The following is a 57671-nucleotide window of genomic DNA, read 5'->3' as shown; positions in this document are numbered from 1 at the left end:
GCACGCGGTTAGCCAGCACCTCCATATCGAACGGCTTCAAAATATAGTAGGAGGCTCCAAGCTGCACAGCCCGTTGTGTAATGTTTTCCTGCCCGAAGGCCGTGAGCATAATAATTTTCGGTTGTGTCGGCAAATTCATTTCGCGAAGCCGCTCAAGCACGCCCAAACCGTCAAGATGAGGCATAATGATGTCCAGGATCAATACATCGGGGATTTTGTGGGAATCAGAAATACGCTGGAGTACTTCTTCACCGTTGTAAGCGATTCCGGTAACTTCCATATCCTCCTGGTCCGATATATATTCAGCGAGCAAGTTTGTAAATTCACGGTTATCATCTGCCAAAAGCACTTCAATTTTTTGCAATGGACTTCCTCCTTTAATGGGCTGCATAGAATTTTTTTTGATTTGGCAATTTCTTCTCTCGGAAGTATATAATTTCGACACATCGAATTCAATTCCTTCTGTCGAAAAATATTTTTATTTATTTTTTTTATGCTTTCCGATATAATTTAAGTTTTTTGCACTTTTTCAACTTTATTAGCTATAATTCTTCATATTGTTCCATAAAACGACACGTCCATATTACAGGAAAACAAAAAAATCTTAAGGCCGTTAACCGGCCTTAAGATCGGAAGCATTGCCCTGTTTATGTTGAATAATCCCAGCATCCTTGAGCATCCATTCAATGAAGCATCCGTACCCCGATTGCGGGTCGTTCACAAAGACATGTGTGACAGCTCCGACGAGCTTGCCGTTCTGGATGATTGGGCTGCCGCTCATCCCTTGAACAATGCCCCCGGTTTTCTCAATAAGGCGGGGATCCACAATGCGGATGACAAGCCCCTTTGTTGCTGGAACGCTTTGATGGGATACATGCAGAATACGTGCTTTAAAACGCTTGACGGATTGACCGTCAACCACGGTTAATATTTCTGCAGGTCCCTCTTTGACTTCTTCAGCCGATGCTACCGGAATTGGCTTTGAATAAACGCTGTGTTCGGGAAGATCGGTCATTTTGCCGAAAATTCCAAATTTCGTATTGCTTTCGATACTGCCTAAAACTTTATGGTTTTTTGTAAACTGGGCACGCTTCTCTCCCGGTTCGCCATTTTGGCTCTTGGAGATGGAGGTGACGTTGGATTGGACAATATGCCCACTGCCAACGACAATGGGGGTTTGAGTATTCATGTCCGTGATGACGTGGCCAAGCGCGCCGTATACGCCATGCTGAGGAGCATAAAAGGTCAGTGTTCCAACCCCTGCCGCTGAATCACGGATATACAAACCAAGCCTCCACGCCTTATCCTCGCGGTCATATGCCGGAGTCAGTTTCGTATGAATGGTCTGCTTTCCCCGCTTGAGCGTGATCTCGAGCGGCTTTCCTTCTTTGCCTGCACGTTCTACAGCTTCCGTGACAAGTGACAAATTATCGGGAACAAGGCCGTTAATATGAGTGATGCGGTCTCCCAGCCTGATTCCTGCAGTCTCTCCGGGCGACAAACGGGTCTCCCCATCCTGCACCACAAGGTGGTGACCCACGACAAGGATCCCCGCTGATTTTACCTTTACGCCAATGGTTTGGCCGCCGGGAATGACTTGAATTTCCTGAACAGGATGAACCTCAGACCGGTTGGCAAGCAGAGAAGAAAAAACCGGGCTTCGCTGAACCAGCTTATTCAGCTGCAAAATTGAGCCCTTATAATGGCTGAGGGAGTCACCATGACTCTCCGGCTGTGCTTCCGCGTGCCGGACGAACATAAAAACACTTCCTAGACAAAGAAAGAAGACAAGCAAAAGTCCGGGCAGTTTGTTCCTGGAGTTCACTTTCAATGGCTGTCACGCTCCCTTTGCTTCTTTCGCTTGACGAGTAAAGGTCGTCGCCAATTGCGTACCTATAAGGTAACCTTGCCCCCAGGCTTTTATTACTGTCAATCATTACTCTATCCGCTGTTCTTCCCTTTTCTGCGCTTTTGCCAAATTCAGCATTTCCTGTGCATGATGCAGCGTTTTCTCCGTAATTTCCACGCCGCCCAGCATTCTGGCCAGTTCCTTCACCCTTCCCTCATCCGACAATTCCTCAACCTGTGTCATGGTGCGGCCATCATGCACGGTTTTCTCGATGAGATACTGGCTGTCAGCCATGCAGGCCACCTGCGGAAGGTGGGTAATGGAAAATACCTGGCAGACAGAGGACAGCCTGTACAGCTTCTCGGCTATGGACTGCGCCGCTCGTCCGCTGACCCCGGTATCCACTTCATCAAAAATGAGCACCGGAATCTGATCATGGCGGGCAAAGATGCTTTTGAGCGCCAGCATCACACGGGACATTTCGCCTCCCGATGCGATTCTGCCCAGCGGCCGGAGCGGTTCGCCCGGGTTGGCTGAAATTAAAAATTCCGCATTATCAATGCCCTGCTTGGTCGGCCGGACTTTGCGCCCGTTCCATTCGTAGCCGCGCGGATCTTCCAGCGGATCGATACGCACACGCAGAGAGGTCCGTCCCATCTGCAAATCCTTGAGCTCCCTTTCCACCTGTACGGCCAGATCCTCTGCACATTGCTTCCGTGCGGCAGACAGCTCATCGGCTGCTGCAAGCAGCCTGGCAAGCAGCTTGTCACGCTGTGCGGTAAGCTTCTCCAGACGCTCATCCTTGTTTTCCAGCTTATCCGTTTCATGCTCAATTTTTTTGTAATACTCCAGGATTTGCTCAACACTGTCTCCGTATTTACGGCGCAGACCTGCAATCAGGGCGAGTCGCTGCTCGACCTCCTGAAGCCGTTCCGGATTAAATTCAATCTGCTCCCTGTAGGAGCGAAGCTGAAAAGCAGCGTCCTCCAGCTGGTAATACGCGGACTGAATCTGTTCCGTAATAGGCTGCAGCTGCTTGCTGTCATAGTGGGAGATGTCCTCCAGCATGGCGGCGGCGCTGCTTACGGCATCCAGTCCATGCTGGCTTTGCAGCAGTTCATATGCCCCGGCAACAGCATCCATCATTTTCTCGCTGTGGGATAGTTTGACCCGTTCTTCCGTCAATAATTCATCCTCGCCAGACTGCAATCTTGCGGAGGCGATCTCCTCCAGCTGAAAGCGGTACATATCAAGCATTTGATACGATTTCTGGCTTGATTCCTGCAGTTCTCTCAGTTCCTTCTCGGCTTTGACAAAAGCGCTGTATTTTTCGCGGTAGCGGGATTTTACAGGTCCGATGATGCCGTCGCCGTATGTATCCAGCAGCGCCAGATGCCGGTCGGTCCGCAGCAGGTTTTGCGGTTCATGCTGTCCATGGATGTTGACAATATGCTCGCCGACTTCACGCAGCATGCTTAAATTGACAAGCTGACCGTTAATCCTTGAGGTGCTCTTGCCGGTCGAGGCAAGCTCTCTGCGGATCAGCAGGTGCTCATCCGCATTTCCCTGAATGCCCAGCCTGGCAAGCACCTCCCACACCGGGTGTTCGGCGGGAAGCTCGAAGAGAGCTTCCATTTCGGCTTTGTCGCAGCCATAACGCACCAGATCCGCTGCTCCTCTGCCCCCCGAGATCAGTACAAGAGCATCGATGATAATGGATTTCCCTGCCCCTGTTTCCCCTGTCAGCACATGAAAGCCCTGGTGGAAATGAACATCCACCGATTCAACCACTGCCAGATTTCTTATCGATAATGAAACAAGCACTGCTGCTACACCTCCAACATCATACGGTAATTCATCAGGATATATAGGACATGATCTGTTTTACAACGTCCGTGCTGTTCTCATGGGTGCGGCAAATGATCAGGATCGTGTCGTCACCGCTGATCGTGCCCATGATCTCCGGCCATTCGATGCTGTCAAGCAGAGCTGCAATGGAGTTCGCAGTCCCTGGCAGACATTTCATCACGATCAGATTGCCGGTGCTGTCGATTTGCAAAAAATTATCCACCAGCGCCCGCTTTAATTTGTGAACCGGATTATAGCGCTGGTCGCTCGGGAGCGAATATTTATATCTTCCGTCATCCATGGGCACCTTAATTAGGAGCAGCTCCTTAATGTCCCTGGATACGGTGGCCTGCGTCACCTGAAAGCCCGCTTCACGCAGCGCCTCAACCAGCTCGTCCTGTGTTTCTATATCTTGATGTGTAATAATCTCCCTGATTTTGATATGCCTTTGACCCTTCATAAAGTCCTCCTTGTAAATTGGTTAATCATGGTTCCACTCATCTGCATTCAGCTCGATCCGGCGAACGGTTCCCTCTTCCGTGTCCACATAGAGAATCCCCGCCACTTCGGGGTAAAGCAGCAGCAGAGGCAAAAATTTGTCCCTGATTTCCGAGCCGCTCCACTCTATCGGCTTGCGGCGCCGCGAGGTTTTGACAATATAGACGCCTTCATCCCGCTCTGCTATGTAATCAATGTATAAACCGCTGTTTATACTTTCCCCATTAACGTCAAATGAAAGAGGAACGCGAAGCCGCCCCCCGATAACTTCGTAGCCATTCTCCTCCAGTATGGCCGAGGCGGGCCCTTCTTCGATCTCCTCATTCAGTTTTATGGCATAAAGCCTGGGATGCTCCGGCTTGCGCAGCCAGGAACGGAACGCGTATAATGCCCAAATGGCCAGAACGGCACAAATCGCCGTAACCAAAAACGTATCATACCGTGAGTCCATCCAGATCCCGCCTTTATTGTTCTGACGTTCAGTTTGTTATTTCGTGATCGTTCCCGAAAACTCCTTTACCCTTCTTTCAATATTATAGGCGAACGTGAGTTCGTTAATCAATCTTTGCTCTTATTTTCGAAAAAAAAGGTTCCCACAGTTCTTGTGAAGAACTCATGAGAACCTCTTGCCTATTTGCCGCCAAATGTCTGCCCCGCCTCTGCAACGATACGGTCAATGAGCTGATCAAGGTTTAGCTCCGTCCCCTCATCAGGCAAAGCCGGGTCGTTCAGCCGCAGGTGGGCCAGAAATTCAATATTGCCCTCGCCACCTGTGATCGGAGAAAAGGTCAGTGCCCTCAGAGAAAGTCCAAGCTCCCTGGCAAAAGTAAGCACCGTATGCAGCACCTCTTTATGTGTCGCGGATTCCCTGACAACTCCTGATTTGCCGACTTTCTCCCGCCCTGCTTCAAACTGCGGCTTGATGAGAGCCGCAATGTCTGCCGGGCGTTTGAGCAATTCAACCAACGGAGGCAGGATGATGCGCAGCGATATGAACGACACGTCAATGCTTGCAAAATCAGGCGCCGGGCCTTTTAAATCCTCCGGGGTCATATAACGGAAATTCGTGCGTTCCATCACACAGACTCTTTCATCATTGCGGAGCGACCAATCGAGCTGATTGTAGCCGACATCTATCGCATATACATAGGCTGCCCCATGCTGCAGCGCACAGTCCGTAAACCCCCCGGTAGAGGAGCCGATATCAAGCATCGTGCGCCCCTGCATATCCAGGCCAAATTCCCGTATTGCCTTCTCCAGCTTCAGCCCTCCGCGGCTGACATAGGGATGCACAGAGCCCTTTACCTTCAGCTCGCTGCTGCGGGAAACCTTCATTCCCGCTTTTTCAATGCGCTCACCGTCCGCGAACACCAGACCGGCCATAATGGCTGCTTTGGCCTTCTCCCGGCTTTCGTAAAATCCCTGCTCAACGAGCAATACATCTATTCTTTCTTTCGGGTCAGACATGTTGTTCTCCTATCTCTATACGGACCGGCCATAGCCGAAAGTAGGTTGTGCAGCCATTTTGCGCAGTTCCGCAATAACCGCCTCGGCCGTTAAGCCGACCTGAGCTCGCTGCTCCTTAATGGAGCCATGCTCCACAAAAATATCGGGAATGCCCATCAAATGGACATGCATATCATGTACGCCTTCACGGGCATAAAATTCAAGCACAGCACTGCCAAGGCTGCCCGCCTCGGACGCTTCCTCCAGCACAATCAGCTTCATCCGCTGCTGGGCGAGCTCGCGCAGCATTTCCTCATCCAGCGGCTTGAGGAAGCGGGCATTGATGACTCCTACCTGAAATCCCTCACGCTTCATCGTGTCAGCAGCTTCACCGGCTACCTGCAGCATCGGGCCGCAAGAGATGACTGCATACTGCTCACCCTTTCGCAAATACTCCCACTTGCCGATCGGAATGGCGTGCAGTTCCTCATCGAGCGGAACTCCCGGTACATTGACCCGCGGATAGCGGTAAGCAATCGGTCCGTCGTTATATTCAAGCGCCGTTTTCATCATATGGCGCAGCTCATTTTCATCCTTGGGCATCATCATGACCAGATTAGGGATATGTCTCATAAAGGCAACATCAAACACACCATGATGAGTCTCACCGTCAGCACCGACAAACCCGGCACGGTCGATGGCAAACATTACGTTGGCGTTATGGCGGCAAATATCGTGTACAATCTGGTCATAGGCGCGCTGCATGAAAGTGGAATAGACAGCATAGACCGGCTTCATCCCTTCCATGGCTAAAGCAGCACACAGCGTGGCCGCATGCTGCTCTGCGATACCCACATCGATCATCCGGTCCGGAAACACCTTGCTGAATGGTATCAGTCCGGAACCGCCCGGCATGGCCGGGGTGACCGCCACGATCCGCTCGTCCTCGCGGGCCAGCTCGATCAGGGTCTGCCCGAATACTTCCGTATACATCGGGTTGCCTACGGCCTTCAACACCTGGCCGGATTCCATTTTATAGGGAGAAATGCCGTGCCATTTATAGGAATCTGCCTCTGCCGGCTTGTAGCCCTTGCCCTTCGTGGTAATCACATGCACCATGACCGGACCACTCACATTATCCGCCTGGTTGAACGTATCAATCAGCTTTGAAAGATCATGACCGTCAACCGGCCCCAAATACGTAAAGCCCAACTCTTCAAACAATACGCCGGGCACCATCATGTATTTCAGGCTGTCCTTCATCCGTCCCGCTGATTTCGCCAGCTTGCCGCCGATGGCGGGAATTTTCTTCAGAATCTGCTCTACCTCATCCTTGGCGCGCAAATAATGGCGGTCTGAACGGATTTTGCTCAAATAATTGTGCATGGCCCCTACATTGGGTGCAATGGACATTTCATTATCGTTCAGGATCACCATCAAATTCTTGCCTTCATGACCGATATGGTTAAGCGCTTCAAAAGCCATTCCACCCGTCAAAGCGCCGTCCCCGATCAGAGCGATGACCTTGTTGTCTTCCCCTTTCAGATCACGTGCGAGCGCCATACCCATGGCCGCCGACAGCGATGTGCTGCTATGGCCGGCTTCCCAGACGTCATGCTCGCTTTCGCTGCGCTTGACGAACCCGCACAGGCCATCCTTCTGGCGCAGCGTGTCGAACCTTTCCATTCTTCCCGTCAATATTTTATGAACATAAGCCTGATGGCCTACATCGAAAATCATTTTATCCTTAGGGCTGTTATAACAATAATGCAGGGCGACCGTGAGCTCAACCACTCCCAGGTTCGATGCCAAGTGCCCCCCTGTTACCGAGAGCTTCTCAATCAGAAATTTACGGATTTCTTCGGACAGAGAAGCCAGCTCATCAACAGATAATGTTTTCAAGTCGCTTGGTTGCTTTATTCGTGGAAGCAGCACGCGAATCTCCCCGCTTTCCTTCAAGTAATAAACAAATGAAGCTGCAAATCTGCCTGAGCTTAATCGTAATAACATTCATTATAACACAGATCGGGTTAGGCAAAAAACAACATGCCTTGTCGGTCAGGTTAGTGATCTCTTTTCATCAGGTAGTCAGCAATTTCCAACAACCGCGTGGCATCGGGAATGGCGGCATCAACAAGCGCCTGCTTGGCGGACTGCGTAAGCCGTTCAACCTCACGCAAGGATGCGTCCATCCCTACAAAATAGGGATAAGTCACCTTCTGCTGCTGCACATCGCTCTGCGTCGCCTTGCCCAGCTTGGCTTCATCGCCGACAAGATCGAGAATATCATCCTGTATCTGAAAGGCCAGGCCCAGATCCCTTCCGAAACGGCGCAGCCCCTCAAGCTGCCCGGCGGACGCTCCCCCGATACGGCCACCGGCGAGCAGTGAGAAAATGATCAGATCGCCTGTTTTATGCAGGTGAATGAACTCCAGTTCCTGCAGCTGCGTAATGCCCTGCTCCCCGGCCATATCCGCCGCCTGGCCGCCAACCATGCCACGGGCCCCGGCCATTTCCGCCAGATCCTCAACAATGCAGAGCAGCCGCTCAGCCGGAACACCGTGCGACCGTCCTGCCTGTACTATGCAGTAAAAGGCGTGTGTCAGCAGCGCGTCCCCCGCCAGTATGGCTGCAGCCTCCCCGTACACCTTATGATTCGTCAGCTTGCCCCGCCGATAATCGTCATTATCCATAGCGGGCAGATCATCATGAATGAGCGAATACGTATGTACGATTTCAACCGCACAAGCGATCGGCAGCGCCGCCGCTCTGCTGCCGCCGAACGCTTCAGCTGCCGCGACAACCAGCAGCGGGCGCAGACGCTTGCCGCCGGCCATCAGCGAGTAGTACATCGAAGACTTTAGCGTCTCCGGAACCTCCCAATGCTCAGGGATGATGCGGGACAACTCCTCCGACACTTCCGCAGTGGTGCTTTCCATATATTCCTTGAAGCCTAACCTGCTGCTCAAGCACGTTCACCGCCGTTTTCTTCAAAATCAGCCCCGAATGGCTTCGTCCGGGTGTCTCCGTCTTCATCCACAATCATTTCAATTTTGCGCTCCACCTGCTCCAGCTTCTGGCTGCACAGCTGTGACAGCTTCATACCGCGCTGAAAAAGATCTATTGCCTGTTCAAGCGGAACATCTCCATGCTCCAGTTGTCCGACGATATCCTCAAGGGCTGCCATCGCTTCTTCAAAAGTCAGCTCTGTCTCATTCGCCATGCTGCTTGTCGACCTCCTTCATTCCCCACACCTGGCAGTCCAGCTGCCCGTCGCTCATTTTTATTTTGATTAAATCCCCGGGCTGAACGTCCCGGAGCGATTTGATAAGCTTGGTCTCCTGTTCGTCGTACACGAGACTGTAACCTCTGGCCATCACCTTCAAGGGGCTGAGCGCATCCAACTGCCGCACCGCAGAGGCGAGCTGCTGCCTGCTGCTCTTGAGCACCCCGCCCGCCGCCGACAGCATCCGGCGCTCTGATTGCTGCAGCTGGCGTCTTGATGCCTGCACCTGCTCCCGTGGATTAAAGCGCTCAAGCGCATGCAGGAGCCGCGCGTTCTGCTCTTTATGCAGACGCGCGCGGCTCGCTGTGGCCCGCTTCAGCCTGTCGCGCAGCATGTCCAGACGCTCGGCATGCTGCAGCAGACGGCGCCTTGGATGGACCAGCACCGGAGAGCGCTGCAGCCTGGCCAGACGCCCCCGTTCGGCAACGACACGCTGCTTTAGCGCGATCCGCAGCCGCCGCTCGCGCTGCCGTACCTGGTCGATAAGCTCTAACAGATGCGGCACCGCCAGCTCGGCGGCAGCGGTCGGTGTGGCGGCCCGCAGATCGGCCGTAAAATCGGCGATTGTAAAGTCCGTCTCATGGCCAACGGCCGAAATAACGGGAATCGCAGATGAATAAATGGCACGGGCTACGATTTCCTCGTTAAAGGCCCACAGCTCCTCCAGCGATCCGCCGCCCCGCCCGACAATGAGCACATCCGCTTCCATCATCTCGTTCAGCTTCGCTATCGCTTTTACAATCGAGGCAGCCGCCCCTTTTCCCTGCACCAGCACAGGGTACAATAACACCCGCGCCTGCGGGTAGCGGCGCTGCAGCGTTGTTATAATATCGCGGACCGCCGCGCCCGTTGGGGAGGTGACCACCCCGATCGTCCGCGGAAACCGCGGCAGCGCGCGTTTGCGCTCCTGAGCAAATAAACCCTCCGCCTCAAGCTTCTGCTTGAGCTGCTCGTATGCCAGATAGAGACTTCCTATCCCGTCCGGCTGCATATGCGTGGCGTAGAATTGATACTGCCCGTCCCGTTCATAGACCGACACGTTGCCGCGCGCGATCACACGCGAGCCCTCCTTCGGTACAAAAGGCAGGCGCTGGTTATGCGATGCGAACATGATCGATTTGATGCGGCTGCTCTCATCTTTCAAGGTGAAATACATATGCCCGCTGGAATGATGCGTGAAATTTGAAATTTCACCGCGGATCCATACATCGGACAGCACCCGGTCGGACTCCAGCTTCATGCGGATATATCTGTTCAATTCCTTGATGGAAAATATTTTTTGCTCCGCCATGGCAGGCCCGCCTTATTTAAAACCGCGAGAGCGTTTGGCTGCGATCAGCGTATTTTTCATCAGCATCGTAATCGTCATCGGCCCGACACCGCCCGGCACAGGCGTAATCGGCCCGGAAACTTCCTGTACGCTAGCAAAATCAACGTCGCCTGCCAGTTTGCCGTTGTCCAAGCGGTTCATGCCGACATCAATGACGACGGCTCCCGGTTTGACATAGCTGGCATCAATGAAATTGGCGCGGCCTATGGCAACGACAAGAATATCCGCTTGTCTGCACAACTCAGCCATATTGCTTGTGCGGGAATGACACATCGTCACGGTTGCGTTTTCACGCTGCAGAAGAAGCGAAACCGGCTTGCCCACAATATTGCTTCGGCCGATGACAACGGCATGCTTGCCCGCCATCTCAAGGCCTGTGCGCTTGATCAGCTCAATCACACCTGCCGGAGTGCACGGCAGCAGGCTGTCGTCCCCGATCACCAGATTGCCCACATTGACCGGATGAAATCCGTCGACATCCTTATGTACGGCAATGGCGTCGATAACCGCCTTTTCCTCAATATGAGCAGGAAGCGGCAGCTGCACAAGAATACCGTGAATGGAGTCCTGACGGTTTAGCCGATCAACCAGCGCAAGCAGTTCCTCCTGTCCGGTATCCGCAGGCAGGCGATGTACTTCGGAATAAAACCCGAGATCATGGCAGGCCTTTTCCTTGTTTCTGACATAAACCTGGGAAGCGGGATCCTCGCCTACAAGAACAACCGCCAGGCCTGGCACCAGGCCCTGCGCTTTCAATTCCTCGACTTCTTTTCTGATATCCGCGCGGATTTCCTGAGAAACTTGTGTACCACTAATCAACGGTGCTGCCATGTTTACACTCTCCCTCAATTCACTTAATAATTAGCTGCTCTATTTTAGACAAAGCGGGATTTCAGCTGCTCCAAATCCTGAATCATGCGTCCGAGGACACCATTAACGAATTTACCGGACTCCTCTGTGCCGAAATGCTTGGACAGCTCAATCGCTTCATTGACGGCCACCTTAGCCGGAATGTCTTCACGGAAGATCATTTCATACGCTGCCAGGCGCAAAATTTGACGGTCCACCCTGGAAAGCCTGCTGACCTGCCAGCCTTTCAAATAGTCGGAAAGCAGGGCATCGATGGCAGAGCGCTGCTCCCAGGTTCCCGCAACCATATCGAGTACATATTGCCGCAGTGCAGCCTCATCTTTTACGACGACCTCAGCCTCATTATCCTCGGCTGCTTCCTGCAGCAGCATGTCCACCGCTTCCTCCGCCTTCACCTCATTCATTTCCATATGGTACATGATTTGTACCGCCAGTTCCCTTGCTAAACGTCTTTTCATGCAGGCCTCCTACACTTGCTCATAATCATCACAGTCAGAATTGCTTTTTATCTTGCCCTAATACCCTTTCAACCAAGCTCCGCTTTGAAAACTTATAGAGGTAGTTCAAAAAGTCATCTTTTGATCACGAAGGAAGTCAGGAAGCGGACTCGACATCGAATCTTGAATTCAGCCGGGCCTTCCGGTGCTCGCGTACCCCAAGTACGCTCCGCTCCTCAGTCCCTAGCTTCATTCAACTCCAGCGTTTTGAAAAAACGCACTTCGGAAGCATAGGCTTTGGTGCTGAAAACCTGACTTTTTGAACACTCACTTTTACATCAGATAATCTAAAAAAACCCGGTGAACGCTGGCTCCAAAAACAACGGGCGTAGACAAGCTGCGGCTCTGGTTTTGGAGAAAGCGTATCACAGGGTTCATTTAAAGGGCCGCTTACGGTTGAAGATCCAGTCCCCGAGCTTCACTAGCGGCTCAAAAACATCGAGCTTGGCATCAAACCTTTTTCCCAGCGTATATCCGATGAACACCAATAATGCAAAGATCAACATATCTACTAAACCTGATACTAAATATACAATACCAAGGCCGATACCACACGCAATCCCTAAAATCCGTCCCTTGTACTCCAACCATATTTCATACCAGGAAGGCATTCGTAACCCCCCTTATTCCACACGGCTCTTAAAAGCCGGGGATGCGGCGACATTCGCAATGTATACCGACACGTTGGACACCGGGATGCCGGTAATTTCCTCCAAATGATCATGAACAGCCTTCTGCATATCGGAGGTCAATCCGGGAATGGACATGTCACCCTCAACCACCGCACGGATGGTAATATCCAGACCCGATTCCGTTACCTTGACGCGTGATTTTAAATCGCTGACCCCACGGAACCTGGAGACCGCTTTGAGACACAGGTTCTCAATCGTCTCCACAGAAATCTGGATGTCCCCATACTCTGTACGCTGATCAATGGTGGTCTGGCTTTGCCGGTCGCGGCGGAAGGAAACGTAAATAAACCGGAGGCTGAGCAGAAACAAAATAATTGCGACCGTCAGCGCTGCCGTCCATAGTTTCCTCTCATCCAAGTTGCCCAACTGAGGCGGGATAACACCGCTCAGAAGGAGGATGGCAATAACGGATGCAATTCCGATACTCAAGCTGTACACAAACAGCAAAAGTCTATCCACAATTTTAGCCACGAACTGCACAGCCTCCTTGAAATTAGAGTAAACCCTCGACCCAAAGGTCGGGGGTTTTACGCAGAAAGATCTTATTTAACGCGGCCTGAAAGATCGCTCTCTTCCGCAGTGCGTTCTGCGTTCTTGAACTGTACGTCATGAATATGGACGTTCACTTCCACCACATTCAGGCCGGTCATGTTCTCAATGGAACGTTTGACGTTATGCTGAATCAGGGAGGCCACCTCTGGCAGGCGATTGCCGTATTCGATAATGACAGATACATCCACAGCCGCCTCGCGCTGGCCTACTTCCACCTTAACACCCTTGGACAGGTTCTTGCGTCCGAGCAGCTCGGCAAAACCGCCTGCAAAACCGCCGCTCATGCCCGCAACCCCTTTGACCTCAACCGTAGCCAGACCGGCAATGACTTCGATGACTTCAGGAGCAATCTGAATTTCACCAATTTCCGTTCTTTCAAATTCCGTTGGCATTGTGCCCATAATTTACACACCTTTCGGTTAGCTAGGATCACCGTAGCCTGCAGACACAGGCGTACTTTTATCCATACTATATCATCTGGAAAACATTATGACAAACACTGCAGCAGGCGCTCAGACTTCGTTTTCCTCAAGGAATTTAATATCAAAATTACCATTGATGAACGTCGGATGCTCCAAAAGCCGCTGATGGAAGGAAATCGTCGTTGGAATGCCTTCAACGGCAAACTCCGAGAGCGCACGCTTCATTTTCGCGATGGCATCTTCACGCGTCTGTCCCCATACGATCAGCTTTGCGATCATGGAATCGTAATAAGGCGGGATGCTGTACCCCGGATAAGCGGCGCTATCCACCCGTACTCCAGGTCCCCCCGGCGGCAGATAAAAACCGATTTTGCCCGGCGCCGGCATAAAGTTGCGGGAAGGGTCCTCCGCATTGATCCGGCATTCGATGGACCAGCCGTTAATGACGACTTCCTCCTGCCTGAATGACAACTCATGGCCCTCGGCTACAGAAATCATCTCTTTGATCAAGTCCACTCCAGTGATCATTTCCGTCACAGGATGCTCTACCTGAATCCGGGTATTCATCTCCATGAAATAAAAGGAATTGTCCGGACTCAGCAAAAATTCAAGCGTTCCCGCCCCGGAGTACTGTACGGCCTTGGCTGCACGCACTGCCGCTTCTCCCATCTGCTGGCGGGTTTCTTCGGACAAAACGGGGCATGGCGCTTCCTCGACAAGCTTCTGCCGCCGGCGCTGCACGGAGCAGTCCCGTTCGCCCAAGTGGACAACGTTGCCGTGTTTGTCCGCAATCACCTGGATTTCAACATGCTTCATACCTGTCAAATACTTCTCAAGATACACGCCAGCGTTGCCAAACGCCTTCTGCGCCTCCTGCTGGGCGGTCGTGATCTGCTGGATGAGCATCTCTTCATTCTCCGCGATTCGGATGCCTTTGCCGCCGCCGCCGGCTGTCGCCTTGATAATGACGGGATAGCCGATATCGCGGGCGATCATAACCGCTTCCTCAAGACTTTCCACCAAACCGTCGGAGCCAGGGATAACCGGTACACCTGCCTCCTTCATGGTCTGCTTAGCAACAGCCTTGTCTCCCATCTTCGTAATCGCCTCGGGAGAAGGCCCGATAAAGGTAATATTGCAGGATGCGCAAATTTCGGCGAAGTCCGCATTCTCGGCCAAAAATCCGTAGCCAGGGTGAATGGCATCACATTCGGTCAGCGTAGCCACGCTCATAATATTCGTGAAGTTCAGATAACTGTCCTTGGACAGCGTTGGTCCGATGCAGTAAGCTTCATCGGCAAGCTTCACATGAAGAGAGTCTTTGTCGGCTTCCGAATAGACCGCCACCGTTGAAATATTCATTTCCCTGCATGCCCGGATGATGCGGACCGCTATTTCTCCGCGGTTGGCGATTAATATTTTATGAAATTTCATGATCATTTATCCTCCTTAGAGAAGCAGCCGTACCAGACTGCGCAAACAGCTTACTCCGGCTTGACCAGAAACAGCGGCTGACCGTACTCCACAAGCTGGCCGTTCTCGGCCAGAACTTCAACAATTTCGCCTTTGACCTCGGCCTCAATCTCGTTCATCAGCTTCATTGCCTCGATGATGCAGACCGTCGTTTTCTCCCCGACCCTGTCGCCTGCGCTGACGAATGGCGCAGCGTCCGGAGAGGACGCTCTGTAGAAGGTCCCTACCATCGGAGATACAATTTTATGTAAATTGGACGCAGGTTCAGCCGCTTGATCCACCGCTGCGGCTGCGGGCTGAGGCTGGGCTGCAGGACTGGACACGATCGCCTGCGAAGCCGCAGCGTAGACAGGTGCCGCCGTCGGTGCCTGAACCGTTACGACCTCACTCTTGCCGGGCTTGCGGATCATCAGGCGAGCACCTTCATTCTCAATCTCCAATTCCTGAACGGACGTCTCATCCACTAGCTTGATCAATTCCTTAATCTCGCTTAATTTAAACATCGCAATTATTCACTCCTTCAGCATTATGCCGGTTGCAGCGCATCTTCACATCAGCATGGCCTGCCGGTCATACAGAACAGGACGCACTGCCGCATGCGCTGCCCGCATCTGTCGCTTGGACAGCCTGACAGCTTTTTGTATTATATCACAATCGACCGAAATAGAAAGAGCCCGGAGTATTGTCTCTCCCGACAACCCCTGATTAATCTTTATCAAAATCATAAACGGGTTTTTAAACCGATTCTTCCCCCGGTAATGGAAAGCAAAATAAAAGATACCGATCAGCTGCCATCGGTATCTTTTATTTTTAGCTGTATATGGCTCCCCATTCAGGAGAATGCGCCTGTTACTCGGATACATACTGAACTTTGATTTTGTCCTGTGTTACATTAAGCTCCTTCATGACTTTATCCACAATGCTTACTGCCTGCTTGGCATCCATTTTGTCGCTCAGCACAACCACTTTGTATACGTCGTTATCCTCTTCCTTGACGACCGCACTGGCAAACTGCTGCTCAAGCTCTTCCTCGATGCCTGTAATTTTCGCCTGCTTGTCTTCAAGCGCCGTCAGTTCCTTCTGAGCCGCCGCCGCTTCCGTGGAGGACTTGTCATTCATAGCCGCCATCAGTTCTTCCTGTTTTTTCTGATTGTTCACCTCGCGCTCAAACAAATAATCGTCGATAACCGCAGCTGCCGTTTCTTTTGCTTCCTGACCCGCTTGCTGCCCTGCCTTAACTTCTTCCAGCACCTGTTCGTCTGTCTTAGCCACTTCCGTCTGCTGTCCGGCGGACTTAGAAGAGCCTTCCGTTCCAGTCGCAGCGGTTTGCCCCTCTGTTCCCTTGGAAGCACCTCCTTCTGTCGCCTGCCCTGTTCCGGAAGCCGTGTCATTGGATGCCGCTGTATCGTTTGACGCTGTATTGTCGGATGCTGTTTCACCAGACGCAGATTCACCAGACGCTGTTTGATCCGATGCTTCTTCACCGGATGCCGCATCAGCACCTTCTGTGACCACCTCATTGACCGTCAGTTCGTCGGAGCCCCCGGTTCCGGGAGCTGCAGCTTTCCCGCCATCCATAACCTGTGCGCTGTCCGCAACCGGATCGGTGGCTGTGCCGGTGTCCTCCGTAAACAAATAGTAGGCTGAAAGCACAACCATCAAGCTAAGCATGGAAACAAGCCAAATCGTTTGTCTTTTATTATTCATTCCAAAACCCTCCTGCCTTTTCTTGTAAATTACTCCTGCTTGCGCGGGACAACCGAGATGCGATATGAAGGGACGTTAAGCCCTTTTTGCACCGCATCCGTGATCAGCTGTTTGACCACCTGATTCTCCGCCCCCTTGGCGACAACAAGAACGCCTCTGACCTTCGGCTTGATTTTCTTCGTAATAATCGGTGTATTTCCTCCGCTGTTCTCATAAGTCACGATTTCCCCGTCACGGGTATACTGGGTTGTGTGACGCTTGCCGCCGCTGGCGTCCGTCTCTTCCGTCTCCTCCTGGGTATCCTTCGTGTTGCGCTGCACGACAATCTCCTCCGTTGAGTCCACCGTTACCATGACATCTACTGCGCCTACACCAACAATTTGCTCCAGCATCGTCTTCATATTATCCTCAAACGTCTTCTCAACCTGATCAAAGGTCCCGGCCTCTTCCGCTGCCGGTTCCAGCACCGGGCTGCTGCCGCCCGCCGGCGGCTCCCGCCCAACGTTTTCGGGGTCGATTTCCCTAACATTCACGAAGGAGTTGAACAGCATGATCGCAACCCCGACCAGCCCAAGGATAAGCAACCAGCGGAACGTATTGAATCGCTTCTGCGCACCAGGCCCCCCGCCGATCCAGCGCTCCCATAGATCCTTCCATTTCCCCAAAACCTCATCACCTCCCGCAGCATGGTCATACTGCTTCCTCCGGGATCAGCACCTGAACCTTATCCATGCCGATTCCCCATTGCTTATGAAGCAGCTCTGCAATCTCCTCCGCTTTCCTGTCTGTCCCTGTCTGCTTCGTTTGCGGCACCGTGTCCTCCCCGTCTGCCGCTTTCGAATCCTGCCCGATTTGGACCTCAATTTCCGTCTCGGGGACTGTCGGGACGGTGACAGGCTCAATGCTTTCAACTGTCTTTTCCCCATCCGGGGGTTTATCCGGATCGTCAGCGGCAGTTTGGCCGGCCAGTTTTACCTTGACCGAGGCAATGCTCGTGCCCGTGCTCATTTCCTCTGCTGTCTGCTTATCCTGCGCAAACGCAACCTCCACCGACTGCACCCTTTCCCCTGTTTCCTGTTCGATCTGTCCCTTCATTTGCCGCGCTACCTCGCCTGCTGCGTATTGCATCGCAGTCTGCTCCTGCTTCTTCTGCAGTTGCTGGCCCTGGGCCAGAATTCGTTCAAGACTCTGCTTTTGTCCGCTTTCGGCCCGTTCTTGGGCCAGGAAAGCCTGGCGCAGTTCAGCGGCCGGATTGCCGCGGAGCAGCTGTGCGATCGGGGAGATCAATGCGAGCAGAACGAGCAGGCTCAGCACAAGCCTGACATACCTTTCCATGGATCGGCTTGGCAGGATCAAATCCACGAACGCGGCCAGCAGCACGACCATGACCAGATGCCTTAACCATTCGCCCAACCACGACATGACCGGTTTCCCCTTTTCCTTCTGCCATCACTTTTCCCGGCTTGAGCCTCAGCACTCCTCTGCCAAGCTTTCGATTTTTGCCTGGAACCATTTTCCTCACCTCATCATAACGGTCATATTTCCTGCAGCGAGCATGATCGTAATCGCCAAAAAAGACATCAGCCCCACTGCCGCCACCGCCCCGAACACAAACAGCATGCTTTTCCCGACAGCCTGCAGGCAGCTGACAATGGGCGTATCACCAAGGGGCTGCATGATGGCTGCGGTCACATTATAGATCAGGGCAAGTGTCAGTATTTTCAAGGCCGGAAAGGCGCATAAAAACAAAATGATGATGACTCCCGCCAGGCCGATCGCATTCTTGACCAGCAGTGACGCGGAAATTACAGTGTCCGCCGCATCCGCTAGCGCCCTGCCTACCACCGGTACAAAATTGCTGGCGACAAATTTGGCGGACCGCAGGGTCATGCCGTCGGTTACCGATGATGTCCAGCCCTGTACGGAAATCACTCCGAGGAATACGGTGAGCAGCGTCCCCAGCAGGCCTGCGGCGATGTTGCGGAGCAGATCCGCGAGCTGGGTAAGCTTGTATTTATCGGATATGGAGCTGACCAGGTGCAGCAGCGCCGAGAAAAACAGCAGCGGAAACACGACGGTATGGATTATCGTGCTGATCGTGTGAATCATGAATACAATCAGCGGATGTGTAACCGATACGGTCACGATGTTGCCCATGGAAGCGAGCAGGGTGAATAGCAGGGGCAGCATGGCCAGCATGAAATCGGTCATGCTGTCGATGGCGTTTTGGGCATATTGGATCGCTACACTGAAGCTGTTGATGGCAATGATGATAATGACCATGTAACACAGCGCGTAGGCGATTTTACTCACCTGGTTTTTCTCGAACGCCGTCTGCAGCGTTTCCATCACCATACTGAGAATGCTCAGCATGACAATGGTCACGAGCAGCTTGGCGTTAATCAGGATTTCATTCCACAGAAAACCGCCGAGCGCCGCCATAACCCCCTGCATACTGAAGCCTTCTCCGCCCGGAAGCAGCATATCCATGAAGGAGGGCATCTTCTGCTGCGGAAAAAAACCTCCGTATTGCTTCATAAGACCGTCCCAGTACCGCTCCACCTCATCCTTTGGAAGCTCCTCCGCCTGCTGCCTGATCCAATCATTCGCCGGAGTTTCCGCCAGAATGATTCCCGCCGATGCGAACCAGAAGCAGATCAGCAAAATCCATACGTTTTTCCCGCTCGGCATAACCCTCATTGCTTTCACCCTTTATGCAGGCATCAGCTTCAATATCGTTTCAATGATGATGCCGATAATCGGCAGGGCCAGCACCATGATCAGCACCTTTCCCGCCATTTCTATTTTTGCCGCAATGCTTTCCTGGCCGGCATCCCTGACAATCTGTGCCCCGAATTCGGCGATATAAGCGATGCCGATAATTTTGAGCACGGTTTTGAAATAAATCATGTCCATTCCCGAGGAGCGCGCCAGCCTTTCCAGCATACTGATGACGGAATCTATTTTTCCGATCAGCATCAGGAAGATCAGAATACCCGTGCCTGCCGCAATGAGAAAAGCGAACATCGGCTTTTGCTCCTTCACGACCAGAATCAGCACCGTGGCGATCAGCCCGAAGCCAACAACCTGAATGATTTCCATATGTTTCACCTACTGGAACAGGAAAATCGATTTGATTTCCTGCAGGAGGTTATCGAGCAGACGAACTACCATAAACAAAACGACAACAAAACCGATGACCGTGACCCAATGCGCCATATCTTCCTTGCCCATTTGCTTCAGGACAGTATGAATCATGGCAATGATGATCCCGATCCCCGCAATTTGGAAGATCGCGTTCACTTCTAAATTCATGCAAGCACCCCGCTAATAGATCAGTATGACGATCAGTGCTCCGATCAGCAGGCCAAGGCTTCTGCTCATTTTTTCATATCTGGCCTGATCAGCCAAAGCGGACGCTTCCTCGTGCTTCAGCTGCTGGGCTGCCAGCTCGATGTGGCGCATCTGATCCGCACGGTCACTGGTCCCGAGGCTGTATGCCAGCTGCATCATCGTGTCCTGCTCGGGCGCCTTCATCGCCGTATGCCGCCAGGCCCTTTCAATCGCTTCATGCAGGCTTTCCCTCGCCGTCCTGCCGGATGGAGGCAGCATGGATGCCGCCGCCTGCTTGAACATGGTCCTGAGCGGTTCTCTTAAAGGCTCGCCCGTTTTGGACAGGGCGTCAGGCAGCGGGGTCACGCCGTAAGAGATTTCAGTTGCAAGGCGCTGCAGCGCAAGGATCAGCTCCCTGATCTGCCTGGGCCTGTCGGCAAACTGTCTGGCCTTCAGCCATCCGCCCACAGTTGCCGCCAGCAGAATCAACGTGGCGCCGATCAGCTTCAGCATGGACCGCTCCCCCCCTTGCCGGTGGCGGTTAAAGACAGCATCCGCTGCTTGGCATCGGCGGCGCGAAAGGAAATTTGCCGGCCCTTGCGTTCAAGCAGAATGTACCGTTCGAACAGCGCCTGTCCTGCCAGTGCCTGAAATGCGGGTCTCCTCGACAGCTCGGACAAATCTCTTCCATGAGCGGAAGCAATGACACTGATGCCGGCATGGAGCGCTTCCTGAATGGCCTCTGCGTCCTCGATGCGCCCGATCTCGTCCACAATGATGACCTCGGGGGACATCGAGCGAATCATCATCATCATGCCTTCAGCTTTCGGGCAGGCGTCCATGACGTCCGTGCGCGGTCCGACATCAAAGCCCGGAATTCCCTTATAGCTGCCGGCAATTTCCGATCGCTCGTCGATAATGCACACCTTCATCCCGCCGGGCGTGTGGCGCCTGCCCGCCGTCCCGGAGCTGATCTGTCTTGCCAGATCCCGCAGCAGCGTCGTTTTACCTTGCTGGGGCGGCGACAGCACCAGCGTGTGCAGCACCCGGCCGGACCTTTCGTCAAGCACATAAGGCAGCACAGGATCGGCAATACCGGGGACGGCCCGCGCAATTCTGACATTAAAGCCGCTGATATCCCGCAAATGCTCAACCTTGCCGCCGCTCAGCACCGCCCTGCCGGCTAGTCCAATCCGGTGCCCTCCGGGGATGGTGATGAAGCCTTTACGCAGCTCTTCTTCCATCGTGTACAGGGAGTGGTTGCTGATCAAATCAAGAAGACGGCTCGTATCCTCCTTGTCCGGCCGGTAAGCTTCCCCGGGCTGCAGCGTCATCCTGCCACCGGGGGTAAGGAAGTGATGCTCGCCGCTGCTGTTGATTTCCAGCGGTCTATTCTCTCTGATCCGGACTTCTTCGAGGCGGTCGAACACTGTCTGCGGAAGTCTGCGGAGCATGCTTCTCACCGGTTCGGGAAAAAGGTCTAACCAATCCATTGCCATAAGAGGACCCCTCCGCTGTTGTGGTTATGATCCAGTCTGATCTTATGACAAGTCTATGCTTGGACCGGTCGAATATGACGCTCTTCTATCTATCATTTTTTTAAAATACCAAACATGAGGCAGGCGACACCGCATCCAACCCACATCAGCTTGTCCCATGACAGCTTGTCCGCCATACCCACCAGACCGATCGTCGTTGTCGTAAGCAGCACCAACGGCCCTACCATGGCCAGACCCGTGTTGACAATCAGCGCTTTCTCGACCTGGTTCAGCCTCAGCATAATCAACGCTGCAGCAATTTCTATACAGCCGGACAACAGGCGAATCATCCCCATTCCGGCTACGAATTTGTCCAATACCGTACCCTCCTTCCGTTTCTGCCCTGCTAATAGATAGATATGCAAGAGTGTGAGAAATTAGTTCTCACTGAATAGGCACCGGGCCAAAACTTCCGGCATATATTGACCCATGAAAAACAGGGATTTAATTACAAGGAGGCTTTACCGATGAGAGAAGCTCAATCGGACCGCTGGCATCCGGCTCTCCAGGACCCCGCGGGAGGCAGAACGGGCACAGCCGGCGGCACCGGAAAAACCATGGTCATGGACAAAGGGCTCGGGCCCAATGCTTTCAGCGATCTGCTTCGCATGTCCTCACCGTATATCGATATCATTAAACTGGGCTTCGGCACTGCGGTCCTGACTCCGGACGATATCCTGCTGTCCAAAATCGATCATGCCAAAAGCCAGGGCATACTCATCATGACCGGCGGCACTTTGCTGGAGACCGCCCTGGCACTAGGCTTGCAGAATGAGTTTCTGGCCCAGCTCCGGCAGTTCGGATTCAACGCTCTGGAAATATCGGACGGCAGCTTTCCGATGACACGCCAGAAGAGGTCCGAACTGATTCTGCGCGGGCAGGATATGGGGTTCACCGTCATTACGGAGTATGGCAAAAAGCTGGGCGGTCAGCCGCTCGCCATAAAACACTTTGTGGAGACGGCAGCCATCGATCTCGAACTCGGAGCCGAACTGGTCATTATTGAAGGAAGAGAATCAGGAAGCGGAGCGGGTGTCTATAACGCGGACGGAAGCTTGAAGGAGCAGGATTTCAAGAGCATTCTGCAGGTTATGTCCTCACCCGAAAAGGTCATGTGGGAGGCTCCACGTAAAGAACAGCAGGTTTTTCTGCTGCAGACGCTGGGCCCGAATGTACATCTGGGCAACATCTCATTTCAGGATGTAACCGCTCTGGAGGCGCTGCGGAGGGGGCTGCGTGGAGACACCGCCTGCTGGGTGACAAACCCGACAGCCGATATCGAGGGGAAGCTTAATTGAAATGAGGAGGCACCAGAATGCGCATTGATGTAATCGGGAGTGTCAATGAAGTTATAGCGGAAGAAGCTGCCAATAAATGTGTGGTGGTAATCGACGTGCTGCGGGCGACCAGCACGATTGTAACGGCGCTCGCGAATGGAGCGGACTGTGTGGTGCCTGTCGAGACGGTCCCTCAGGCCAGACAATGGAAACAGCCGGATGTGTGGCTTGGCGGCGAACGGTACTGCCGCAAAATCGCGGGCTTTGATGCAGGCAATTCGCCGGAAGAGTACACCGGCCAGGCTGTCCAGGGCAAGCGGGTTGTACTGACAACGTCCAACGGGACGCGCGCATTTTTCAAGGCCCACCGCGCTGCATGCATTCTTGCCGGTTCATTTCTCAATTTAAGCGCCTGCGCCGAGGCGGTGAAATCGATCGGCCGCAACACTATGATCATCTGTGCAGGCAGCCAGGACCGGTTTGCATTGGAGGACGGATTATGCGCAGGGTATATGATTGATGAAGTGTATAAAACACTTGGAGAGGACCTGGAGCTCAATGATTTCGGGAAAATGCTGCACTTTGCCGCCCGGCACACCAAAACCGAGCTGGTTCAACTGATTCGGGACTGCAGCGGCGGCCAGCGGCTGAGACAGCTGGGATATGATGAAGACATTGAATTTTGCGCGCGCGTGGATCTGTATTCCGTCGTACCCGCCCTCGACCAGGATCATGCCATTCGGCCGTTCGCCGCGGCCAAGGTCGCTTCCTAGCTTGTTCTAAATTTCAAACACGGCGACATACACTGATAGAGGTTGTTCAAAAAGTCATCTTTTGATCACGAAGTCAATCAGGAAGCGGACTCGACATCGAATCTTGAATTCAGCCGGGACTTCCGGTGCTCACGTACCCCTAGTACGCTCCGCTCCTCAGTCCCTAGCTTCATCCAATCTTCTCGGTGCTGAAAACCTGACTTTTTGAACATACACTGATAACATGACAGATATGGACTGGAGTGTCGCCGCTTTATGAACGGAGAAATAATCCTTGTCATCCTTATTGTCGTCGGCTTGGTCGGCCGGTCACCGATCATTACAACCGCCGCCTGCCTGCTGCTGGTCATGAAGCTTGTTCACCTGGAAAGATATCTGCCCTCCATGGAGCGCAGAGGGCTGGAGTTTGGCCTTCTTTTTCTGACCATCGGTGTGCTCGTGCCGTTTGCGCAGGAAAAAGTAACTCTCCGGGACATTACGGATACGCTGACAACCTGGCCGGGCATTGTTGCATTGGCGGGCGGGGCAATCGCCACTTATATGAACGGAAAAGGACTCGCCATGTTAAAAATAGACCCACAAATGATTGTGGGTCTTGTGCTCGGTTCAATCCTCGGGATTGTATTTCTGCGCGGCATTCCTGTCGGGCCATTGATGGCGGCGGGAATCACCGCTTTTTTGCTGAAAGTGACGCAGTGGATTGCGGACAAGCTGTCCTGACCGTTTAACGGCGGTCCTGAGGCCCCCCGACAAACACCTGCTCTTCCGTATCCAGGTTGTATGCCGTATGCAGTGCCTTGACGACTTCCTGCAGCTTGCCTGCTTCAATGACGCAGGACACCTTGATTTCCGATGTGCTTACCATCTTGATGCTGACGCCGAGCTTGGAGAGCGCCCCGAACATTTGTGCCGCCACACCGGGATGGCTGACCATGCCTGCACCGACAATAGACACCTTCACCAGTCCATCCTCCGTGTTAACCTCCCTGTAAGGAATTACTTTCCGGATCCCTTCCAGCACGCTGAGCGCCCGCTGCTGATCCGACAGAGCAACCGTAAAGGAGAAATCCGCTTTGCCATCCAGTACCCCGCTTTGCACGATGATATCGACGTCAATTTTGGCTTCCGCCAGGGCCCCGAAGACCGTTGCCAGCACGCCGGGCACATCCTCAACTCCCAGAATGCTGATTCGTGCTACATTTTTATCATAGGCAATACCGCTTACTACTACACCCTGTTCCATGACTGCTTCCTCCTTCACAAGCGTTCCTTCATTATGATTAAAACTGGACCGTACAATCAGCCGCACGTTGTTATGCTTGGCATACTCCACAGCACGTGGATGAAGCACCGCTGCGCCGAGATTGGCAAGCTCCAGCATTTCATCATAAGAAATTTCCTTCAGCTTGCGCGCACATTTGACGATGCGCGGATCGGTAGAATAGACACCGTCCACATCGGTATAAATCTCACAGGCATCCGCCTTGATCGCAGCCGCCAGAGCGACAGCCGTCGTATCGGAGCCCCCTCTGCCAAGCGTCGTAATCTCTCCGTCCTCCGATATGCCCTGAAAGCCGGCCACAATGACGATTTTTTGCTCTTCCAATGCCTTGAGCACGCGATCCGGGCGAATATCGATAATTCTGGCCTTGCCATGCTCGGCCTCGGTCAGAAACCCGGCCTGCCATCCCGTAAATGAAACAGCGGAACGGCCCAGCTGATGTATCGCCATAGACAGCATCGCGATCGATATCTGTTCGCCTGTCGTCATGAGCATATCCATCTCACGCGCAGGCGGCTCATCATTCAGAAGCTTGGCCTGATCTATCAAATCATCCGTTGTATCTCCCATCGCAGACACAACGACCACGCATTGATGCCCTTCATCCTGCTTCTCAACGATGCGTTTGGCAACACGCTTCATTCGCTCCGTATCCCCTACAGAGCTGCCTCCAAACTTCATGACATACAAAGACAAGCCTATTCACTCCCTCAAACTGAACGTATGTAGCGCAATCAGGTCTGTTTAGCCCTCCACAAATACCTTATATGATTGGGCACAACTTTAATACAGTATAATACGAAAGTATTTCCTTGTTCCAATGTTTTTTGATAAGATATTTGAATGCATTAATTCCCTGGAATAAGCTTCCTAATATCGCAAGAAAAACTTCCGCTAAGCTGTCGTAAACCAGTATGTGATTACAAAAAATCCCCTGCACCGCAAGGGCAGAGGATTTTGGGTTCCAGGGTTACCGGATTAGGCGCGGGACATGTACTTGCCGTCGCGCGTATCGATCAACAGTACATCATCCTGGTTGATGAACAATGGAACCTGAACGTTAAGGCCAGTTTCAAGCTTGGCGTTCTTCGTAGCGCCTGTAGCCGTGTTCCCTTTAATGCCTGGCTCCGTTTCAACCACTTTCAGCTCAACGCTTGTTGGCAGGTTAATACCCAGAATCTCGCCGTTGTAGCTGATGATGTTCACGTTCATGTTTTCTTTCAGGAAGTTCAACTCCCATTCCAGCTGCTTGCTGGTCAGGGTAAACTGGTCGTAGGTTTGGTTATCCATAAACGTATGCTCATCACCGCTGGCATACAGATAAGATACGCCACGGTTTTCGATTTGCGCACGCCCGATCGTCTCGCCTGCACGGAAAGTACGCTCTACAGTGTTGCCGTTGCGCAAATTTTTCAGTTTCGAGCGCACAAATGCCGCGCCTTTACCCGGCTTGACATGCTGAAAATCAAGTACTGTGAAGATGTCGCCGTCTACCTCTACGGTCAGGCCTGTTTTAAAATCGTTAACGTTAATCAAAGAATAACCCCTCCTACAGGATCAGTAAAATAAATCCGCACGCAACTATGTCGTACAGAGATAAGCTTTAAACAACCGTGAATTGCTTGCTAGCTTTCGTCAGCACCCGAATACCGTCAGCCATAATTACAATATCATCCTCGATCCGCACACCGCCAAGTCCCGGCAGGTAAATTCCGGGCTCAACCGTAACCACCATTCCCGGCTGCAGCACATCGTCACTCAGCTTGGACAGGCGTGGAGCCTCATGAACCTCCATCCCCAAACCGTGGCCGGTACTGTGGCCGAACTGGTCGCCGTAACCGTATTTGCTGATGATATCCCGGGCGAGCGCATCGGCTTCGCGTCCGGTCATTCCGGCTTTGATATGTTCCAGAGTATGGAGCTGAGCCTCCAGTACGATATCATAGATTTCCTTTAACTGCGGTTGAAGATTGCCGGTTGCTACCGTACGGGTCAGGTCCGAGCAGTAGCCGTCCAACAGCGCGCCAAAATCAAAGGTGATCAGCTCATTCTCCCGGATGACCTTGTCGCTCGCACGACCATGGGGCATGGCCGAGCGTTCACCTGAGGCAACAATGGTGTCGAACGAAGAAGATGCGGCTCCATGCTTGCGCATGAAAAATTCAAGCTCAAGATCCAATTCCCGTTCCGTAACCCCTGGTTTGATGAGCGGCAGGACATGCGCGAACGCCGCATCTGCCAGATCGGCGGCACGCTGCATCACTTCAATCTCGCCTTCATCCTTGATGATGCGAAGCTTCTCGATGATGCCGGAAACCGGAACAAGCTTAACCGGTCCCAACTGCTCTGCATAGGCTCCATGGGTTCCGAACGTAACATGATCCTGCTCAAAGCCCAGCTCGCTGATCTGTTCGGATTGGAGCAGCTCCTTCACCGTATCCATAACCTGCGAAGCATGCTCTATTACAGTAAATCCCTTCGCTTGCTCGGAAGCCTGGGTCATATAACGGAAATCCGTCAGGAAAAAGCTCCCTGTTTCTGTAATGAGCACATAACCGGCCGAGCCTGTAAATCCTGTCAAATAGCGGCGGTTTACAGGACTTGCTACCAGCATGGCACGCAAATTCCGCTCTTCCATTGCCTGACGCAGTTTCAATACTCTCTCCATCGGCCAGTCCTCTCTTTCACCTTCAAGAAATCACCAAATTATTTTAACACAAGCTGTGGCCGCTTGAGAAGTTTTAGTTGCATCTTCAGCTTACGCCGCTTCCTCGCGCAGCCGCTCATCCGTAAATTCAAACGCAACCGTATAACCGATAAAAAGCCCCCACAGCAAAAAAACGCAAAATTCGGACACTAGCGTATCCCATGTAAGCTTGGTAACCGGGGGAAGCATGCCGAGCAGCGGTCCGGCCCATACAAAGAGCACCACCCAGCATAAAGCGCCGAAAACCAGACCGGGATAAGGTCCCTTCAGCTTGCGCAGCAAGGCTGTATAAAGGAAAGTTATAATCATGGAAAACGCAATAAAAAAGAGCAGCCCAATCAAATGTCCGGCAGCGGTCTTCATGAACGAGTGTTTAAAAAAGGGCTCTGCAATAAAACCGGGAAGGACAACGGTAAAGTGCAGAATATAAAACAGCCAGCGCACCAATCCCCAGATCAACCCGGCAAAAAAACCGAGCTGAAGGGAAAACCGGAGCGGTGAAGTTAGCCCTTGGCCGGTCGGACGCGCACCGCGATCGCCTTTTGCTATCGAGCTCATGCCGAACCTCCTCTGCTTTTTGCGGCTTGTAATATCGTTTCCGAGACTATAGTATGTACAATCCCCGGCAGCTTCATTAGGAAATATCGTCAGTTTTTCCCTGAGTCTCATTTGCCCTATCCTGTCTCAACTAGAAATCGCCCGCAAAATTCGATACAATAAAAACAATCAGGCTGATCTGACAGAGGAGCTGCCCTGCAGCGCTTTTTGCAGCATACACAATATTAAATCAGGGAACATATTCAGAACGATATTCCCGGAAACGGAAGGTGAACCGGTTGTCTCAAACATCGAAGCCCGTCAGTTATGGGGGCCAGGCGGTTATAGAAGGCGTGATGTTCGGCGGCAAGCGGGTCAATGTTACGGCAGTCCGCCGCAAGAACGGTGACATAACTTTTCTGGAGGTGCCGCGCCGGGAAAGTCCGCTGCTCAACAAGCTGCGCAGAGTTCCGCTGCTGCGCGGTATTGTCAGCATTATCGATGCCAGCGCCAAAGGCACGAAGCATTTGAACTATTCGGCTGATGCTTATGCTGAAGATGAAATGGACCCGGAAGAACGGGCAGCGCAGAAGGAGAAAGAGGAATCCAAGTGGAGTCTGAGCATGATCATCGGTGTTGCCGCCATCGGAATTCTATCATTCCTGTTCGGCAAGCTGGTGCTGACGCTCGTACCTGTCGTTGTGGAGGATTTTCTGTTCGGAGGCATGTTCACCAGTCAAATCGGCCATAACCTGGCCGAAGGCGTGATCAAGCTGATTCTGCTGTTAGCCTATCTGTGGGGAATTTCCCAGACTCCAATGATCAAGAGGCTGTTCCAGTACCACGGAGCGGAGCATAAAGTGATCAGCGCTTATGAGGCAGGCGTCGAGCTCACGCCGGAGAACGTGCAGAAATTCAGCCGACTTCATTACCGGTGCGGCAGCAGCTTTATCATGCTTACGGTCATCATCGGCGTCATCGTATATTCTTTGTTCACTTATGAAAGTATATGGGAACGCATGGGACAGCGCATTATCCTGCTCCCGGTCGTATTGGGGCTCTCATTCGAATTTCTCAAGCTGACAAATTCGCTTCGTGACGTTCCCGTGCTGCGTTACTTGGGTTATCCGGGTTTGTGGCTCCAGCTTCTTACCACGAAAGAACCGACCAATGATCAAGTGGAGGTCTCCATCGCTTCTTTCCAACGGATGCTTTCCCTTGACGCTGAACTGGAGAAAGCACCTGTAGAGGAAAGGTTGAACAGCCCGTCTCTTGATCCTGTGAAAGGATGAGATCAATATGAACAAACAGGCATTCGTATTTTGGGGATTCATCGCGCTGGCCATTGTGGGAACGGCATTCTCCATCATCCGTGGGGATTTAGGGATGTTGAGCGTGCTCCTCATCCCATTGATCGTCTTTGGTATCGTGCTGCTGCTGTACAGATTCCCGCCCCGCCGGGCGGCCAAGACCCCAAAAATCAAACCTTCCGCAAAAACGATGGCCAAAGCAGCCGGTGGCCGCAAGCCGACTGCAGCCAAAAAGCGCAAGGAATATCCCTTCTACGTCATTGAAGGCCAGAAGGGAAAAAACAATGACGATGTGCCCAAGTATCATTAACAAGTCTCAGACACAGCAAGCACCTGACCGTTTTCTAACGGCAGGTGCTTTTTTTGCTGCTTTTTCATACTAAAATCCGCTCTTTGGTTAGCTTCAACTTTTTGAAATGCGACTGATAGGCAGTGATGCTCCAGTTGCGGAAGAAATCATTGCCGGCCTTAAGGCCCGAAGCGAACAGCATCTCGCTCTGCTCTAGGGTGATATCGAATTCAGTGGTGCGAACGCCAAGTGTGGGGATTTTCACGGTACGAAAACGGTTCACCTGCTCGATATATCGCTCATCATGCGCCGACAGCATCGTATCGACAATAGCCTGCAGCATGCTGAGCGGTCCGCGGATTACGGATGACTTGGTCTCGTTTTTACCGACCATCTGAAAGCCGACCGTCGGAATGGCTTCTGCCGGATTGGCCCATTCCTGATCAAACAGCCACAAGGGGAGGTTGCTTAACATGGCTCCGTCCACAATATACACAAACTGCTCCGCGAAGGACTTGCCTTTGGCCTTTTTGGCGTCCAGGCGCAACATCACCGGATCAAAAAAATAGGGGATGCTTGTACTCATGCGAATGGCTTTCGCCACTTCGAATGAAGGCGGTTCCACATTAAAAAGCTCCATATCGTCCGGCAGCACCATAATGCGTCCGTTGGTAATATCTGAGGCTATTAAACGAAGCTTGCCTGATGGAAGATCGCCAAAGTACCGGATTCCCTTCGCCTTTAACAGCTCTCTAACCCACTGCTCCAGTACCTCTCCCGAATAAAGTCCTTTCTTTAACCAGATCCGGGCGGCCGGTCCAATCCATTTCACGTTAAAAAGGGGGGAACGGTGCAGCAGCCTGACAAAAGGAGTCGTTTCAATGACCTCCCTCATCTCCTGCGCCGTATAACCCGCCGCAACAAGAGAAGCTACAATGGATCCGGAGGAGGTTCCCGCGACTCTGTTGAATTTTACCCCGTTTTGTTCAGCCGCTTTCACTGCGCCAGCGAGGGATATGCCTTTCATTCCACCGCCTTGAAATACAGCATTAATCAGCATATGAATAACCCCCGTTCTCTCCGCAGCAGTTGACAATCGCTACACTGCTTATGTATGAGCACGGGGGCTGAATTATGACCTTATTCGTTATAATAAGACTGTAAAAGTGAATGAAGTCCAAGCGATTTTTTCCGCAAATATTGTGCACTGAAGAAAATATCGCCTTTAACCTCGGAATAATTCTCGTTCCATTGCAACTGGTCGATAATCTGCTGTGCGGTCTGCCAGCCCTGTTCCGACGTACCAATCTTGTAAGGCGCGTGACCGACATAAAGCTTGACGTTTGTCCCCTCTACCTCGTCTGACCACCAGGAAACGAGCTTGTCATAGGCTGCTGCGGAATAACCGATGCTCCAGTAAATTTGCGGAGCGATATAGTCCACCCAGCCTTCCTTGATCCATTTCCGGACATCGGCATAGGTTGTGCCGTAGGCCGTTACCCCTGCACGTGTGTCGGGGCCAGTTGCATCATCCGCTTTATTGCGCCACACACCAAACGGACTGATGCCGAACTGCAAATCCCGTTTGGCCGCATGAACCTCTGCTCCGAGCTCCTTAACAAAACGGTTGATATTATCCCTGCGCCAGTCCCCTTTATTCAAGCCGCCATCATTATAAGAAGCGTAAGTGGCGTCATCTTTAAAGGTTCCGCTGTAAGGATAAAAGTAATCGTCCAGATGCACACCGTCTATATCGTACTTGTTTACAACCTCCATGATGTCATCGATGATCTGCTGTCTAGCGGCAGGGATACCCGGATTGATATAAAGCTGAGATCCTGTATTCACAATCCAGTCGGGATGCTGAACCGCTACGTGGTTAGCTGCAAGCCCGGCCGTACTGGCGGTTGTGCTCGCTCTGAACGGGTTGAACCAGGCGTGGAATTCCATTCCCCGTTTATGCGCCTCCTCAATCATAAAAGCCAGGGGGTCATAACCCGGTGATTTTCCCTGAACGCCAGTCAAATATTTGCTCCAAGGCACCGTATCAGACGGATAAATGGCATCCGCGCTTACCCTGACCTGAACAAAAACTGCGTTGATCCCCATGCCGGCCAGCTCATCCAGCAGGCTGGTAAATTCCTTCTGCTGCGCAGCCATGCTGTTTTTTGTCGATGGCCAGTCCCCATTGATGGTGGACACCCAGGCCCCTCTCATCGACCCGGGAGCGTTAACCTCTGTCGCGGTTTCATTCTGCTCCCCGGAAACGGGAACGGCAGCGGTTGCTCCGCTTGACAGTGTTATCGTCCTTGCAGCAGCATTCCAGTTCACTTCCAGTCCCAATTCTTCACCTATAAAACGAAGGGGCACCATAGCTCTTCCAAATTTCATTTCCACCGGACTGTCCAGTGGCACGTTCGCTCCGTCAACGATGGCCGAGCCGGAGCCTGAAGTCATGGTTAACACTTTGTCATTACCGGTAATGGTCACTGTGGATGTAGCCTGCGACCATCCCACCTGTGCGCCAAGTCCCTGGCTGATCACGCGCAGCGGCACCATGGTGACTCCGTCGCCCTGCTTTATGTACGGTGATACATCCGAATCAAGCTTACCCCCATCGAGATAGATTTCAATCTCCTTGGCCGGAGCAGCCAGTATCTGCCAGGCCCCTGTCTGCAGAGTCAGTACAACCAGCAGAGCAGCGATCAACCACTTCAAACGCTTCATGTTCCAGAACCTCCAAAAAGCTAGTCTTGTCCCTTTTTCACGCTATGTATATGCAGCGCTCTCTATCTATATAATGGATAGACGTAATTTACCAGAGGATGTTGCGGCAGCAGCAAAATAAAAAGCATCTGCCCTTGCGGACGGATGCCCGTTTAAGATTCTTCAGCCGTTTCTTTCTGAAGATCACGCAGCTGCTGCAGCCTGGTCGCATCCCGCTCGAAATACTCGACCAGCGTCTCAATGCAAGTGATGGAATCCCAGCTCAGATGATGCTCAATGCCTTCCACATCTTTGTAAATATGCTCTTCTCTGACCCCGATCATACCGAGAAACTGTTCAAGGAGATGGTGACGGTCCACCAGACGCTTGCCGACCTTTTTCCCTTTCGGGGTCAGGATCAGCCCCCGGTATTTCTCATACACCAGGTACTCGTCCTTGTCCAGCTTTTGAATCATTTTGGTGACTGATGAAGGGTGAACCTCAAGTCCTTCCGCAATATCCGACACACGGGCATAACCCTTTTCATCAATAAGTTTGTAAATCCTTTCGAGATAATCCTCCATGCTTGGCGTTGGCATCTGCTTCCCTCATTTCTATTATTCCAACCATTGCTGTCCGCCGTATGACTGCTTAAATAATGATACATGTTCTCATTACCCATTGGCAAGTCCTGCAAGGTGTACCCCCTTGTATTCCCACGTTTGCAGGAATTCATGCAGCCGGATGAACAGCAAAACGCTCTGCGAGAGCTGATCACAGAGCGTATTTTCGAGCATTTTCCAAAAAGTTGGAATGGATGGCTTTACATAAGCCATTGAGGATTAAAACGCTGCAGGAACAAGGACAGCCTGCTCCAGTGATCCGTCAGCAGCAGAATGCCGGTTGCTAGCAGCATCAAACCACCGAGCTTCATCAGGGCAGAGCTGTACCAGGCTTGCGGCCTGATTTTTCCGGCATAGAAGGCGAGAATGAAAAAAGGAAGGGCAAACCCTGCCGCATAGCCTGTGACCAGTAGAAACCACGTGCTGTGCTCAACCGCTGCCAGAGCGATAATCGCTGTCAGCATAGGGCCGATGCAGGGAGACCAGCCTGCCGCAAAGCCGATTCCCACAGCGAAGGATCTAAGGTAACCAACCTGTTTACGGGCAGCGGAGATGCGGTAATCCTTCATTAGCGGTACGGGTCTCAGCCAGCCGAGCGCAACAAGCCCCATCGTCATCATCAACAGGGCGGAAATCAGGCGCAGCCCATCCTTGTGCATGTGAAACCAGGACCCGAGCATCCCCGCTCCCGCTCCGAGCGAATAAAAAACAGCCGAAAACCCCATAACAAAAGCCAGCGTGTGTGTTATTGCGCGAACACGGTGCTCGTGGGATGCTTCTTGCTTTGCTGCTGGCGTGAAGTTCATACCTGTAAGATATGAGAGATAAGCAGGGTACAAGGGAAGACTGCAGGGAGACGCAAATGAAACAAGCCCTGCCGCAAATGCTACACCGATATGGATATCCAGAATGTTCACCCCGCTTGTATACTCACTTAATGTGAGCATACGCTCCCCTGCCGCTGAATATGAGAGATGGTACTTGAAAGAAAATCGACCTGGCTCACTTTCACCAAGCTTTAGAAGGTTTAGAAGTGAGGGACTTTTTTCGGAGGAAGGTTAAAAAACCGGAAGCTATTACAGCTTCCGGTTCAATATTACTTCACGATCGCGCCGTTAGGCATGCTGTCAGGCACGGTAGCAAGTGTCAGCTGATCGCCCTGGGAGGCGGCAAGGATCATGCCTTGAGACAGTTCTCCGCGCAGCTTCACAGGCTTCAGATTGGTGACGCAAATGACCTTCTTGCCGACCATCTCCTCAGGTGTGTAAAACTTCGCAATGCCCGAGACGACCTGACGCTGCTCGTATCCGAGATCAAGCTGCAGTTTGAGCAGCTTATCGGCCTTTTTGACTGGCTCACAGGCGATGACCTGAGCAACGCGCAGCTCCACCTTGGCGAAATCCTCGATCCCGATTTCTTCCTTGCTCTCCGGTGCTTCCGCCGGGGCGGCTGCAGCTGGCGCTTCAGTGGATGCAGGCTTGGCGCCGCCTGTCATGGCCTCCACGATAAATGCCACCTCCTGCTCGGCATCCAGACGCGGGAAGATTGGGTCTCCTTTTTGCAGCTGCGTGCCTTCCGGAATAAGCCCGAACTGCTTGCCGCTGTCCCATGAGGTAAGCGCCCCTTCCGTCAACCCGAGCTGCTCCCAGATTTTGCGCGGCGCGCGGGTGAGGAACGGCTGCAGCAGAATGGACGCAATGCGCAGGCTTTCCACCAAATGATACATGACAGAGGCCAGCTCGCGGCGTTTGCCTTCATCCTTTGCCAGAGACCACGGCTGTGTTTCGTCAATGTATTTGTTGCTGCGGCTGATGAACTGCCCGATTGCTGTCAGAGCGACGGAAAACTCCATTTTTTCCATAGCCTCTTCTACCTTGGCATAAGTTGCTCCTGCCATCTCTTCAAGAGCGGCATCAAACTCTGTAACCCCCTGCTCATAGGCCGGCACCTTGCCGCCGAAATATTTGTCAACCATTGCAACGGTGCGGTTCAGCAAATTACCGAGGTCATTAGCCAGGTCGGAGTTGATACGCTCTACAAAGCTTTCTGGCGTAAATGTACCGTCCGCTCCAAAAGGCACCTCACGCAGCAGGTAATAACGAAGCTCATCCAATCCGTAACGGTTGATCAGCGTCACCGGGTCAACGACATTTCCCTTGGACTTGGACATTTTGCCGTCCTTCATCAGCAGCCAGCCATGTGCGAACACTTTCTTTGGCAGCGGCAGATCAAGCGCCATCAGCATGATCGGCCAGTAAATGGTATGGAAGCGGACAATTTCCTTGCCGACGATGTGCACATTGGCAGGCCAGAATTTATCATACAGCTCCGTATTGGAGGAACCATAACCGAGGGCGGTGATGTAGTTGGACAAGGCATCGATCCACACATAAACTACATGCTTCGGGTCTCCTTTTACCTTAACACCCCAGTCAAAAGTCGTACGGGATACGGCCAGATCCTCCAGCCCAGGCTTGATGAAGTTGTTGATCATTTCCTTTTTACGGGATTCCGGCTGGATAAAGTCCGGATTTTCCTCATAGAATTGCAGCAGACGGTCTGCGTATTTGCTCATACGGAAGAAGTAACACTCTTCCTTCACAAGCTCTACAGGATGCCCGCTGTCCGGACTTTTGCCGCCGATTACATTCCCGGCTTCATCCTTGATCACGTCGACAAGCTGGGTTTCCGTGTAATACGTTTCATCCGGAATACTGTACCAGCCCTCATATTCGCCTTTGTAGATATCCCCCTGTTTGAGCAGGCGGTCAAAAATGTCCTGAACAACCGTTTTATGCCGCTCTTCCGTCGTGCGAATAAAATCGTCATTGGAGATGTCCAGCTTCTGCCATAGCTCCTGGATGCCTGCAACGATATGATCCACAAACTGCTGTGGTGTCTTGCCGGCCGCCGCCGCCTTTTGCTCGATTTTTTGCCCATGCTCATCCGTACCTGTCAAATAACGGACCTCATACCCGCGCAATCTCTTGTATCTGGCCATGGCATCCCCTGCAACCGTAGTGTACGCATGCCCGATATGCAGCTTGTCGCTTGGATAATAAATTGGCGTCGTAATATAAAATGTGTTCGTATTCGCCATACTTTTCCCTCCTGCAGTATTGTTCAATTTCCGTTTTTCAGCGCCGGGAACGGAACACAGGGCTTCGAAGCGTAATGCAAAAAAGACCCCCGCCCCTTATGGGGCGAGAGTCTACTCACGCGTTACCACCCAATGTTCTCCGCTTCCTCGCGGAAGGCGGACTCCACCGGTCCATTCAGACCGTCCATTAACGCTGGAACACGCTGCTTGCTTACGCCGTTTTAATAAAAAAGCGGGCCGCTCACAAGCAGTTCCTCCAGGACCATCTTCGGACAGCCCTCCAGACCGGTTTGCAGCTCCCCCGGCTCTCTGTACTGGATGGTGGTGTCGTACTTATCCCTTCACTGGAAAAACATATTAGAGGTTGTTCAAAAAATCATCTTTTGATCACGAAGGAAGTCAGGAAGCGGACTCGACATCGAATCTTGAATTCAGCCGGGCCTTCCGGTGCTCACGTACCCCAAGTACGCTCCACTCCTCAGTCCCTAGCTTCATTCAACCTTCTTGGTGCTGAAAACCTGACTTTTTGAACACGCACTATTACTCAAAATATAGCGAAGCGATGATACTCTGTCAAGTTTGGCCCTTATTTTTGGGGGAAAGCCCGTCCTGCTTGCTGTTCCCCTCATTGCCCATTGGCCGTGCCGGCGGCACGGGATCAAATCCGCCGGGGTGAAACGGATGGCATTTGCTAATTCGCTTCACCGCCAACCAGGAACCCCGGACAGGACCGTGTACCTCGATAGCCTCCAGCGCGTATGCCGAACAGGTCGGATAAAAGCGGCAGGTCGGGGGTTTTAACGGAGAAATGACACGCCGATAAAAATGGATCGGCCCTTGGGCAAGCCTGCGGGCCAGCACTCCTTTTCCGTCTGCCATAACCTTCCCTCCTCTGGGCACCATGCAAGAAAAGCGTCCCGGGGCGGGGTTCCCCAATGAACCTAAGCCCGGGACGCCTTTACAGGCCTGTAAAAAGCGACTTTTTTACGGTGGAGCTTGCTGATTGCTTATTGTTGCTTGTATTCAGGCAGCGGCTGAATCAGCAGATTGACAGGCAGGTTGCTGCCAGCGGCTGCGGTAAAGTACATTTCAACACTTTCGGCCATATGTCCGGTACGGTACAGGACGCTGTTTTGATTAGGCGCTCTTACACCGCTGTTGTTAGCGATGGCTATAATTTGATTATTAACCAAGGCATAACCGGAATACAAGCCTCCGCGCGGATTGAATGTAATCAGGGAGTATGGCGCAACATTGGTCAGTCTGATTTTGTACAGTACCCCGAAGTTGCCGGCATTGGAAGCTGCGGAGCCGTCGATTCCATCCGTTCCGGTGAGGTTCGGATCGATATTGTTATCCCCGATTACGATGCGCTGTGCTTTTCTTCCGACTTCTTCCGTGTACTCGATCGTACGGTCGGCATCCATATACGTACCACGGTTATGGATGCCGTCCTTGTCAAGCTTCGGCAGCGTCTGGAACGCCACCAGCGGATCGGCGGACTCTTCAACCATAATTACAGTATATTGCACCGGCTGGTCCGAGTTCAAATCCGACAGCAGGGAAATAACCTCATCAGGCTTCATTTTGATCGCACTCAGATCCGGCAAAATCACTCTGCTCTCGCCCGGATTCAGCACCGTAGTGGAGCGTTTGGTGCCATCGGTCAGGGATTGCAGATAACGCATCGTTCCCAGCTTGCCCGCAGCGGTGGCAAACGGGCTAGGTCCCCCGAAACCGGATGCTTCCACGTTAATGGTAGCAGGGAGCATGTTATTATTCGTGGCCACCACGTACATTTTCACATTGCGGCCCGTTTCATTGACATAGTGAGCCAGAATCCGCTGGCTGCCTGTGCCAACCTCCTGATAAACGATCCCATCCTGGAACACCCGTTCCGGACTGTTGGCACGGATCAGCAGGCGCGGTCCGGAAGTCACGGAAGCCGGCACAGTTTCCATTTGTGGCACTTCGCTGCCGTCAAATTCATACAAATCACCATACGGCGTGAACAGCTTGTTGAAGTCGTCTTCTTCATACAAGGTTTCGTTCTTAATCGTAACGGTCTGCGTATAGGTATTTGTCAGTCCCATGTGGTCCGTAACGGTCAAAGTAATTTCCTTCTCCCCAGGCTCGAAGAAGGCAAGCTTGTTGTTCACCCATTCACGCTTCTGAATACGGTTCTCATCATCCGTACTCAGATCGGTATAAGTGATTTTCTCACCCATCATATATTCCTTCTTGTCTGTCGTAAACATAGCGACAGGCGGCTGGTTCTGCGGTTTGACCGTAATAGTCTGCGAGTATGGATCACTCCACTGGCCGGACGAATCCTGAACGGAATAGGTAATCGTATAAGTGCCCGGCTCCTGGAACACATCCTGACGTCCTTCCCAACGCTCATTAACAATCGGAAGCCCTCTTGGAGAAGAGGATTGGGTCAGGTATGTAACCTGCGTCTGTGTAGCATAAATATCTGTGCTTGGTTTTGTCGTAAATGAAGCGACAGGCTTTGAGACCAGATCGAGAATAACCGTTTTATTGACATTATCTACAGTGTAAGGAATGTTCAAAGCCTGGGTAATGGATGTCAAAGGAACCATGAATACGTTCTTTTGCTGGAAAGCCGCACCCTTCATTTGTCTCTGCTGCCCGTTGACGGTGTATACCTTGCTGTCCGTTTTGAAGCGCAGAACCTGCTCTCCCTGGGTAATGACCGTTTCCTTGGTGGCTGTATCATAGTAAAATTGCAATCCAACACGGTTGACGAGAGAGCGAATGGCAACGTAGGAAACGCCATCCTTAACGGTCATTGGCTGACTGGCCGTATAGACCTGCCCACCCTGCATCATTTTGGCGCTGTTCATATACAGAATCAGCTGATTGGCTGAAGCGGGAATATACACATCGTCTGTAACGCTGGTATTCCCTTGTGTATCTTCCGAATTTGGAACATCCCCTACAGAATCGGCAGAATTTGTCGAATCTGTGTCCTCTGAAGTCAGAGCATTGCCATCAGCGTTGTCATCGATGCTTCCGGTTCCATCAGTCCCATCGGTTGCTTCTGATTCAGTACTTTCATTTGTTGTGTTCACCAGTTGATCACTGACATCGGATGTTTCTGTAACCGGTGCCTCTGCTGCTGCTGCCGGCAAAACCGCCGCGACCTGGGATACGGCCAGTGCAGTGAGCATCGTCCATTTCTTAAGATTCATTCTCTGTCTCCTTCTATAACCAAATTCTTGGCTTCCCCGTAAAAAGTCATACTATTAGACGCTGATGTTTGTAAAAAGTTGCTGTTAATTTTGCCGAAAAAGTAAGAATTATATTATTGACGTCATCGAAGAAGACAGATAGCGCTTTCATGAATTGAGATTAAGGAAAATTTATGCTTGGGGTCATCCAATCTTCCAAGATGCCCCCTCACCCGGTCGCATGTATGCCCGCACGCAGCCGGTCACGGTACTCTGATGGCGTGAGCCCGAAATGCTTGTGAAACACTTTGGTAAAATATCTTCGTTCCCGGTAGCCTACAGCCGAGCAAATCGTCGAAATGCTGTAGCTGGTTCCGGCGAGCAGCGCTTTGGCGGCAGCAAGCCGTTCCCGAGTTACATACTCCAGGAAGGTCATGCCGCAACGGGCTTTAAATAGATGGCAAAAATAACTGCCGCTGATGCCGGTATAATCCGCTAACTCCTCCACCGATAGGTCAGAGCCCAAATGGGCGGCAATATATTGCTTGGCTGTCTCAATTGCATCATCCGCGTTTTTGCGGCCACCGCCATATTCGTCCCCGTTCAGCAGACACAACCGCTCCCCCGGCGGCGGCTGGACATGCCTGGAAGCATGGTATACCGCCGCCAAATCCAAAATCTGCAGAGGCCCCGGATGCGCCAGCAGCCGTCCTTCCATCCCCGTGCCTGCGCTAATGCCGCTGAACTGTTCCGCAATTTCCTGCAACACTGCAGGCTCGGACAGCGGCTCTGTCTGCAGAACATCTTCAACCGCTATGCACCATTCCCCTTCCCGTACCTGGAACACGAACGGGTTTACAAAACGGGTCTGCACGATGGCTTCCAGTTGTTCCGACATCTGCTTATTCCATTCTCTTTTGCGCTCGACGCCCCACTGCCGGGTCTGTTCAAAATACATGCAGGCTTCCGCCACAAAAAGTGCATACGACTCCCCCTCTTCTTCTGCCAGAGAAATGGGTGGGGATGGAGTGCTCCAGGCTTCTCCTGTAAGCACCTCCCTGATCCGGTTCCGCTTGACCCAGAATCCGATTTCCTTATTCCTCGCCTGCAGCTCGGACTCTTTTTGCTTGCGCAGGGTTATCTCGGCGGCAAGTGATTTCAGCACATCTTCAAGCATGCCATAATCTATAGGCTTGGTAATATATTCCCTCACCCCATGCTTGAGAGCTGTTTTGGCATATTCAAACTCCTGGTAACCTGTCAGCAGAAGGATTTCACTGTCAATCCCCCTCTCACGCAGCTCGGCGATGAAAGTCAGTCCATCCATGACCGGCATGCGGATATCGCAAAGGATCAAATCGGGCTTGTCTTGTTCCGCCAGCCGCAGTGCGTCCATGCCGTTGCCGGCCGTGCCCGAGACTTTAATGCCCATGTCGTGCCAGGGCAAAATGCTCTCCAGATTATCGAGCACAGGTCTTTCGTCATCCACCAGCAGTGCCGATACCATCATGCTTCCTCCCTCCGCTTAGCCATACTTCGGTATTTTACAGCGTATGACGGTTCCCGAGCCTTTATGGGAACAAATAATAATCCCGTAACGACTGCCGTATTGAATCCGGATTCTGTCAGCAACATTGCGCACGCCCAGCCCTCGTCGTTCGTCAAGCCACCTGTTGTCCTGTGCCGGGTCATCCTGTTCCCTGATCATATATTGGAACGACCCAAGCACTTCAGGAGAAATACCGGACCCGTTATCCGCAGCTTCAAGAATAATGTCTCCCTGCTCCTCCCACACGGATATACGCAGCAATCCACCGTTCGTTCTGCCTTCAAAGCCATGCTGGATCGCATTCTCGACCAGTGGCTGCAGCGTCAGCTTCAGTACCAGGCAGGATCGCAGCTCCTCCGGCATGGAAATTTCATAGCTAAACAGGCCGGAAAACCGGTACTGCTGAATTTCAAGATAGCTCCGCAGATGGCTGATTTCCTCAGCCAGCGTAATTTCCTCCTTCTCCTGAATACTGGTGCGCAGCATCCCGGCCAGGCGGATAACCATTTCACTCACCTTGCGCCCCTCCCCCCTGACCGCCAGGCCATTGATCGACTCCAGCGTGTTGAACAGGAAATGGGGCTTGATTTGCGCCTGCAGCACGCGCAGCTCCGCCCGCGCTTTCTGTTCCTGCTCTGAGCTGACTTTGGCGAACAAAACGCCGATTTTATCCATCAAAGAATTTAAGCCTTCCCCAAGAACACGCAGTTCAGCCTCTTTTCCGGGTTTGACGCGGGCGTTCAAATCCCCTTCCTCCACCCTGCGCATAAACCGGACCAGAACGGCGACATATCCCGTGATACGGTTCATGAACAGCATATTGAACAGGACGGCGGCGGCAAGGCAGACGATCATGACGATAACGAACCAGAAGGCGTAGACGGAGGATTCGGCGGAAAGGGAGCTCCATGGGGTCACGGATATGAGACTCCATGGATAGTCTTTGAGATGATAGATGGAAATCATGCTTTGTTCTCCCTGGAAGGAGGCTCTGAAGCTTTGATATCCGCTGCCATAGCGGATGGAATGCTCCATAAGTTCCGACATGTTTTTCCCGCTGTTCTGCCCGGCCTGATCATATACGATTAGCCCCGTGTTATTTGCAAGCATGAATGTCGTTTCCCCTGAAAGATCATTCAGCCGGAGATTTCGGAAAATCCGGTCAAACTGCCAGTTTTTGATCTGCACCACCAATATACCGATATTCCGGAAATGCTTCAGTTCCTTGACCAACCGAATCTGGGTGAACACCGGCTCGGTGCTGGTAAGCTCGGGATATTCATAGGGAGCGATCCAAATGGGATTGCCGTTCCTGGCCATCACCTCCTGATACAGGGGGTGAACCTTGAAGCTTTCAAACGGAAGCGCTGTAAAGTCTTCTTTCGTAAAAATGGACACCATGCCGGACGACATTCCGTTTCTCCGCAAATTGTAGAGGTACGCATAGCTGATATCCGGATAGTTATACAGCAGGTTTCTGAAACTGCGCTGGCTGTCGTTAAGGGTCAGCTGGCCGTCGGCATTCAGGTTCTGCTTCTCCGGATCATCGGCATTCAAAGCCATATGAAACACCGAGGTCGCAATCCCGTTATCCGTCACCTTGTTCATTTCCTCAAAAACACCGTTCAGGCTGTAGCTGATGGCCTTCAGCGCATACTCGGCCTGCTCGCTGTACCTGCGCGCCGCCGCATCCGACGAAACCCATAAGGTCAGTGCACCCAGCAGGCACATTGGTACGATGATAAGAAAGATAAAAGCGGCAAAAAGCTTCATGCGCAGCGTCATGGTCGTCCATCCCTGCGGATCAGGCGTGCGAAGGCGTGGCTATCCTTTGACACTGCCTGCCGTCAGGCCTTCCATAATTCTTTTCTGCAGTACAGCATACATCAGCAGCACAGGCAGAATGCTGTAAACAATGCCTGCCGACATTTGGGCATAATTCATCTGGTATTGATCTCTGAACTGGACCATGCCTACAGGCAGGGTGCGCAGCTTGTCGGTTGACAAAAAATAATTGGCGAGTAAAAATTCATTCCAGTTGCCGAGGAAGTTCACGATAAAAACAGTAACCATGGCTGGTACCGATAGAGGTATTACAATTCTAGCAAAAATTCCCGGAGCCCTCAACCCGTCCATGACCGCGGCTTCCTCCACTTCAGAAGCCAGCGAACGCATGAATGCCGCCAGCACAATGACCGTAAACGGAATCGCATTCGCGATATACGGAATAATGAGAGCCCAATGAGTATCGAGAACACCCAACCTGCGGACAAGCAGATAGATTGGAAGCAATAAAGAGTTGTTGGGAATGAGCATGCCGATCAGGGCAAGCCCGAACACGGCGCTGCCAACTTTCGGATAACGCATCCGGGTCACCGCAAATGACAGCATGGAGCCGATCAGAATGGACACCGCCGCGCTCAATGCGGAAATATACAGGCTGTTCAGGAAATAAACGCTGATTTTCGCCTTGACCCATACTTCCACATAATTGGAAAAGACAATTTTCTCCGGCATTCCAAAAGGATTTATAGCGATGGCGTTGTTGTCCGTTTTCACGGAAGAGAAAAGAACGAACAGGAACGGAAACAGAATCACCAGCAGATACAGCATTAGCAGCGTATGCGGCAGCCAAAGCGTCTTCGCCCTTTTCATCAGAATTCAACCCTTTCACTGCGCCTTGCAAAAATCAGTTGATACAGGACTGTCAATACAAGCGTAATTGCGAAAATAAGCACAGCCACCGTGTTGCCGTAACCATATTTAAAATTGGTGATCGCGTATTTGATCATGTAGGTGGCCAGTACGTCCGTAGAGCCGGCCGGACCGCCTTTGGTCATGACAATGACGATATCCGCCGCCTTCATCGCCCCGGCGATCGAAAGCATCACAACGACCGAGATGATGGGACGGATCAGAGGCAAAATGACATGAACGGACTGCTGAATACGGCTGGCCCCGTCGATGGCTGCGGCCTCTCCAAGCTCCCTGGGCACGGCAAGGATGGCCGCCAGCACCATCACGATATAAAAACCGGTCCACTGCCACGCGTTCGTAATCAGAATGGACAGCATGGCGTACTTTTCGTCAGACAGCCAAAAGACGGGCCCGATACCGAGCAGGCCGAGCAGCCGGTTCATGAGGCCGATATTCGGCTCGTAGATGAAGCCCCACAGAATGCCGATCACGGCCGTCGACATAATCGAGGGCAAAAAGACGGCCGTTTTGTACAATCCCTGCAGCCGTTGAACATTCGCAATCAGCAGGGAAAACAGGAGAATAAGCGGCACCTGTATGCCGATGGAAAAAACGATGAACCAAACGTTATTCAGCACCGAGCTCCAGAAGCGCTCATCTCCCAATGCCTTGATATAATTTTCCGCTCCGATCCACTTTGGATGGGCCGAAACCCCGTTCCAGCTTGTAAAGCTGTAATAGATGGAGCTGAAAATCGGATAAATGAAAAACATGAAAATAAGCACCACAGCCGGAAGAATGAATGCAATATATACTGCGGGGTTGCGCATCGCCTTATTCATCTGTTCCTCCCCGCTTACTGCACTGCGGCGTTCGCTTCATCCTGCACCTTCTGGATTTGCTCTGCCGCCTGCTCAGCGGTACTCTGGCCGCCGATCAGCTTTTGAATCTGAATGTTGCTGATTTCCGTCGTCACGTCTGCTTGCACGAGCGAGTCGAAAGCCGGGAAGGACGATTGCGCTGTATTTAATACCGAGACAATCTCTTTCATCAAATCATCGGTAATATTTTCTTTCAATACAGCCTCATCCAGCTTCATCGAAGGAAGAACCCCGTCCTCCACAAGCCCGCGGAGCTGCATCTCCTCATTGAACATATGCTTGATGAACGATTTGACGGCCTCCAGCTTGCGCGGATCCTCTGCTGCAGAGGCTGAAAATCCGTATCCGTTATTCACATCCCGCATCAGTGCCGTCTGATCCCCTGTGCCTCCTTCAACGGGCGGCATATTGAAAAATCCGACCTTTCCGATCATGCCTTCACCAGACTGCCCTTCCTTGAACACGGAGGATTTCCAGGTCCCATCATACATGAGAATTGCTTCGCCGCTTGTGAATTGAGTGGTATATTCCGCATACTCAAAACCAAGCTCACCCTGTTTAAAATAACCTTTATTCACCCATTCCTGATGCTTGGCGAATGCTTCAACAACCTTGGGATCCGTCCATTTCGCTTCGCCTGTTGTGAACTTGGCCGTAACGTCCGGCCCGGCATAGCGGGACCAGAGATGGTTGGTCAGCATCAGCGGAACCCAGCCTGCCTTGGATGCCCCTGCCATCGGCACTTTACCGTCAGCCTTGATGTCGGCCAACAGCTGCTCAAATTCCGCAAACGTCTGCGGCGCCTTTAACCCTTTTTCCTCGAAATAAGCTTTATTGTAAAAGAATCCTTCACCGGAGCCTCCGAGCGGCAAACCGTATACCTTTCCCTCATAAGTAAACGGCTCCAGGGAGGTAAAGCTGTCACGGATGCCGAGCTCCTCCAGAATTGGCGTCAGATCAAGCAGCATGCCTTCCTGTGCGTATACCTTGGAGTCCGGACTGCCGAACAGGTCAAAAACATCCGGAGGATTGCCGGCAGCCATCTCGCCGCGCAGCTTTTCTTTGCGGTTGACATCGGAATCCACTCCGTCCAGCGTGAACGTTAATCCAGGCACATCCGCCTCCACCTGCTTGACTACATCCTCCAGAATCGCAAGCCGCCGCTGCTTGTCTGCGCCCACCTGGGTATGGCGGATGGTCATTTCAAACGGCTCCCCCGAGTCCGGGGTCCCGCTGCTTTCCGGGCCTTCCGGTTTTCCTGCTCCGCCACAGCCTGCCAGCAGCCCTGCAAGCAGCACACCAGTAAGCAGCCCTTTTATTCCTTTGCTCATCCCTCAATGACCTCCTTCTTTTATGTCTGATCCATTACAAGACCCATTATAGAAAAAGCAATGTGACATCGTAAGGATGACAATTCTTGGATTCAGGGATAAATTTGTAAGATACGAAAAACCGCAGCCCCCGGATTGTTCCGGAAGCTGCGGTTTGGAAGTACATGGCCAACAGCTATTCGCTGTAGAGCCCTCCTTATATTGTGATAAATAATGATTGCTTATTCCGTCCAAAATTTACCTGTATGCCGCAACACGCTGCGCTTGCGCCTCCTCGCGCCCTTGCGCAATCAGCCTGTAAGCCCGCTCCACTTCCTCTTCCGTAGGGGTCGGCACTCCTTCCAGCGGATAGGCTTTGCCCAGCGCCTGCCATTTGTAGATGCCCATCTGATGATAGGGAAGAATTTCGAACTTCTCAACCCCGTTCAATGTACCGATGAACCGCCCCAGGTTGAGCAGATCCTGCTCTTCGTTGTGAATGCCTGGCACATAAACATGGCGTATCCACATTTTGCGTCCATGATCGGACAGCCACTGTGCCGTATGCAGTGTACGTTCATTGGATTTTCCGGTCAGCTTGATATGCTTCTCATCATTGATATGCTTCAGGTCGAGCAGCACCAGGTCGGTATGATCCAGCAGCTCGTGAATCCGTTCCGGATCATTGAAGCCGTTGCTGTCCAGGGTGGTATGCAGCCCCCATCGCTGCTTGACCTCCTTGAACAGCTCAGCGACAAAATGCCACTGCAGGGTAGGCTCCCCGCCGGATACCGTCAGACCGCCCCCGGAATTCCGGTAATAGGGCAGATACGGCTCAATCTCCGCCAATATTTCCTCTACCGTCACTTCACGGCCACCGTCCAGCGCCCAGGTATCCGGGTTATGACAGTACTGGCATTTGAGCAGACATCCCTGCATAAAAAGCACAAAGCGGATGCCTGGGCCGTCAACCGTCCCGAAAGTTTCGAGTGAATGAATATGTCCTTTGACCATGCTGCCTCTTCCTTTCTTTCCGCATCCGCTGTGCGTGTATTAGATGATGGGCTTACATGGTACCGTGGAAGGTCCGGTTGATGACATCGAGCTGCTGCTCGCGTGTCAGCTTGATAAAGTTAACCGCATAACCCGATACACGGATGGTGAGCTGCGGATAGTTTTCCGGATGCTCCATGGCGTCCATGAGCTGTGCCCGGTCAAACACGTTGACGTTCAAGTGGTGGGCATTGCTGCCGAAATAACCGTCCATCATGGACACCAGATTGTTTTTGCGAACTTCCTCTTCTTTGCCCAACGCTTTTGGCACGATGGAGAACGTATTTGAGATGCCGTCCAAGCTGTACTCGTACGGCAGTTTGGCTACCGAGCTGAGCGATGCCAGCGCGCCTTTTTTGTCCCGTCCGTGCATTGGGTTGGCGCCAGGGGCAAATGGTTCGCCCGCTTTGCGTCCGTCAGGCGTCGTGCCTGTCTTTTTGCCATATACCACGTTGGAGGTGATCGTCAGTACGGATTGCGTAGGAAGCGCATCACGGTAAGCTTTATGCTTGCGGATCATACCCATGAAGCTTTCCACCAGCCCTACAGCGATGCTGTCGACACGGTCATCATTGTTGCCGTAGCAAGGGAACTCCCCTTCAATTTCGAAATCAACGGCAATGCCCTGCTCATTGCGGATCGGTTTCACCTTCGCATATTTGATCGCACTCAGGGAATCCGCGGCTACGGACAGACCGGCGATGCCGCAGGCCATTGTGCGAAGGATATCGCGGTCGTGCAGCGCCATTTCAATACGTTCGTAGCTGTATTTATCATGCATGTAGTGAATAACATTCAGGGTATTCATGTACAGCTTGGCAAGCCATTCCATCATCGGCTTGAAGCGTTTCATCACTTCCTCATAATCAAGCACTTCGGAGGTGATGGCCGGGAATTCCGGTCCGACCTGAGCACCGGATTTTTCGTCCTTGCCGCCGTTAATGGCATATAGGAGCGCTTTGGCCAGATTGGCGCGTGCGCCGAAGAACTGCATTTGCTTGCCGATTCTCATGGCGGATACACAGCAGGCGATACCATAATCGTCGCCATAAATAGGCCGCATCAAGTCATCATTTTCGTATTGGATGGAGCTCGTTTCTATCGATACCTTGGCGCAATATTTCTTGAACGCTTCAGGCAGCTTCTCGGACCATAATACCGTCAGGTTTGGTTCCGGAGCAGGCCCCAGGTTATATAGGGTGTGCAGGAAACGGAAGCTGTTTTTGGTGACACGCGTTTCCCCGTTGACAGACATGCCGCCGATGGATTCCGTTACCCAGGTAGGGTCGCCGCTGAACAGCTGGTTGTAGTCAGGAGTCCGCATGAATTTGACGATCCGCAGCTTCATGACAAAATGGTCCACAAGCTCTTGCGCCTGCTCTTCGTTCAAGGTTCCTTCAGCCAGATCGCGCTGTACATAAATGTCAAGGAAGGAAGATACACGTCCCAGGGACATCGCGGCTCCGTTCTGCTCCTTGATGGCTGCCAGATAACCAAAGTACAGCCACTGGAACGCTTCCTTCGCATTCACGGCAGGCTTGGAGATATCAAAGCCGTGCTCGGCTGCCATCTGTTTCAGTTCGTTCAGCGCCCGGATTTGCTCGGATACCTCCTCGCGCAGACGGATGACATCCTCGCTCATGGCATCCACTTCAAGGCTTTTCAACTGCACTTTTTTATCCTGAATCAGGAAATCCACACCATACAGCGCCACCCTGCGGTAGTCGCCGATAATACGTCCCCGTCCGTACGCGTCCGGCAGGCCTGTAATAATTCCGGCTTTACGGGCTGCTCTCATCTCGTCCGTATAGGCATCAAATACGCCCTGGTTGTGCGTTTTGCGAATATTCGTAAATATCTCTATGATATTTTGCGGAACTTCAAAGCCGTAGGCCTTACAGGCGTCGATCATCATCCGTATGCCGCCGAACGGCTGCAGGGAACGCTTGAATGGTGCATCCGTCTGCACACCAACGATCTGTTCCTTGTCCTTATCGATGTAGCCCGGTCTGTGGGATGTGATGGTCGAAGGTGTATTCACATCAACATCCAGTACGCCACCGTTCGCCAGCTCCTTCTTGGTCAAATCGGAAATAATCGCCCAAAGCGCCGTCGTGTCGGAGGTTGGACCAACAAGAAACTGTTCATCCCCATAATATGGATCAATATTCAACTCAATAAAATTGTTGACATTGACTTCCCTGCTCCACTTGCCATTTTTAAACCCGCGCCATCCCGATTGCTGCTCCTGTACTTCTCTCTCAATCACCGACATGTCTATCCCTCCATGATTTTATTCAGGATTTCTTTACATTTCCATTGTAAAATAATGAAGCTTGTTCTTATGTGATAAAAATCACAATATAAGTGATTTTTATCACAAGGTTAACTTATACCAGCTGAAGCCCAGGCTCTCCTATATCGGGAGAGCCTGGAGTGCTGGAATAACAGCCATTATTATTGGTCAAAGCGCCCATAGAAAGCGTTGCGGTATACCTCGGCCAGCTCGCTGACCAGCGGCAGCTTCGGATTGGCAGTGGTGCACTGATCCTCAAACGCGCGGTCTGCCAAATAATCGACACGTGATTCGAAGTCTTTAGGGTCAATGCCGAGCTGCTGGAACGATTCCTCGATGCCCAATGTTTTGTTGAGCTTGCGGATCGCGTCAATCAGACTGTTAACCCCTTCCTCCGTCGTCCGTGCAGGCAGTCCAAGAATGCGGGCGATTTCCGCATAGCGTTCATCCGCCACAAAGTGCGAATACTTAGGGAACGACGCGAATTTCGTAGGTTTCTTGGCGTTGTAACGAATGACATGCGGCATCAGAATCGCGTTGGTGCGTCCATGCGCCGTATGATACTGGCCGCCCCATTTATGCGCAAGGCTGTGGTTGATGCCCAGGAAGGCGTTGGCAAACGCCATGCCCGCCAGAGTGGACGCATTATGCATTTTTTCGCGCGCCAGTTTATCGCCAGTCAATGCCGATTTCTCAAGGTACTGGAACACCAGCTGGATCGCCTTGATTGCCAGACCATCGGTATAATCGCTGGCCATCACCGAGACATAGGCTTCAATCGCATGGGTCAGCACGTCCATACCGGTATCGGCAACAGCAGTCTTAGGCAGCGAATATACAAATTCAGGATCGATGATCGCTACATCCGGAGTCAGCTCATAGTCTGCCAGCGGATATTTCGTATTGCCCAGCTTTTTGTCCGTAATGACCGCAAAAGATGTCACTTCGGAACCGGTACCCGACGTTGTTGGAATGGCTACGAATTGGGCCTTCTGGCCAAGCCGCGGATATTTGTAAATCCGTTTGCGGATATCCATGAATTTCTGCTTCAGATTGTTGAAATCCGTATCCGGATATTCATAGAACAGCCACATGCCTTTTGCAGCGTCCATTGGCGATCCGCCGCCCAGGGCGATGATACAGTCTGGCTGGAAGCGTGCCATCATTTCCGTGCCGCGTTCCACCGTTGTCGTTGACGGATCAGGCTCAACCTCGGAGAACACTTCGATCGCTACAGGGGTCTGACGCTGGCGCAGGTAATGCGTTACCCGGTCAACATAACCAAGCTTCACCATCATCGGGTCGGTAACGATCGCCACCCGCGAAATGTCCGGCATTTTGGCAAGATACTGTGTCGAGTTTTTCTCAAAATAAATTTTGGAAGGCACCTTGAACCACTGCATATTCACCGTACGTTTCGCCACCCTTTTCACGTTGATCAGGTTCACTGCCGATACGTTGGACGCTGTCGAGTTCCGCCCGTAAGAACCGCAGCCCAGCGTAAGGGACGGCAAATTCGTATTATAGATATCCCCGATGGCGCCGTGGGTTGAAGGCGAGTTAACGATGATGCGGCCGGTTTGCAGACGGTTCGCGAATTTCTGAATAACCTCTTCGTTATGGGAATGGATGGCCGAAGAGTGGCCCATGCCTCCGAATTCAACGACCTGCGCCGCACGCTCGATGCCCTGCTCCGCATTTTTTACTTTATAGCAGGCCAGCACCGGGCTCAGTTTTTCTGCAGACAATGGGAATTTCGGTCCTACGCCTTCCAGCTCGGCAACGATAATTTTTGTGCCTTCAGGTACGGTTATCCCGCAAATCTCGGCGATTTTCATGGCAGATTGGCCAACGATGGCCGGATTGACCGCACATTTTTCAACATTCATCGCACCGCTGGTCAGCTTGGCGGCCTCTTCCTTGCTGACGAAGTAACAGCCGTTTGCGGTCATCAGCTTTTTCACCTGGTCGTAAATGGCTTCTTCAATAATGACAGCCTGCTCCGAGGCACAGATCATGCCGTTGTCGAACGATTTCGAGAGGATGAGGTCTGTCACCGCCTGCTTGAGATCGGCAGACTTTTCAATGAAGCAAGGTACGTTGCCTGGGCCCACGCCAAGCGCCGGCTTGCCGCAGCTGTATGCTGCCTTGACCATGCCGGACCCGCCGGTTGCCAGAATGAGCGCCACATCAGGGTGATTCATCAAAGCATTCGTTTTATCCATGGTCGGAGCTTCTATCCACTGGATGCAGTTCTCCGGAGCGCCATGCTTGACAGCCGCTTCATGCAGGATTCTGGCCGCCTCCTTGCTGCATTCCTGTGCGGAAGGATGGAAGCCGAAAATGATCGGGTTGCGCGTCTTGATGGAGATCAGCGCTTTGAACATCGTGGTGGATGTCGGATTTGTGACCGGGGTGATGCCCATAATAATGCCGACCGGTTCGGCAATTTTCTGGAAGCTGTCAAAATCGTTATCTTCAATTACACCTACCGTTTTGTCATACTTAATGTTGTGGTAGATATATTCGGTAGAGAAGATGTTTTTCGTAATTTTATCCTCATACACACCACGTCCGGTTTCTTCAACAGCTTTTTTCGCCAAATACATATGCTTATCGAGGCCGGCCAAAGCCATGGCCTGCACGATATCGTCGATCTGCTCCTGGGTCATATCCATAAACGCTTTTTGCGCGGCATTCGCCTTGTCAATCAAGGTCTGGATATACTGCTCTGCCGTCTGCTGCGCTTCCGCCGCTTTGGCTGCCTCATTTTTTACTGCCATTCCCCTCATCCTCCTGATCACTTTGGATTGGCTCCTCTTTGCGGACTAAGTTTAACTCCCTGCCACATCCATAAGTGTAATGTTATTGATAAAATTCAGATTCATTTCGAACGGATTAGTGAAAATATTCACATGATATGGTATGCTTAAGAACAGATCAGGTGGCATCACGGCTTCGGAGATCTTTCATCTGCAGCATGGTCCTCATCCTCCCCGTTTTATATTGATTTCTCTTTACGGCTTGATCGTATCATAGGTGTCATTTCAATTATGTGATTTTTTTCACAATTTAATTCAATTTTGATTTTAGTTGTAGTGAAAATAATCACAAAGTTTTGAAATTCGCCACTTTTCACCTTCCGATCACCCCCAAAAATCACCGCCCCAGGTATATAATTAATTTTGAAATACAAAAGTTGCAAATACACAGATTTACAAAACACAGACATTAATAAAGGGGAAATGGAAGATGAGAAACCCTGAAATGGTCATCGAACACCGAGGCAACACCGTTTGCTTCTCGCCGGGAAGCTTCAACCAATTGCTCGCGGTCATGAAGGACCGGCACATTCCTGAAGGCGCCCATCTGTTCTGGGAAGGGGATACGTCGGACAAAATCTTCTATCTGAAGCAAGGCCGCGTCAAAGTTACAAAAACGACAGACGAAGGCAAAGAACTCATTCTCTATATGTATCAGACAGGCGACATGATCGGACAGGCGGACCCTTTCTTCGGCTCTAAGCACAGCTTTTCCGCCGAGGTTCTGGAAGACAGCGATGTTGGCGTGATCGATCATCATGATCTGGAGCTGCTCATTTGTCAGCACTGCGACTTTGCCATTGACTTCATGAAATGGATGGGGTCTTATCACCGAATTACGCAAACCAAGTTCCGTGACCTGATGCTGTATGGCAAGCCGGGGGCGCTGTGCTCCACCCTGATTCGTCTGCACAACACATATGGTGAGCCTCATGGCGAGGACGTAGTGATCAATAAAAAAATAACGCACACCGACCTGTCCAATATGATCGGAGCCACGCGAGAAAGCGTAAACCGTATGCTGAGCGATCTGCGGAAAAAAGGGGCTGTCGAGTATGACGGAGGCATGATCGTGATCAAAAATCTCGAAATGCTGCAAGGGATCTGCCACTGCGAGCTCTGCCCCAAAGAAATCTGCCGCATTTAAATCGATCGGAATATCAGATAACATTATATACAAGAGATGCCTTGCAATGCAGCGTATTGCAGGGTATCTCTTTTTTTTCTATAAAAATAGGCATATTTCATAGACTAGGAGCATAAACTATTCTGGGGAGAGAAAAAAACATGCGAAGCTAGTATAAATATCCTATATTTACATGGATATAGTCTTATGGTCATAGTATTATATTACTATATAAGAAATGGGGGGACCGGCATGAAGCTGCAAGTTTCCAACTGCCCAAAATGCGGATCTGTCTATCAAAACAATCTAAGAGAGCTCTGCCCTGCTTGCTCTGCCCAAATGGATCGGCAGCTCGACCTCTGTTTCGATTATTTGTGGCATCACCCGGCCGCTACCGTCGAGGAAGTCAGCGAAGCGGCAGGAGTACCGATTCCCCTCATGACAGCGTGGGTCAAGAACGGGAAATTCCCCAGCGTGTATAACAATCTCTCCTATCCTTGCGAATCCTGCCGGCAACCTGTCCATACGGGCCGTCTGTGTCCATCTTGCAGCGGAATGTTCAGCGAAGCAGCCAGACAGATTGAAGCCCGCCTGCCGCGCCGGTTTCAATCAGGCACGTATAAAGTGGCAGGACATGCGAGAATCTGAATACAAAACCAATACAAAAAAACGAAAGTCCCTGCCATCAGGCAGTGGGACTTTCGTTTTTTAAGTCAAGCTATCCATTCTTCTTAACAGATGAAATAAACCAGTAAGCCATCCCCACAAAGACTCCCCCGCCGACGATATTTCCAAGCGTTACAGGAATCATATTGTGCAGCCAGCCCGCCAGTGTCACGGTCTCAGGGTGATTGGGCAGGATCATGGCTACTGTCAGCAGCGTCATATTGGCTACACTGTGCTCATATCCGCTTGCAATAAAGGCGAACAGACACCACCATATTAATACCAGCTTGGCCGCCTCGCTTTTTGCACGTCCTGCCATCCATAATGCCAGGCACACAAGCCAGTTGCACAGGATTCCGCGGAAGAACAGATCGGAGAACGGCAGGCTCATCTTTTTCGCAGCAGCGCTGAAAATAAGGTGATCAGATGCGGCCTCCCGAAATAAACCTGTACCGGAAATGAGCAGCGCCAACAGCACGGCCCCCGCCAAATTGCCCAGAAAGACGACAATCCAGTTCTTGACCGTATCCGCCACTGTTGTACGGCCTGCCAGCGTACTGATGGCGAAAAACATATTATTGCCCGTAAACAGCTCGGAGCCCGCGAATACGACCAGGGTGAGGGCGATCCCGAAGGAGGCCCCCATAATCAAGGGCTGCAGCGGTGATTTGATCGCCGCCAGCGGTGCGCCGAGGGTAAATATCAGAATAATGCCAATCCCGACATAGGCCCCGGCCAGCACAGCTGCCAGCGCATAGCGGCCCAGGCTTTCATTCATTTTATTCTTCTTGTTGACTGCCGTTTGAATGACGGCCTCCACTTCCTGTGCGAACATGCTGATCTCCCCTATTCTTTGCTGCCCGATTCAGTGCTTTCATTTATTTATTGAGGTATGGAAAGGACAACCTGGCCTTCCCGCAGTTGTACGGGATATGTCTGCACCTTTCCATGATCGGGAGCCTGCACTTCGCCCGATTCAAGATCAATCTTCCAATCATATAAAGGATCATAAATAAAATGGCCTGATACGATAGCCTCTGCAAGCGGCCCTCCCTTTGGGTGCGGGTTGCGGTTATCAACCGCATACACACGTTCGTCCAAGGTCCGGAAGATGGCAATCTCCCGTCCGGAAAGCTGAATTACCCGCCCGATCCGCTGCTGAAACTCCTCTATGGAGCCAACCGTAACTGTTTGCATGGAATCTCCTCCTGTTGATAAGCTCTTGTCTTCTTCCGCCTATAACACCGGCTCTTTATGCTCGAACAGCATGCCTCGCTTGTGCGGATTGCGCAGCAGCTTCTTCCAGGGATCTTCAACCTGGGCAAGCGCAAGCTCGATGCGTTCCATGAGGGCTTTCCGGTTCGCGGCATCTTCCACGACCTGGGCCCGGATGGTATCGAGTCCCAGACGCTCCACCCATTCGGAGGTGCGTTCCAAATAATTGGCCGTTTCACGATACAGCTGCATAACCGCCCCGCAAATTTCCACCAGCTCATCGTCGGATTTTACCTTGCTGAACGAATCCGCAAGCCGGGCCTTGATGCCTCCATTACCGCCGATAAAGATTTCCCAGCCCCCGTCATTGCCAACGATCCCGATATCCTTGGTGGAGGACTCGGCGCAGTTGCGCGGGCAGCCGTTCACGGCAAGCTTCAGCTTCGCCGGGAAATCAAGGCGTTCAAACTTGCGCTCCAGCAGCTCGCCCATGCTCATGGAATCCTGCGTTCCAAACCGGCAGAACTGGGAGCCGACACAGGTTTTTACCGTACGCAGCGATTTGGCGTATGCATAACCTGAGGGCATATCCAGCTCTTCCCATACCTTCGGCAGATCTTCTTTTTTCACCCCGATCAGATCCAGCCGCTGACCGCCTGTCACCTTGACAACCTTGACATCATATTTTAACGACACGTCCGCAATGCGCTTCAAATCCTCCGGTGTGGTTACACCGCCATACATGCGCGGAACAACCGTAAAGGTACCGTCTTTCTGGATATTGGCGCTCATGCGTTCATTGACAAAGCGGGACTCGGCTTCATCCTCATACGTATCGGGATAAATCATGCCGAGGTAGTAGTTGAGGGCAGGCCGGCATTTGGAGCAGCCTTCCTCCTGGGACCAGCCCAGCACATGCATCACTTCCCGGATCGTCCGCAGCCCCTTGGTTTTGATCTCTGCCACAATTTCGTCCCGATCCATCGTTGTACAGCCGCAAATTCCTTTTTTGGCCGCAGCCGCAAAGCCGTCCCCCAGCACATATTTGAGAATATCCTCTACGACCGGCTTGCAGCCGCCGCATGAACGGGTTGCCCCGGTACAAGCTTTAATCTCATCCACCGTGGTCAGACCCTGCTCCGTAATTGCCTGCACGATCGCCTGCTTTGTCACCCCGTTGCAGCCGCATACGATTTCGTCGTCAGCCATCGTTTCCACCGAAGCTGCCTTCTTGGTCCCGCCACCACAACAGTCTGTTCCCATTATGGATCCGTAGATCTCATCATTCATCTCGGCCTGCTGACGAACGAGCTTCTGCAGATTCGCGGCTTCGCTCACATCTCCGAACAGCACGGCACCAACGATTTGATTGCCGCGCAGCAGCACCTTTTTATAGGTCCGCTTCCAGTCGTCTTTTGCCGAAATAACCGTATGCTCATCTGTATCCATAAATTCTCCCGCCGAAAAGACATCCACACCCGAAATTTTCAGCTTGGTTGCAACAACAGAGCCCTCATATGGCTTCGTATCCACTCCGCACAAACGCTTGGCCAGCACGAGGCCTTGCTCGAACAGCGGCGCTACGAGGCCATAACACACGCCTCTATGCTCGACACACTCTCCTACGGCGTACACGTCAGGCAGAGAGGTCTGCATGTAATCGTCTACGACAATGCCTCTGTTGACCTTCATCCCGCTTCCGGCTGCGACCGCCGTATTCGGCTGGATGCCCACTGCCATGACCACAAAATCCGCATCCAGACGGCTGCCATCTTTAAACAGCAGGCCATTCACCCGCTGATCGCCTGTTAATTCCACCGTCTGCTTGCCCATGGCAAATTTGATACCCTGACGTTCCAGCTCGGCCTGCAGCATGGATGAGGCATTGTGATCCAGCTGCCGCTCCATCAGGTCCTCCATCAAATGCACGACGGTTACATCCATGCCCAGACTGACAAGCCCCTTTGCCGCCTCCAGACCAAGCAGCCCCCCGCCGATGACGGCGGCCTTGCGGTAAGAGGACGCAGCTTCCTTCATCCGTTGACAGTCCGCAATATCCCTGAAACCGACAACACCATCCTTGTCAATTCCGGGGATGGGCAGCATAAACGGCTTCGAGCCTGTGGCAATAATCAGCTTGTCATACGGGATTTCGAGCCCTGTATCCGTAAGAATCTTGCGGGCCTCGGCGTCGATCCGCGTCACCGTTGTCCCTGTATGAAGCTGTATGCCATGCTGCTCGTACCAGCTCCAATCATTCAAGACAATATCGTCAATCGTCTTTGTGCCTTCAAGAACGTAGGAAAGCATGATCCGGTTATAGTTCGGATGCGGCTCACTGCCAATAACCTGAATATCATAACGACCGCCAAGCTTAATAATTTGCTCCAGCATTCCAATGCCTGCCATTCCATTGCCGACAACAACCAGCTTCTCTCGTGTTGTACTCACGTGAATGCCTCCCCTGAAGCGATGCTGCTTTTAAGCCTTATAATCTAACATCGCTTGTAATCTCGTTAAGGCAAGTATAACGAAAGCATTAAATTTAATTTGTGATTAAAATCACAAATTAAGCGTTTTCCTATAAATTTCCTAAAATATAAGAAAACTACCTGTCGATGTATATGCTAAGAAGCTGCGTTTAGCAGAAATTTTTCTTGCGATTATAGAATTGTTCAGCTCCGCTGAAAACTTATAACTCAACTTTCGCAGACACAAATCCAATTAAACCTTTGTAGTTGCTGGGTTCTGAGGAATTCGAATCCCCTCCTTGCAAGTTTGCCAGTTTCATGCTGCGAATGTTAAGTTAACTCATTTTATGGACTCCACCTAATCATCCTTGCTTGATAGTCAAGCCGCCCGTCGATCGTGGCAAGGCATGTGAACTCGCTGCCCAGAAGCCTTGCACGATTATCCC

At 52.0% G+C, this 57671-nt stretch carries 56 protein-coding genes (1 of these 56 running past the window's edge); 7 read left to right on the top strand and 49 right to left on the bottom strand.

What is annotated here, in order from left to right; translation table 11 throughout:
* The 27 genes from spo0A to ACE5KN_RS11225 all read right to left on the bottom strand — a co-directional run.
* A protein-coding gene (gene spo0A, locus ACE5KN_RS11355; RefSeq protein WP_375523508.1) for a sporulation transcription factor Spo0A crosses the window boundary here: on the bottom strand, nucleotides 1–364 show its start. 443 nt of this gene lie to the left of the window's left edge; 364 of the gene's 807 nt are visible here — the first part of the coding sequence; it begins with the start codon at nucleotides 362–364; its stop codon lies off the left edge, out of view.
* A 249-nt stretch (nucleotides 365–613) separates the two neighbouring features.
* Nucleotides 614–1831 carry a SpoIVB peptidase gene (spoIVB, locus tag ACE5KN_RS11350; protein ID WP_375523507.1) on the bottom strand — a complete coding sequence of 406 codons (1218 nt, stop codon included), beginning with the start codon at nucleotides 1829–1831 and terminating at the stop codon, nucleotides 614–616.
* Nucleotides 1832–1936: 105 nt separating this feature from the next.
* Nucleotides 1937–3673, bottom strand: a complete 1737-nt coding sequence (gene recN, locus ACE5KN_RS11345) for a DNA repair protein RecN (RefSeq protein ID WP_375523506.1) — start codon at nucleotides 3671–3673, stop codon at nucleotides 1937–1939.
* A gap of 34 nt (nucleotides 3674–3707) precedes the next feature.
* Nucleotides 3708–4157: a transcriptional regulator AhrC/ArgR gene (gene ahrC, locus ACE5KN_RS11340; protein WP_355320400.1), complete on the bottom strand. Its 450-nt coding sequence runs from the start codon at nucleotides 4155–4157 to the stop codon at nucleotides 3708–3710.
* Between the two features lie 21 nt (nucleotides 4158–4178).
* A complete protein-coding gene (locus ACE5KN_RS11335) occupies nucleotides 4179–4646 on the bottom strand; it encodes a hypothetical protein (RefSeq protein WP_375523505.1) in 468 nt (155 codons plus the stop codon).
* Between the two features lie 179 nt (nucleotides 4647–4825).
* Nucleotides 4826–5662, bottom strand: coding sequence for a TlyA family RNA methyltransferase (locus ACE5KN_RS11330; RefSeq protein ID WP_375523504.1), 837 nt, complete (start codon nucleotides 5660–5662; stop codon nucleotides 4826–4828).
* Nucleotides 5663–5677: 15 nt separating this feature from the next.
* Nucleotides 5678–7576: a 1-deoxy-D-xylulose-5-phosphate synthase gene (dxs, locus tag ACE5KN_RS11325; protein ID WP_375523753.1), complete on the bottom strand. Its 1899-nt coding sequence runs from the start codon at nucleotides 7574–7576 to the stop codon at nucleotides 5678–5680.
* 128 nt (nucleotides 7577–7704) lie between these two features.
* Nucleotides 7705–8580 carry a polyprenyl synthetase family protein gene (locus ACE5KN_RS11320; protein WP_375523752.1) on the bottom strand — a complete coding sequence of 292 codons (876 nt, stop codon included), beginning with the start codon at nucleotides 8578–8580 and terminating at the stop codon, nucleotides 7705–7707.
* 26 nt (nucleotides 8581–8606) lie between these two features.
* A complete protein-coding gene (gene xseB, locus ACE5KN_RS11315; RefSeq protein WP_375523503.1) occupies nucleotides 8607–8864 on the bottom strand; it encodes an exodeoxyribonuclease VII small subunit in 258 nt (85 codons plus the stop codon).
* Nucleotides 8854–10218: an exodeoxyribonuclease VII large subunit gene (gene xseA, locus ACE5KN_RS11310; RefSeq protein ID WP_375523502.1), complete on the bottom strand. Its 1365-nt coding sequence runs from the start codon at nucleotides 10216–10218 to the stop codon at nucleotides 8854–8856. The genes xseB and xseA overlap by 11 nt, the downstream gene beginning before the upstream one ends.
* Before the next feature lie 12 nt (nucleotides 10219–10230).
* Nucleotides 10231–11088, bottom strand: coding sequence for a bifunctional methylenetetrahydrofolate dehydrogenase/methenyltetrahydrofolate cyclohydrolase FolD (gene folD, locus ACE5KN_RS11305; protein WP_375523501.1), 858 nt, complete (start codon nucleotides 11086–11088; stop codon nucleotides 10231–10233).
* A gap of 44 nt (nucleotides 11089–11132) precedes the next feature.
* The gene (gene nusB / locus ACE5KN_RS11300) at nucleotides 11133–11585 is read right to left on the bottom strand and encodes a transcription antitermination factor NusB (protein ID WP_375523500.1); all 453 of its coding nucleotides are present in this window, start codon (nucleotides 11583–11585) and stop codon (nucleotides 11133–11135) included.
* A gap of 413 nt (nucleotides 11586–11998) precedes the next feature.
* Nucleotides 11999–12235: a DUF2273 domain-containing protein gene (locus tag ACE5KN_RS11295; protein ID WP_375523499.1), complete on the bottom strand. Its 237-nt coding sequence runs from the start codon at nucleotides 12233–12235 to the stop codon at nucleotides 11999–12001.
* 12 nt (nucleotides 12236–12247) lie between these two features.
* Entirely contained in the window at nucleotides 12248–12787 is a 540-nt protein-coding gene (gene amaP, locus ACE5KN_RS11290) for an alkaline shock response membrane anchor protein AmaP (protein WP_375523498.1), read from the bottom strand.
* Nucleotides 12788–12858: 71 nt separating this feature from the next.
* Nucleotides 12859–13269 carry an Asp23/Gls24 family envelope stress response protein gene (locus tag ACE5KN_RS11285; RefSeq protein WP_375523497.1) on the bottom strand — a complete coding sequence of 137 codons (411 nt, stop codon included), beginning with the start codon at nucleotides 13267–13269 and terminating at the stop codon, nucleotides 12859–12861.
* Nucleotides 13270–13380: 111 nt separating this feature from the next.
* Nucleotides 13381–14724, bottom strand: a complete 1344-nt coding sequence (gene accC / locus ACE5KN_RS11280) for an acetyl-CoA carboxylase biotin carboxylase subunit (protein WP_375523496.1) — start codon at nucleotides 14722–14724, stop codon at nucleotides 13381–13383.
* A 50-nt stretch (nucleotides 14725–14774) separates the two neighbouring features.
* Entirely contained in the window at nucleotides 14775–15266 is a 492-nt protein-coding gene (gene accB / locus ACE5KN_RS11275) for an acetyl-CoA carboxylase biotin carboxyl carrier protein (RefSeq protein WP_375523495.1), read from the bottom strand.
* Nucleotides 15267–15311: 45 nt separating this feature from the next.
* Nucleotides 15312–15488, bottom strand: a complete 177-nt coding sequence (locus ACE5KN_RS11270) for a hypothetical protein (RefSeq protein WP_375523494.1) — start codon at nucleotides 15486–15488, stop codon at nucleotides 15312–15314.
* Nucleotides 15489–15612: 124 nt separating this feature from the next.
* On the bottom strand, nucleotides 15613–16470 hold the full coding sequence (locus ACE5KN_RS11265; RefSeq protein ID WP_375523493.1) for a SpoIIIAH-like family protein: 858 nt from the start codon (nucleotides 16468–16470) through the stop codon (nucleotides 15613–15615).
* Between the two features lie 29 nt (nucleotides 16471–16499).
* Nucleotides 16500–17135 (bottom strand): stage III sporulation protein AG, encoded by a 636-nt coding sequence (gene spoIIIAG, locus ACE5KN_RS11260; RefSeq protein ID WP_375523492.1) that lies wholly within the window; start codon nucleotides 17133–17135, stop codon nucleotides 16500–16502.
* Between the two features lie 25 nt (nucleotides 17136–17160).
* Nucleotides 17161–17892, bottom strand: coding sequence for a stage III sporulation protein AF (gene spoIIIAF / locus ACE5KN_RS11255; protein ID WP_375523491.1), 732 nt, complete (start codon nucleotides 17890–17892; stop codon nucleotides 17161–17163).
* Between the two features lie 96 nt (nucleotides 17893–17988).
* Nucleotides 17989–19170 (bottom strand): stage III sporulation protein AE, encoded by a 1182-nt coding sequence (gene spoIIIAE, locus ACE5KN_RS11250; RefSeq protein ID WP_375523490.1) that lies wholly within the window; start codon nucleotides 19168–19170, stop codon nucleotides 17989–17991.
* Between the two features lie 12 nt (nucleotides 19171–19182).
* Entirely contained in the window at nucleotides 19183–19572 is a 390-nt protein-coding gene (spoIIIAD, locus tag ACE5KN_RS11245) for a stage III sporulation protein AD (protein ID WP_355320416.1), read from the bottom strand.
* 9 nt (nucleotides 19573–19581) lie between these two features.
* Nucleotides 19582–19785 carry a stage III sporulation protein AC gene (spoIIIAC, locus tag ACE5KN_RS11240; protein WP_355320417.1) on the bottom strand — a complete coding sequence of 68 codons (204 nt, stop codon included), beginning with the start codon at nucleotides 19783–19785 and terminating at the stop codon, nucleotides 19582–19584.
* Between the two features lie 12 nt (nucleotides 19786–19797).
* Nucleotides 19798–20316: a stage III sporulation protein SpoIIIAB gene (gene spoIIIAB / locus ACE5KN_RS11235; protein WP_375523489.1), complete on the bottom strand. Its 519-nt coding sequence runs from the start codon at nucleotides 20314–20316 to the stop codon at nucleotides 19798–19800.
* Entirely contained in the window at nucleotides 20310–21296 is a 987-nt protein-coding gene (gene spoIIIAA / locus ACE5KN_RS11230; RefSeq protein WP_375523751.1) for a stage III sporulation protein AA, read from the bottom strand. Before spoIIIAA ends, spoIIIAB begins: the two co-directional genes overlap by 7 nt.
* 98 nt (nucleotides 21297–21394) lie before the next feature.
* A complete protein-coding gene (locus ACE5KN_RS11225) occupies nucleotides 21395–21658 on the bottom strand; it encodes a YqhV family protein (protein ID WP_375523488.1) in 264 nt (87 codons plus the stop codon).
* A 150-nt stretch (nucleotides 21659–21808) separates the two neighbouring features.
* On the opposite strand from ACE5KN_RS11225, the gene comA reads away from it, so the two are divergent.
* The 3 genes from comA to ACE5KN_RS11210 all read left to right on the top strand — a co-directional run bounded on the left by comA (nucleotide 21809) and on the right by ACE5KN_RS11210 (nucleotide 24111).
* Complete coding sequence (comA, locus tag ACE5KN_RS11220) at nucleotides 21809–22639, top strand: phosphosulfolactate synthase (RefSeq protein WP_375523487.1); 831 nt, start codon at nucleotides 21809–21811, stop codon at nucleotides 22637–22639.
* A 17-nt stretch (nucleotides 22640–22656) separates the two neighbouring features.
* Entirely contained in the window at nucleotides 22657–23391 is a 735-nt protein-coding gene (locus ACE5KN_RS11215; protein WP_375523486.1) for a 2-phosphosulfolactate phosphatase, read from the top strand.
* A gap of 255 nt (nucleotides 23392–23646) precedes the next feature.
* Complete coding sequence (locus ACE5KN_RS11210) at nucleotides 23647–24111, top strand: DUF441 domain-containing protein (RefSeq protein ID WP_375523485.1); 465 nt, start codon at nucleotides 23647–23649, stop codon at nucleotides 24109–24111.
* Between the two features lie 4 nt (nucleotides 24112–24115).
* Here ACE5KN_RS11210 and ACE5KN_RS11205 read toward each other — a convergent pair whose 3' ends face one another.
* From ACE5KN_RS11205 to ACE5KN_RS11190, 4 genes are all read right to left on the bottom strand, one after another.
* Nucleotides 24116–25369: an aspartate kinase gene (locus tag ACE5KN_RS11205; protein WP_375523484.1), complete on the bottom strand. Its 1254-nt coding sequence runs from the start codon at nucleotides 25367–25369 to the stop codon at nucleotides 24116–24118.
* A gap of 282 nt (nucleotides 25370–25651) precedes the next feature.
* Complete coding sequence (gene efp, locus ACE5KN_RS11200) at nucleotides 25652–26209, bottom strand: elongation factor P (RefSeq protein ID WP_375523483.1); 558 nt, start codon at nucleotides 26207–26209, stop codon at nucleotides 25652–25654.
* Between the two features lie 67 nt (nucleotides 26210–26276).
* Nucleotides 26277–27341: a M24 family metallopeptidase gene (locus ACE5KN_RS11195; protein ID WP_375523482.1), complete on the bottom strand. Its 1065-nt coding sequence runs from the start codon at nucleotides 27339–27341 to the stop codon at nucleotides 26277–26279.
* Nucleotides 27342–27431: 90 nt separating this feature from the next.
* Nucleotides 27432–27938 (bottom strand): YqhR family membrane protein, encoded by a 507-nt coding sequence (locus ACE5KN_RS11190; protein ID WP_375523481.1) that lies wholly within the window; start codon nucleotides 27936–27938, stop codon nucleotides 27432–27434.
* 278 nt (nucleotides 27939–28216) lie between these two features.
* Here ACE5KN_RS11190 and ACE5KN_RS11185 point away from each other — a divergent pair, with 278 nt between their 5' ends.
* Both ACE5KN_RS11185 and ACE5KN_RS11180 read left to right on the top strand, forming a co-directional pair.
* Nucleotides 28217–29209 carry a DUF1385 domain-containing protein gene (locus ACE5KN_RS11185; RefSeq protein ID WP_375523480.1) on the top strand — a complete coding sequence of 331 codons (993 nt, stop codon included), beginning with the start codon at nucleotides 28217–28219 and terminating at the stop codon, nucleotides 29207–29209.
* 7 nt (nucleotides 29210–29216) lie between these two features.
* On the top strand, nucleotides 29217–29537 hold the full coding sequence (locus tag ACE5KN_RS11180) for a hypothetical protein (RefSeq protein ID WP_375523479.1): 321 nt from the start codon (nucleotides 29217–29219) through the stop codon (nucleotides 29535–29537).
* Nucleotides 29538–29601: 64 nt separating this feature from the next.
* Here the strand turns inward: ACE5KN_RS11180 and ACE5KN_RS11175 are convergent, their stop codons facing one another.
* The 15 genes from ACE5KN_RS11175 to adhE form a co-directional block, all read right to left on the bottom strand.
* A complete protein-coding gene (locus tag ACE5KN_RS11175; protein ID WP_375523478.1) occupies nucleotides 29602–30576 on the bottom strand; it encodes a patatin-like phospholipase family protein in 975 nt (324 codons plus the stop codon).
* 80 nt (nucleotides 30577–30656) lie between these two features.
* Entirely contained in the window at nucleotides 30657–32243 is a 1587-nt protein-coding gene (locus ACE5KN_RS11170) for a family 10 glycosylhydrolase (protein ID WP_375523477.1), read from the bottom strand.
* A 152-nt stretch (nucleotides 32244–32395) separates the two neighbouring features.
* Nucleotides 32396–32821 (bottom strand): transcriptional regulator MntR, encoded by a 426-nt coding sequence (mntR, locus tag ACE5KN_RS11165; protein WP_355320430.1) that lies wholly within the window; start codon nucleotides 32819–32821, stop codon nucleotides 32396–32398.
* 224 nt (nucleotides 32822–33045) lie between these two features.
* Entirely contained in the window at nucleotides 33046–33792 is a 747-nt protein-coding gene (locus ACE5KN_RS11160; protein ID WP_375523475.1) for a cytochrome c biogenesis CcdA family protein, read from the bottom strand.
* A 149-nt stretch (nucleotides 33793–33941) separates the two neighbouring features.
* Complete coding sequence (gene metG, locus ACE5KN_RS11155; protein ID WP_375523474.1) at nucleotides 33942–35945, bottom strand: methionine--tRNA ligase; 2004 nt, start codon at nucleotides 35943–35945, stop codon at nucleotides 33942–33944.
* A gap of 573 nt (nucleotides 35946–36518) precedes the next feature.
* Complete coding sequence (gene yidD / locus ACE5KN_RS11150; protein WP_375523473.1) at nucleotides 36519–36824, bottom strand: membrane protein insertion efficiency factor YidD; 306 nt, start codon at nucleotides 36822–36824, stop codon at nucleotides 36519–36521.
* 128 nt (nucleotides 36825–36952) lie between these two features.
* Nucleotides 36953–39160: a copper amine oxidase N-terminal domain-containing protein gene (locus ACE5KN_RS11145; protein WP_375523472.1), complete on the bottom strand. Its 2208-nt coding sequence runs from the start codon at nucleotides 39158–39160 to the stop codon at nucleotides 36953–36955.
* A 208-nt stretch (nucleotides 39161–39368) separates the two neighbouring features.
* Nucleotides 39369–40649: a response regulator transcription factor gene (locus ACE5KN_RS11140; RefSeq protein WP_375523471.1), complete on the bottom strand. Its 1281-nt coding sequence runs from the start codon at nucleotides 40647–40649 to the stop codon at nucleotides 39369–39371.
* A 15-nt stretch (nucleotides 40650–40664) separates the two neighbouring features.
* Nucleotides 40665–42473: a cache domain-containing sensor histidine kinase gene (locus tag ACE5KN_RS11135; protein ID WP_375523470.1), complete on the bottom strand. Its 1809-nt coding sequence runs from the start codon at nucleotides 42471–42473 to the stop codon at nucleotides 40665–40667.
* Between the two features lie 39 nt (nucleotides 42474–42512).
* On the bottom strand, nucleotides 42513–43343 hold the full coding sequence (locus ACE5KN_RS11130; RefSeq protein ID WP_375523469.1) for a carbohydrate ABC transporter permease: 831 nt from the start codon (nucleotides 43341–43343) through the stop codon (nucleotides 42513–42515).
* Nucleotides 43343–44227: a carbohydrate ABC transporter permease gene (locus tag ACE5KN_RS11125; RefSeq protein WP_375523468.1), complete on the bottom strand. Its 885-nt coding sequence runs from the start codon at nucleotides 44225–44227 to the stop codon at nucleotides 43343–43345. The genes ACE5KN_RS11130 and ACE5KN_RS11125 overlap by 1 nt, the downstream gene beginning before the upstream one ends.
* Nucleotides 44228–44241: 14 nt before the next feature.
* Nucleotides 44242–45597 (bottom strand): extracellular solute-binding protein, encoded by a 1356-nt coding sequence (locus ACE5KN_RS11120; RefSeq protein WP_375523467.1) that lies wholly within the window; start codon nucleotides 45595–45597, stop codon nucleotides 44242–44244.
* A 237-nt stretch (nucleotides 45598–45834) separates the two neighbouring features.
* The gene (gene pflA / locus ACE5KN_RS11115) at nucleotides 45835–46590 is read right to left on the bottom strand and encodes a pyruvate formate-lyase-activating protein (RefSeq protein ID WP_375523466.1); all 756 of its coding nucleotides are present in this window, start codon (nucleotides 46588–46590) and stop codon (nucleotides 45835–45837) included.
* A gap of 52 nt (nucleotides 46591–46642) precedes the next feature.
* Nucleotides 46643–48904, bottom strand: coding sequence for a formate C-acetyltransferase (pflB, locus tag ACE5KN_RS11110; RefSeq protein WP_375523465.1), 2262 nt, complete (start codon nucleotides 48902–48904; stop codon nucleotides 46643–46645).
* Between the two features lie 182 nt (nucleotides 48905–49086).
* Complete coding sequence (adhE, locus tag ACE5KN_RS11105; RefSeq protein WP_375523464.1) at nucleotides 49087–51708, bottom strand: bifunctional acetaldehyde-CoA/alcohol dehydrogenase; 2622 nt, start codon at nucleotides 51706–51708, stop codon at nucleotides 49087–49089.
* A 469-nt stretch (nucleotides 51709–52177) separates the two neighbouring features.
* Between adhE and ACE5KN_RS11100 the strand changes: the two genes are divergently transcribed.
* The gene (locus ACE5KN_RS11100) at nucleotides 52178–52894 is read left to right on the top strand and encodes a Crp/Fnr family transcriptional regulator (RefSeq protein WP_375523463.1); all 717 of its coding nucleotides are present in this window, start codon (nucleotides 52178–52180) and stop codon (nucleotides 52892–52894) included.
* A gap of 231 nt (nucleotides 52895–53125) precedes the next feature.
* On the top strand, nucleotides 53126–53521 hold the full coding sequence (locus tag ACE5KN_RS11095) for a hypothetical protein (RefSeq protein ID WP_375523462.1): 396 nt from the start codon (nucleotides 53126–53128) through the stop codon (nucleotides 53519–53521).
* Nucleotides 53522–53591: 70 nt separating this feature from the next.
* Here ACE5KN_RS11095 and ACE5KN_RS11090 read toward each other — a convergent pair whose 3' ends face one another.
* The 3 genes from ACE5KN_RS11090 to nirB are packed head-to-tail and all read right to left on the bottom strand — an operon-like array spanning nucleotide 53592 to nucleotide 57205.
* Entirely contained in the window at nucleotides 53592–54374 is a 783-nt protein-coding gene (locus tag ACE5KN_RS11090; RefSeq protein WP_375523461.1) for a formate/nitrite transporter family protein, read from the bottom strand.
* A 47-nt stretch (nucleotides 54375–54421) separates the two neighbouring features.
* Entirely contained in the window at nucleotides 54422–54736 is a 315-nt protein-coding gene (gene nirD / locus ACE5KN_RS11085; protein WP_375523460.1) for a nitrite reductase small subunit NirD, read from the bottom strand.
* A gap of 39 nt (nucleotides 54737–54775) precedes the next feature.
* Entirely contained in the window at nucleotides 54776–57205 is a 2430-nt protein-coding gene (nirB, locus tag ACE5KN_RS11080; protein WP_375523459.1) for a nitrite reductase large subunit NirB, read from the bottom strand.
* Between the last annotated feature and the right edge of the window lie 466 nt (nucleotides 57206–57671).

Origin of the sequence: Paenibacillus terreus, assembly GCF_042138595.1 — a bacterium.
Classification (GTDB): domain Bacteria; phylum Bacillota; class Bacilli; order Paenibacillales; family Paenibacillaceae; genus Paenibacillus; species Paenibacillus terreus.
Note: the sequence above shows the minus strand (reverse complement) of the source record. Positions and strands in the feature narration are given on the sequence as shown.

Coding starts and splice junctions, on each gene's coding strand:
- ahrC (WP_355320400.1), bottom strand. CDS start 4,157: ATGAAGGGTCAAAGGCATATCAAAATCAGGGAGATTATTACACATCAA.
- ACE5KN_RS11335 (WP_375523505.1), bottom strand. CDS start 4,646: ATGGACTCACGGTATGATACGTTTTTGGTTACGGCGATTTGTGCCGTT.
- ACE5KN_RS11330 (WP_375523504.1), bottom strand. CDS start 5,662: ATGTCTGACCCGAAAGAAAGAATAGATGTATTGCTCGTTGAGCAGGGA.
- ACE5KN_RS11320 (WP_375523752.1), bottom strand. CDS start 8,580: ATGGAAAGCACCACTGCGGAAGTGTCGGAGGAGTTGTCCCGCATCATC.
- xseB (WP_375523503.1), bottom strand. CDS start 8,864: ATGGCGAATGAGACAGAGCTGACTTTTGAAGAAGCGATGGCAGCCCTT.
- xseA (WP_375523502.1), bottom strand. CDS start 10,218: ATGGCGGAGCAAAAAATATTTTCCATCAAGGAATTGAACAGATATATC.
- folD (WP_375523501.1), bottom strand. CDS start 11,088: ATGGCAGCACCGTTGATTAGTGGTACACAAGTTTCTCAGGAAATCCGC.
- nusB (WP_375523500.1), bottom strand. CDS start 11,585: ATGAAAAGACGTTTAGCAAGGGAACTGGCGGTACAAATCATGTACCAT.
- ACE5KN_RS11295 (WP_375523499.1), bottom strand. CDS start 12,235: ATGCCTTCCTGGTATGAAATATGGTTGGAGTACAAGGGACGGATTTTA.
- ACE5KN_RS11285 (WP_375523497.1), bottom strand. CDS start 13,269: ATGGGCACAATGCCAACGGAATTTGAAAGAACGGAAATTGGTGAAATT.
- accC (WP_375523496.1), bottom strand. CDS start 14,724: ATGAAATTTCATAAAATATTAATCGCCAACCGCGGAGAAATAGCGGTC.
- accB (WP_375523495.1), bottom strand. CDS start 15,266: ATGTTTAAATTAAGCGAGATTAAGGAATTGATCAAGCTAGTGGATGAG.
- ACE5KN_RS11270 (WP_375523494.1), bottom strand. CDS start 15,488: ATGATTTTGATAAAGATTAATCAGGGGTTGTCGGGAGAGACAATACTC.
- ACE5KN_RS11265 (WP_375523493.1), bottom strand. CDS start 16,470: ATGAATAATAAAAGACAAACGATTTGGCTTGTTTCCATGCTTAGCTTG.
- spoIIIAF (WP_375523491.1), bottom strand. CDS start 17,892: ATGTCGTGGTTGGGCGAATGGTTAAGGCATCTGGTCATGGTCGTGCTG.
- spoIIIAE (WP_375523490.1), bottom strand. CDS start 19,170: ATGAGGGTTATGCCGAGCGGGAAAAACGTATGGATTTTGCTGATCTGC.
- spoIIIAD (WP_355320416.1), bottom strand. CDS start 19,572: ATGGAAATCATTCAGGTTGTTGGCTTCGGGCTGATCGCCACGGTGCTG.
- spoIIIAC (WP_355320417.1), bottom strand. CDS start 19,785: ATGAATTTAGAAGTGAACGCGATCTTCCAAATTGCGGGGATCGGGATC.
- spoIIIAB (WP_375523489.1), bottom strand. CDS start 20,316: ATGCTGAAGCTGATCGGCGCCACGTTGATTCTGCTGGCGGCAACTGTG.
- spoIIIAA (WP_375523751.1), bottom strand. CDS start 21,296: ATGGATTGGTTAGACCTTTTTCCCGAACCGGTGAGAAGCATGCTCCGC.
- comA (WP_375523487.1), top strand. CDS start 21,809: ATGAGAGAAGCTCAATCGGACCGCTGGCATCCGGCTCTCCAGGACCCC.
- ACE5KN_RS11215 (WP_375523486.1), top strand. CDS start 22,657: ATGCGCATTGATGTAATCGGGAGTGTCAATGAAGTTATAGCGGAAGAA.
- ACE5KN_RS11210 (WP_375523485.1), top strand. CDS start 23,647: ATGAACGGAGAAATAATCCTTGTCATCCTTATTGTCGTCGGCTTGGTC.
- ACE5KN_RS11195 (WP_375523482.1), bottom strand. CDS start 27,341: ATGGAGAGAGTATTGAAACTGCGTCAGGCAATGGAAGAGCGGAATTTG.
- ACE5KN_RS11190 (WP_375523481.1), bottom strand. CDS start 27,938: ATGAGCTCGATAGCAAAAGGCGATCGCGGTGCGCGTCCGACCGGCCAA.
- ACE5KN_RS11180 (WP_375523479.1), top strand. CDS start 29,217: ATGAACAAACAGGCATTCGTATTTTGGGGATTCATCGCGCTGGCCATT.
- ACE5KN_RS11175 (WP_375523478.1), bottom strand. CDS start 30,576: ATGCTGATTAATGCTGTATTTCAAGGCGGTGGAATGAAAGGCATATCC.
- ACE5KN_RS11170 (WP_375523477.1), bottom strand. CDS start 32,243: ATGAAGCGTTTGAAGTGGTTGATCGCTGCTCTGCTGGTTGTACTGACT.
- mntR (WP_355320430.1), bottom strand. CDS start 32,821: ATGCCAACGCCAAGCATGGAGGATTATCTCGAAAGGATTTACAAACTT.
- ACE5KN_RS11160 (WP_375523475.1), bottom strand. CDS start 33,792: ATGCTCACATTAAGTGAGTATACAAGCGGGGTGAACATTCTGGATATC.
- metG (WP_375523474.1), bottom strand. CDS start 35,945: ATGGCGAATACGAACACATTTTATATTACGACGCCAATTTATTATCCA.
- yidD (WP_375523473.1), bottom strand. CDS start 36,824: ATGGCAGACGGAAAAGGAGTGCTGGCCCGCAGGCTTGCCCAAGGGCCG.
- ACE5KN_RS11145 (WP_375523472.1), bottom strand. CDS start 39,160: ATGAATCTTAAGAAATGGACGATGCTCACTGCACTGGCCGTATCCCAG.
- ACE5KN_RS11140 (WP_375523471.1), bottom strand. CDS start 40,649: ATGATGGTATCGGCACTGCTGGTGGATGACGAAAGACCTGTGCTCGAT.
- ACE5KN_RS11135 (WP_375523470.1), bottom strand. CDS start 42,473: ATGACGCTGCGCATGAAGCTTTTTGCCGCTTTTATCTTTCTTATCATC.
- ACE5KN_RS11130 (WP_375523469.1), bottom strand. CDS start 43,343: ATGAAAAGGGCGAAGACGCTTTGGCTGCCGCATACGCTGCTAATGCTG.
- ACE5KN_RS11125 (WP_375523468.1), bottom strand. CDS start 44,227: ATGAATAAGGCGATGCGCAACCCCGCAGTATATATTGCATTCATTCTT.
- ACE5KN_RS11120 (WP_375523467.1), bottom strand. CDS start 45,597: ATGAGCAAAGGAATAAAAGGGCTGCTTACTGGTGTGCTGCTTGCAGGG.
- pflA (WP_375523466.1), bottom strand. CDS start 46,590: ATGGTCAAAGGACATATTCATTCACTCGAAACTTTCGGGACGGTTGAC.
- pflB (WP_375523465.1), bottom strand. CDS start 48,904: ATGTCGGTGATTGAGAGAGAAGTACAGGAGCAGCAATCGGGATGGCGC.
- adhE (WP_375523464.1), bottom strand. CDS start 51,708: ATGGCAGTAAAAAATGAGGCAGCCAAAGCGGCGGAAGCGCAGCAGACG.
- ACE5KN_RS11100 (WP_375523463.1), top strand. CDS start 52,178: ATGAGAAACCCTGAAATGGTCATCGAACACCGAGGCAACACCGTTTGC.
- ACE5KN_RS11095 (WP_375523462.1), top strand. CDS start 53,126: ATGAAGCTGCAAGTTTCCAACTGCCCAAAATGCGGATCTGTCTATCAA.
- ACE5KN_RS11090 (WP_375523461.1), bottom strand. CDS start 54,374: ATGTTCGCACAGGAAGTGGAGGCCGTCATTCAAACGGCAGTCAACAAG.
- nirD (WP_375523460.1), bottom strand. CDS start 54,736: ATGCAAACAGTTACGGTTGGCTCCATAGAGGAGTTTCAGCAGCGGATC.